Below are 57,671 nucleotides of genomic sequence, written 5' to 3' on the forward strand. Positions count from 1 at the left end.
CCCGTGGAGGGGTTCCCGAGCGGCCAAAGGGATCAGACTGTAAATCTGACGGCTCTGCCTTCGAAGGTTCGAATCCTTCTCCCTCCACCATCATTTAGAAAACCCGGCCTGGCGCCGGGTTTTCGCATTTATGGCCCGCCGCAATCCATTCTCCCTCTGCCCTCCAGTCCCTTATCGCCAGTGCCTGCAGCCGATTGCGCAATAAAAAACGGGAGGCCTGCGCCTCCCGTTTAGGTTCATATCAGCCCTGTTACGGGATGAAGCGTTACAGAGTAAAGCGATAGAAGATATCGACCGCCTGAGCCACCCCGCTCATCGCCTGCAGATAGAGCCGTGGCAATACCTCGTAGCGCAGCTTGAATTCGGCGATGGGGCTGAAGACCCCGACCCCGTACTGGAACTGCAAGCCCGGCAGTAGATAAGCCGACAACGTCACCTGGGTGTTGTCGCCACTGCCCGCCGTATCGAGGGAGACATCGCTCATCCCCAGCGACTCGCCGATACTCGACACCACACCGTTGGCCTGATTCACAGCTCCGGCCACCAGCAGGCCGTTGAAACCGCCATCCTCACCGCCAGTCTGCAACCCTTTGCCACGCAGCAGATAGGAGAGCTGTTCCGACTGCGCCATCTGCGGTTCGGAGTAGACAGTGATCTCAGGCTTGCTGGCAGGGCCGGTCACCCGCACCCCGACCGTCACCTGACCCTCGATGGTATCGGGATCCCGGTTAGCCTCGATGTTGAGGAAGGGCCGATCCAGCGGACCGGAGAAGAGGATCCGCCCCTCCTTGATGATGAGGTTCTGACCATAGGCCTTGAAGCGGCCGTTGGTCAGCACCAGCTGGCCATTGCCAGCCAGCGGTTTCTCGGGATCCTGACGGATATTGAGGCCACCGGAGACATCGGTCTTCAGCCCCATGGCATCGAGCTTCACATCGTTGCCAAGGCGGATCGCCACCTTCATCGCCAGCGGCAGACTTGCCTGCTTGGGAGCAGGGGGCAGATCGTCATAGACCACGGTCACATCATCGGAGACCGCCACCGCCGAATCCGGCAAGCTCTTGACCAGAATGCGCGCCCAGGGAATATCCACCTGACCGGTAATCCGGGTCTCCTCCCCCAGCGACACCGCGATATCGGGCGAGACTCTGACCCGGCCCATGCCCGGATATTGTGCCTCCAGATCCTTGCCCTGAATGGTGAGGCTGCCGCTGACCGGCATCTTGGCCCAGCTGAGCCAGCCGCCCAACGCCAGCGGCCCCTTGCCCACCAGCATGGAGCCATCGAGCTCGGCGCGGTTGCCCTCGATCTTGAGGCGGGTCACCAGCTTGGTCAGGGTCACCATGTCGGAGTGGGTCTGCACTTCACCGTCACGCAGGTTGAGCTGGCCAAACAGCAGGGGCGCCGCCAGGGTGCCGTCGAAGCGGGCATCGGCGGAGATGATCCCTTGCAGGGAGCGCACCTCAGGGATGAGCGGCGCAAAGGTATTGAGCTTGAGATCGTCAAACTTGAGCTGACCACCGAGCAGACCGCGACCGGCAGGCTCCCTGATCAGCAGATCGGTATCGATATTGCCGATCTGTTTGGAGGCAAAATCGAGGCGAATGGCCGCCTGCTGCCGCTCGAAATCCAGGGCCAGTGCCAGCTGCTGATAGTCGGTCTTTAGACCATCTGCCACAAAAGTGCCCGGCGTGGTGCGCACCACCGCATGCAGGGTAGGCTGATTGCCACGCCAGCTGGCACGCCCATCGGCCGAGAGCATCGCCTGCCAGCGGAAGTTGTCCGGCAACCAGGGGCGCAGCCGCTTGAGATCAAACTCGCTCAGGGCAAACTCCAGAGTGCCCTGTGCAGCGGAGACCTGACTCCCCTTGACGCAGAGGCTGGCCCCCTGGGAGCCGAGGCAGAGATCCCCCATTGCCAGCCGCTGACGCGGCAGATCGAGATCCAGTGCCCAGGGGGAGCTCAAGTCCCAACGGCGCAGCGGGGTTTTCAGCCGCAACTCGGAGAGCGCCCCGCGCCAGTGATCCCCCCGCACGCCGCCACCCAGTTTGAGGTTGGCCGCAACAGGGTCACCCTTCATGGTCAGGGTCAACAGATGCTGACTGATATCGCCGCTGAGGTTCAGGGCCAGCTGGCTGAGCTTGGTTTCGCCCTGTTTCAGCTGCGCCACCAACAACGCGAGCTCACCGGCCGGTTTGGCGCCGATCACCGCATTGCCCTTGAGGCTAATACCCTTCAGGTCGGTGCCGGCATAGTAGAGCCGGTCGGAGGCCAGATCCGCATCGATTTTTGGCGTCTGCTGATTGCCACTGACCTTCACCTGTCCCTTGATATCCCCTTTCAGGCCGGGATAGATACCCCCCAGCTGGGGAGCCTGCAGGTTGGCATCGAGCTTCCATTGGGCAGTGCTGATGCTGCCCTTGGCCTGCAACTGGTTGGGGCCACTTTGCAGCGAGAGCGCCGGGATCTGCCACTCCATCTTGTCGTTGCCGCTGAACTCCCCCTTGAGGGCCAGCGGGTACTGGTTGAGTTTGCCATCTACCTTGAGCTTGGGCAGTTTCAGCTCCCAGTGGCCCGCTTCGTTCATCACGAAACGGCTCTCCAGCTCACCGGCCAGCGTCCCTTTCAGCTCGGGCAGCAGCTCGGCCGGATTGATCCCCTTGAACATGGTGGTTCCCTGCCACTCGATCCCCTTGTTCCAGGCGAGCTTGCCATCGAGTTTGAGCTCTCCCTTGAGAGCGTTGAGCTGCAAGGCGATCTTGCTGAGCCGCTCCAGATCCCCCTTGCCGTCCAGCGCAAGCTTGAAGGGGGGGACATCGGTCCCCTTGCCGGAGGTATTGAGGGCAAACTGGTAGCCGGAGAGCTTGCCCTTGGCGGTCAGGCTCCCCTTGTCCAGCCGATAGCTCGGCTCATCTTTGGCAGGCTTGTGAAGAGGCCAGCCGAGGCTCTTCCAGTCGAGGGCCACATCAAAAGGCAGATCCGGGTCGAGGGCGGCCAGCGAGCCCTTGAGACTGGCGGCGACCGGCCCCTTGGCCGACAACGCCAGCCCCAGCTTGCCGACCGAACCGCTCAGCGCCAGCGTGGCCTGCTCACCCTGCAGCTCGCCATCCAGCAGCCCCTTGCGGGCCTTGGCATCCAGGGTCACCGCCAGCGGGTAGTCGTCACTGAGCTGGATGTGCCCCTTGAGCGCCAGATCGGCCATGGCATGGCGCAGCGAGAGCTCGCGCACCTCGATGCGATCGTCGGCAGCAGTGGCCGAGAGCAGCAGCCTGTCGAGCCCTTCGATCAACTCGCCCTGCTTATATTGCACCCGGGTCGCGCTGACCCCTTCCAGCTGGATGGGGAAAGGAAGATGAATGGCGGGCAGGAGAATGGGGGCAGCCTTTGCCGTATTTGCAGCTGGCGCCCCTTTGCCCTGTTTGGCTGTCTCGGCGCTGGCCTTGTCGTTGCGCGCCACCGCAGCACCGGCTTGCTTCTCGTTAGCGGCCGGCTGCTTGGCAGATTTGGCTGCGCTGGCGGGTGCCGCGTCATCCAGCGTCACCGTCAGGTTATCAAGCACCGGGCCGCGTACAATCAGCCCCTTGCGGTTGAGGGTGGCGCCGATATCGAGGGATCCCAGGGTCACGGCCACGCCGGGCACAGCCAGATCGAGATCGGCCACCTTGAGGCTGTCGACCTGAATTTTGAGTGGCAGCGGGCGCCAGACAAAGGGTTCGGAAGGCTCTTCCGGTGCAGGCTCCGAGTCGGCCACCTTCACCACCGGATGAGTCACTTCAAGCGATTTGATCCAGAGTTTGCCCTGCAGCAACTTGCCGAGATCCCAGTCGAGCACGGCGCGATCCACCGTGACATCCACCAGCTCATCCTGCCAGCCTGCCCCTTCCAGGGTCCAGCCATAGCCAAGCTGACCGGCTACCAGCTCTCCCTTGAGGGAGGGCAGCGCTCCCTTGGCCTGTTGCCACAACCACTTGTTGCCCTGATGGGTAAAGCCCAGCAGGCTGACACCGATGAGCAGCAGGAACACCAGCCCCATCAGCCAGAGAAAAATACGTTTTAGCCAGATCACAATGCAGACCCCCGCGCAAGATACAGCCGCAGCGGCCAAAGAAAAAAGCGTTTAGACAACATCATAATTCAGGCCCCAATGCGAAATGCAGCCGCAAGGGCTTGTCCTCTTCCGATACCCCGACCGCCAGATCCAGCCTGACCTGACCGATGGGGGTGACCCAGCGCACACCGACGCCGGTACCTATTTTCCAGGGCTCGCTGTAATCGGTGGTGGAGGTGCCGCCATCCACAAACATGGCCCCCAGCCACTTCTCGCTGAAGCGGTAGTTGTATTCCAGACTGGCCACGCTGGTGTAGCGGCCACCGGTCAGCTTACCATCCGGCCCGGTGGGGGAGATGCTCTCGTAACCAAAGCCGCGCACCGTCTGATCGCCACCGGTAAAGAAGCGCAAGGACGGCGGCACCAGCGAGAAGCTGTCACCTATGATGGCCCCCTGCTCGGCCCGCATCAGGAATCTGTGGTTATCGCCAAGAGTTCGCAACCACTTGCTGCGCCCCCACACCCGCATAAAGCTGATGTCGGAGCCCCATCTGGGGTCTGAGAACTCCAGCGTCAGCTGCTGGCGATCCCCCCAATCGGGCACCAGGGTGCCGCGCACCCGCAGTCGGGACCAAGAGACCCCAGGGATCAGCAGCAAGCTGTTCCCCTCGTCGGCACCCTGGGTATAGATCTCGTTCTCCAGCCGGATAAAGACGTCCCGATCCCAGCTCTCCGGCCGTCGCGTCCAGCGGTGCACACCGATGGTAGTGAGATCGGAGCGGGTATCGTTGTTGTCCTTGTACTGGTAGCCTGTCTGGATGGAGTAGTAGTCCCGCAGCGGGTTACCCACCGGGATCTGGTAGTCGAAGCTGAGCTCTGCCTCCGGCGCCGACACCTTGGCGGTGGCAAACAGGCGGTGGCCGTAGCGGTTGACCCAGGGCTTCTCCCAGGTGGCACTCATCCGCGGTCCTACGTCGGTGGCATAACCGATACCGGTCTCGATCTCGTGATCGACCCGGTTATCCAGCGTCACCGCGATGGGAACCCGATAGTTGCTCGCTTCGCTCAATACCGGCTTGATATCGACCTGACGGAACAGCTTGGTGGAGGAGACATCCTGCGACATCTCGGCCAGACGGATGGCGAGATAGGGGTCGCCGCTCTTGATGTTGATAAGCGGGCGAATAAGGTGAAGCGCTTCGGGAGTGGCATCGTAGCGGATCTCGCCAAAACGGTAGCGATGGCCCGATTCGAACAGAATAAAGATCTCTGCCGTCCCCTTGTCCGGGAACACCTTGACCTGACTCTTGCTCAGCTTGGCATCAAAGTAACCGCGGGCCAGCCCGAGGCTGCCCAGATCGGCCTTGATGGATTCATACTTGGCGTGGTTGAGGGGCTCGCCCTCTTTGAGGGGCAACTTGTCCAGCAGGGCGCTGTAAAGCTCGTCGCTGCCCGCATCCCCCTCCAGCAGAATATCGAGGCGGGAGACGATGACCGGCTCCCCTTTATCCACCTCAATCACCACTTTGGACGGGGTTTTCTTGTCGCGACTCAGGGTGATTTTCGGCTGGTAGTAGCCATATACCTGCAGCGCCTTTTGCACGCTCTCGGTAATTTTTGCACGGGCCGGGCGGTATTGCCGCTCCTGATAGACCGGCAGGGCATTGAGGTAGGCTTCAACGTTATCCTTGTTCTCCCCTTTCAACCCCTTGACCTGATAGGTGAGCTTGGCGGCAAACGCGGGCGAAGCCAGCAGCGACAGCAACAGGCCCACCCCCAGTACCCGCAGGCCGCGGCGAAACGCAGGGCCGGACAGTGAACGCCCTGCCAGCAGGGATGAAATGCATCCTGTCAAAGGTCAATATTCCTGAATCTGTGGTGAAGGAAACCAGCGCCCTTTCGGGCCAACCCCGAATGCGGCGCAGCACACCATGCCGTGCATGGCCGTGACACAAAAATGCGCGCCAGAAAAATGGCGAACCTTATCCTAACATAGGCATCGGCCATCGACAGCGCGGTGCCATTGGCAAATTCGCCATATCTTTTAAGAGGTTGACCACAAATCACACATTTTGGTGACAATGACGCCGCCCGCTTTCCCGATGGGAGCGAACTGACCCGCTCTGAACAAGGTTCACTTCGTCGTCAGGCACCATTTGTCACCTCTCCCCCTCTCTTTACCACCAGAAACCCACCACGACAGAGTTTGTCGGCATAGCCCCCCCCTCACCGTTTAACAGGCCCGGCACATGCCAAAGCCCGCCGTAGCGGGTGATTAAGAATTGCTCGTTCAGCGCAATCGAATTATCCCGCTGCCTTTGCGAACGTCCCTCCCTCACACTTGAACCATCAACTGAAGGAGACACATCATGCATGCACGTAGCGAACAGATGGCTGACTATATTGCCGATCGTCTCGAGTTCATCACCTTTCTCGCCTGCTGCAGCGCCCTACTGGCCCTGCTGACCGGTATGCGTGGCCAACAGGCGCTGGCCTTTACTGCCCTGAACCTGCCGTTTGGCCTCGGCATTCTGCTGGCGATGGCGATGCTGGCCCCCCTGCCCATCCACTGGCGGCTGCCGGGGATCACCTTGCTGCTGGCAGGTTGCGCCCTGATGACCCTGCAACTGGGGGGTGAGTGGCTCAATCCGCTGGCCATCTGGAGCCTCTACGCCCTGCTCGGGCTGGAGACCATCTGGCAAGCGCGTCCCCGCGCCATGCTGGCCACCCGCGCTCGCCAATAATACGGCCGATAAAGGGCGAGCTGTGATGGCTGACGCCAGTGGCAAATTGGGGTACTCTTGCGCCCCGATTTGCTACCACCCTTGGCGTTAACAACCTTCGCCATCACTCCCAGGAGCGCCCCGATGAAAAAAGCCTGTGCCCAGCACATTCTGGTCAAGACCGAAAAACAGTGTCTGGAGATCAAGGAGAAGATCGAGAAGGGAGCCGACTTCGGCCAGATGGCCAAGCGCTTCTCTACCTGCGCTTCTGCAAAACGCAGCGGCGATCTGGGGGAGTTCAATAAAGGGGATATGGTCAAGCCCTTCGACGATGCCGTCTTCAAGGGTGAACTGCTCAAGGTGCTGGGGCCGGTGCGCACCAAGTTCGGCTTCCATCTGATCAAAGTGCTCTATCGCAGCTAAGTCATCGCAACTGACCATTTTCTCGGTGAAGCTCCCGTCAGGCGGGCTTCACCGATCTGTGCATCTCCCTCGCAAAACTGGCCAAAACCACGCCAGACTCGCATCAATTTACTAACGTTATCAGGCAATTAAGTTTATCCTTCTCGGCATTGTCCACATTCGACGATGGATCCCGTGCTATGCCCTGCTCTTGCTTGTGGCCCCTGTTGGCCTGGTTACTCCCGCTCGCTGGCGCCCTCGGCAGCCGCTTTCATCTCTGGCCCTGGTGGATCGGTTTTGCGATCTGTCTCATCGGAGCCCTTATCTCCCTGATCTTGCTGGTACGCCTGCCCTGGAGCCGCAACCGCTACGCCAGCAGCCTTGGCGCCTTGCCGCTACTGCTGCCCCTGACATTTGTGGCACAGGCGCTGCGGATGCCGCTGATCAACGATGTGAGCACAGATCCCTACAATCCCCCCCAGCTACGCTTGGCGGCAGAGCTCAGAACGGCGCAGGATCTGCCAATTAATAGCGCCCCGCTGAAAGCAGTTGAGGCAAAACCCGGTCCTCTCTTTACCAGGGCCTCTCCTGCCGAAGTGCTGATTGAAGCCAACGAGCTGATGCAGGAGCTGGGCTGGCAGGTACGACCCAGCCCCGACGGTCTGGATGCGGTGATTACCACCGGCTGGTTCGGCTTTCAGGATGATGTGGCGCTGCGGGTCTTTGCTGGCCCCAAAGAGACCCGCATCGATATGCGATCAGCCTCCCGTCAGGGGCAAAGCGATCTGGGCACCAACCGGGCGCGGATCGAGGATTTCCTGACCCGCCTGAACGAGCGCCTCGGTCAGGCCTACAAACCCAATTTGAAACCGTAAGAGTGAAACAACAAGAAGGTAACTGATGCGCGTTGAGGTCAAACCCGACCGGGAATATGCCTGGTTTATCCGCCCCTTTTTCTGGCTGCAAAAGCGCAACTATGGTCAGGTGCTTATTCCGGGCAAGTGCTGGGGCCGCTCGCCGCGCCTCTTTGCCGCCGTCGCCACCCTCTACGGCGTCATCAACCGCAAGCGCTCCCCCATCGACCCCGTGCTGCGCTCGCTGGTGACGGTGCGGGTCTCCCAGCTCAACTGGTGTCGTTTTTGCGTCGACATCAACGCCATGACCCTGGTAAAGAGAGCCGGCTCCAGCGAGAAGGTGGAGGCGCTGGCCAACTGGCGCGAAAGCCCCTTGTTCGACGAGCGGGAAAAAGCGGTGCTCGACTACACAGAAGCGATGACTGGCCTCGATGGGGTGAGCGATGAACAGGCGGCCCGCCTCAAGCCCTGGTTCGATGACGATGCCATGGTGGAACTGACCGGCCTTATCGCCTTCCAGAACATGTCGGCCAAGTTCAACGCCGCCCTCGATATCGCGCCGCAGGGCTTCTGCCAGCTGCCGGTGCAGCCGGAACGCCCTGCCCAGCCAGACAGCAAGGACGCCTGATGAACCGGACCCGCCTGCTGCTTGCACTGGTCATGGGGGGCCTTATCGGCACCTTTTTTGCCCTCGATCTCGGTCGTTACCTCAGCCTGGACACCTTGCAGGCCCAGCAGGCGGCAGTGGCGCAATGGGTCGACAGCCATTTTGTCTCGGCCAGCCTGCTGTTCGTGCTTATCTATGTGCTGAGCACTGCCCTCTCCCTGCCCGGCGCCAGCCTGCTCACCCTGGGTGGCAGCGCGGTGTTCGGCGTCGCCTGGGGATTGCTGCTGGTCTCCTTTGCCAGCACCCTAGGCGCGACCCTGGCCTTTCTCAGCGCCCGTTTTCTGTTGCGTGACTGGGTCGAGCGGCGCTTTGGCGACAAGCTGGCCACCTTTCAGTCCGGCATGGCGAAGGAGGGGGCCTTCTATCTGCTCAGCCTGCGCCTCATCCCCATCTTCCCCTTCTTTCTGGTCAATTTGCTGATGGGGCTCACCCCCATCAGAGTCAGCACCTACTACTGGGTCAGCCAGCTTGGCATGCTGCCTGGCACCTTCGTCTATGTACTGGCGGGCAGCGAGCTTGGCCAGTTGACCAGCACCGGCAATATCCTCTCCCCCGGCCTGATGGTCGCGTTGACCCTGCTGGGGCTGATGCCCTGGCTGGTCAAGAAATTGACCACACACCTTGCGCAGCGGCGCCTGCTCGCCCCTTACCGTAAACCCGCTCGCTATGACTACAACCTGCTGGTGATCGGTGCAGGTGCCGGTGGGCTGGTCACCAGCTATATCGCGGCAGCGGTGAAGGCCAAGGTAGCGCTCATCGAGAAGCACAAGATGGGGGGCGATTGCCTCAACAGCGGTTGCGTCCCCTCCAAGGCGCTGATCCGCAGCGCCCGCTTTGCCGCAGAGCAGCGTAAAGCCGACGAGCTGGGCTTTAGCCCAAGCCACTCCCGCGCCGATTTTGCCGCCGTGATGGAGCGGGTGGCTGAAGTTATCAAGGAGGTCGAGCCCCACGACTCCATCGCACGTTATCAGGGGCTTGGGGTGGAGTGCATCGAGGGGGAGGCGCGGCTGGTCTCCCCCTGGGAGGTAGAAGTGAACGGCCAGCGCCTCGCCAGCCGCCATATCGTTATCGCCACCGGCGCCCGACCGTTGGTGCCCAAGCTGCCGGGGCTGGATCAGGTGCCTTACCGCACCTCGGATAGCCTCTGGCAGTTGCGCACCCCGCCGCGCAGCCTACTGGTGCTGGGGGGTGGCCCTATCGGCTGCGAGCTGGCCCAAAGCTTCGCCCTGCTCGGCATTCCCGTGACCTTGGTGGAACTCTCGGAGCAACTGCTGCCCCGCGAAGATAGAGAGGTAGCCGACGCCCTTGCCGGGCAAATGAGCCGCGATGGCGTGCGGCTACTCACCGGCTGGCACGCCGAACGAGCCGACTATCTGCCCGCAGCCAAGGGGGATCTACCCATCCGGCTGCAACTGCGCCGGGGCGATGAGACACAAGTGGTTGAAGGGGATCAACTGCTGCTGGCACTGGGTCGGGTCGCCAACGTCAGCGGCTTCGGGCTCGAAGAGTTGGGAGTCGAGCTGGCCCCCCGCGGCACCCTAGCGGTCGATGGTTTTCTTGCCACCAACTTCCCCAGCATACTGGCAGTGGGAGACGTAGCGGGCCCTTACCAGTTCACCCACTTTGCCGCCCATCAGGCCTGGTATGCGGCAGTAAATGCCCTGTTTGGCCAGTTCAAGCGCTTTCGGGCCGACTATCGGGTCATTCCGGCGGCCACCTACACCACGCCGGAGATTGCCCGGGTCGGCCTCAATCGCAAGGAGGCCGAGGCGCAGGTGATCCCCTTCGAGGCGACACGCTTTGAGCTGGCCGAGCTGGATCGCGCCATTGCCGATGGGGAGCGCCACGGTTTTGTCGAGGTGCTGACCGTGCCGGGCAAGGATACTATCCTTGGCGCCACCATAGTGGGCACTCACGCCGGTGAACGGATCGCCGAGTTCGTGCTCGCCATGCGTCACCGCCTCGGCCTAGGCAAGATCCTCGGCACCATTCACGCCTATCCCACCCTGATGGAGGGGAACAAATACGTGGCAGGTGAATGGAAACGGGCCCACCAGCCCACCCGGGTGCTGGCGTTGCTGGCTCGTTATCACCGCTGGCGCCGTGGCGCCTGACAATCAGGGAAACATTTATGCTCAAGCCATTCTCACAACTCAACTCACAGCTCAAACAGCGGCTAAACGCCCTGCTGTGCGCCCTGCCACTGCTGGCCAGCGGCCCGCTGTTAGCCAGCCCTGATGACAACTGGCAACGGACCCTTGAGGAGGCGAAGGGACAGACCGTCTACTTCAACGCCTGGGGCGGCAGCCCGGAGATCAACGCCTATCTGGTGTGGGCCGGGCAGGAGCTGGCGCGCGACTATCAGGTCAAACTGGTGCAGGTGAAGGTGGATGACATCGCCCAGAGCGTCAGCCAGTTGCTGGCCAACAAGCAGGCGGGCAAGCAAGCTGGCGGCCCCATCGATCTGCTCTGGGTCAACGGCGAGAACTTCAAGGCGCTCAAGGAGCAGGGACTGCTCGGCGCTCCCTTTACCGCCGAGCTCCCCAACATGGCGTTGGTAGACAGCAGCCTGCCGGTGAGTGAGGACTTCACCCTGCCGGTAGAAGGGCTGGAAGCCCCCTGGGGCATCGGCCAGCTCAATCTGATGGTCGACACCGAAGAGGTCGCCAGAGCGCCCACCTCAGCAGCAGCCCTGCTGGCGTGGGCCAAGGCCCATCCCGGCCGCTTCACCTATCCCAAGCCGCCCCAGTTCCATGGCTCCAGCTTTCTCAAGCAGATCCTGCTGGAGTTGACGCCAGACCCCGCGCCCCTCTATCGGGAGGCGACCGATGCCGAGTTCATAAGGATCACCGCCCCGCTCTGGGCCTGGCTCGATGAGCTGCATCCGGCACTCTGGCGCAAGGGCAAACTGTTCCCCACCAGCGCCGCCGAAACCCGCCAGCTGCTCGATGATGGCGAACTGGCCATGGCTATCAGCTTCAATCCTCAGGAGGCGCAAAGCGCCGCCCAGATTGGCGCCCTGCCCCCCAGCGTGGAAGCGGTCGCCATGAAAAAAGGGGCGCTCACCAACAGCCATTTTCTCGCCATCCCCTTCAACGCGAACGCCCGCGCGGGGGCCAAGGTGGTAGCCAACTTCCTGCTAAGCCCTGCGGCTCAGGCGCGCAAGGCCAATCCGGCCTTCTGGGGTGATCCCAGCGTGCTGCGGGCCGATGCGCTGCCTGATTCAGCCAAGGGGCAACCGGCACTGCGCTTCAAAGCGGTAGCCGAGCCTCACCCCAGCTGGCAGCTCAGGCTCGAAGCCGCCTGGGCCGAGCGTTACGGTCACTGATGAGTGCCGCTGGTCACCCGCTTTCCCGCTCCCGACCGTGGCGCCGGTTGACACGCCACCCCACTATGAGTGCGGGGATGGCGGTTATTTATCTGGCGATCTTCGTCATCCCTCTGCTGGCGGGGTTGTGGCAACTGCTGGCGGAGGGGATGAACTCCTCTCATCTCGCCTTGCTGCTGGCCCAGCCTGGCCTATGGCACTCAGCAGCGCTGAGCCTGTGGATTGGCACCGCCTCGACCCTCGGCAGCCTGCTGATGACCGCCCTGCTGCTGGCCCACAGCGACAGCCGGGCTTTCGGGCTGCTCCGTCACCTGCTCTCGCCCATGCTGGCCATGCCTCACGTCGCCTTTGCCATCGGTTTTGCCTTTCTGCTCGCCCCCTCCGGCTGGCTGCTGCGACTCCTCTCGCCAGCGCTGACCGGGTTTGAACTACCTCCCGATTGGCAGACCATTCGCGACCCTTGGGGGCTCGGGCTGATTGCACTGCTCGTTCTCAAAGAGACCCCCTTTTTGCTGCTGATGGCGATGGCCGCGCAGCAACCCATCCTGCTGGCACGCCAGCAGTGGCTGGGGGCAAGCCTCGGCTTCAGCGCCCCCCAGATCTGGTGGCGCCTGCTGCTGCCGGCGCTCTGGCCCGCCCTGCGCCTACCCATCTATGCAGTGGCGGCATATGGTGTGGCGGTGGTGGATCTCGCCCAACTGCTCGGGCCTGACACCCCCGCCCCGCTGGCGGTGCGGTTGTGGCTCTGGTATCAGGACCCGGATCTGCTCTGGCGCGGTGCCACCGCCAGCGGCGCCCTGCTGCTGCTCGCCATCACGGCGCTGCTGATCGCCATGCTCAGATTACTGGAGTGGCTTCATCAAGAGGTGGGCAAAGGCTGCTGGCTCGATGGCAAACGAGCAGCGCCCCACTTCTTTGCCAACCGGCTCGCAGCAGGCTCTGCACTCACTCTGATCACCCTTAATCTGGCGGTGCTGGCGGCGCTGCTGCTCTGGTCACTGGCGCGCCGTTGGCCCTTTCCCGCCCTCTGGCCTAGCCAGTGGAGCAGTCACTACTGGCTGGATCTACTGCCAAGCCTGCTGCCGCTGCTGGCAACCAGCGCGCTGCTGGCGCTGACGAGCGGCTTGCTGGCACTGGTGATGGCGGTGCTGAGTCTGGAGGCACAAGCCGGCCGCCGCCCCTGGCCGCTCTGGCTTATCTGCCTGCCGCTGTTGCTGCCGCAGGCGAGCCTGCTGTTTGGCATCCGGCTCGGGCTGGACTGGCTTGCACATGACTCGATAAGCAGCGGCATTGGCTGGGGCTGGGTGCTCTGGAGCCAGCTGTTGTTTGTCTTTCCCTATGTCTATCTCTGCCTGCACGGCCCCTATCGCCAGTTCGATCAGCGGATCACCCAAAGCGCTCTGCTGCTGGGGGCCACGCCGTGGCGAGCCTGGTGGCAGGTCAAAGCGCCCCTGCTGGCGCGCCCGCTGCTGTTTGCCTTTGCGGTAGGGGCTGCGGTGAGCTTGGCCCAATACCTGCCGACCCTGCTCTTTGGCGCAGGCAGGGTGGTCACCATCACCACCGAAGCGGTGGCCATCGGCAGCGGCCTCAACCGGCGGCTGGCGGGACTTTACGGCCTGCTACAGCTGCTGCTGCCGCTCATTATCTATCTGCTGGCGCTCGGGCTGCCAGCGCGGATCAATCCGGCGCTCAAGGGGAGCGGCCAACGATGAACTCTCACGATGGAAACAGCCATATGCTGAGCACCACGCCTCTTCGACTTTACCTTGATGAACATCTGCTGCTTTCGCTCCCTGCCCTGCAGGTGGCACCCGGCGAGGTATTGACCCTGATGGGGCCAAGCGGCTGTGGTAAAAGCTCCCTGCTGGCGGGGCTGGCCGGAGTACTACCCGGCGCGCAGACAGATAGCGGCCCGATCCGGCTGGAGGGAGAGATAAGGCTCGGCGAGCGGCCACTCAACACCTTGCCTGCGCAAGCACGGCGCATCGGCATGCTGTTTCAGGATGACCTGCTGTTCGACCATCTGACGGTGGCGGAGAACCTGATGTTCGGCATGCCTGCGATCATCAAGGGAAAACGTGCGCGGCGGGAAAAGGCACTGGCCGCATTGGCGCAGGTCGCACTGGCAAATCAGGCTGACAAGCTGCCACAGCTGCTGTCAGGGGGGCAGCGGGCGCGGGTCAGCCTGCTGCGGGCACTGTTGGCGGAACCCGACGCCCTGCTGCTGGACGAGCCCTTCTCCCGCCTCGACAAGCCGCTGCGGGCCGCCTTTCGCGAACTAGTGTTCGCGCAGATCAAGGCGCTGGCCATCCCCGCCATCCTGGTGACCCACGATGCGGAAGACGCGCCGGGCACCATACTTAACCTCACCGAATGCCACTGTTAACCGAGGAGTGTTCCCCTTGTTTGATCGCCATCTGATCCCCGTGATCCGCAGCCCTCTCACCCAGCTTGCCAAACCGCTCTGCCGTGCCGGGATCAGTGCCAATCAGGTGAGCCTCATCGGCTTTGCCATCGGCATGCTGGCGCTGCCGCTGCTGGCCTTTGGCAGCTATCAGTGGGCACTAGCGACCATCCTGCTCAACCGGCTGCTGGACGGGCTCGATGGCGCCGTGGCGCGGGAAACCGGCATCACCGACTGCGGCGGCTTTCTCGACATCACGCTGGATTTTATCTTCTACGCCGCCGTGGTGCTGGGCTTTGCCCTCGCTGCCCCCGCCAATGCGCTACCCGCCGCCACCCTGCTGTTTGCCTTTATGGGCACAGGGTCGAGCTTTCTGGCGTTTGCCATCATGGCGGGCAAGCGGGGCATCGACAATCCGGTCTACCACCACAAATCCCTCTACTATCTGGGCGGCCTCACCGAGGGGAGCGAGACCATCGCCCTCTTTGTGCTGATGTGCCTGTGGCCCGCCGCCTTCGCCCCGCTCGCCTACGGCTTTGCCCTGCTCTGCGCCATCACCACCCTGACCCGGCTCTGGAGCGGTTACCACACCCTGCGTCCCCCCCAGCCATAAACAGCACAGCCCTCACAGAAGGGCTAATCCATCGCACGATGAATTGGCGGCAAACAAGGCACACGGAACACTTGCACGGGGATGACAATGTTTTACCATGACGGCACTTTTATCAGTCTCTTTGAGAACCCTATGCGTCGCCTTGCCTCTCTTCTCACTCTGTCGTTATTCCCCCTGCTCGGTGGCTGCAGCAGCGCCCCAGCGCCAAAACCCGTGGTCGTCCCCCAACCCAAGAGCGCCTTTATCAATCAGGCACCATCGAGCAAACCCGTTTATACACAAGGGGTTAGCAAGGGGGACTTCGCCAATCGCCCCAACGTGGACCGATTCGTCCAGAAGATGGTCGAGAAGCACGGTTTTGACAACGCCCAGCTGCATCAGGTGCTGGCACAGGCAGAGCGTTACGACTGGATCATCCGCCTGATGGATGCCCAGGCGCCGACCACCGCCAAGCCCACCGGTCCGACCGGCGCCTGGAACCGCTATCGCGCCAAGTTCATCACCCCCGACAACGTACAGAACGGCGTCAACTTCTGGCGTGAATACGCGAGCGAGCTGAACCGGGCGGAGCAGATCTACGGGGTGCCGCCGGAGATCATCGTCGGCATTATCGGGGTCGAGACCAGATGGGGCCGGGTGATGGGCAAGACCCGCATTCTGGATGCGCTGGCCACCCTGGCGTTTGATTACCCGCGCCGTGCCGAGTTCTTCACGAGCGAATTGGAAGCCTTCCTGGTGATGACCCGCGACGAGGGGATGGATCCCACCGAACCAAAGGGCTCCTATGCAGGCGCCATGGGCTACGGCCAGTTTATGCCCTCCAGCTTCCAGCGCTATGCGGTGGACTTTGATGGCAACGGCCACACCAACCTGTGGGATCCGGTAGATGCCATCGGCAGCGTCGCCAACTACTTCAAGGCCCACGGCTGGGAGAAAGGCCAACCGGTTGCGGTGCGCGGTCAGGGCCAACTGCCCGGCTATGAGCATGGCTTCCAGACCCGCTACCCGGTCGCCACCCTACGCCGCGCAGGGCTGACGCCCACCAGCACCCTCGGCAACCACAGCGAGTCGAGCCTGCTACGCCTCGATGTCGGCACCGGCTACCAATACTGGTACGGTCTGCCCAACTTCTACACCATCACCCGCTACAACCACAGCACCCACTACGCCATGGCGGTGTGGCAGCTGGGGCTGGCGGTGAAAGAGGCCAAAGGCGGTTACTGAGTCAAGCACTGATTTGCCAACAAAAACGGGCCTGCTGGCCCGTTTTTGTTATTCGTTTTCCAGCAACCAGCGTTTGAGCAGTGCCGCTAACTGAGCCTGCTCCGCCTCGGTCAGTGGCGCCAGCAGGCGACGCTCGTTGGCCACGTGCAGCTCAACCGCTCGGTCGATAAGCGCTTTGCCCGATTCGGTGAGGCAGACCAGCAGGCTGCGCCGATCGCTAGGCGCCGCTTGCCGCTCTATCAGTCCCCGCTCGGCCAGCTTGTCGAGCCGAGCCGTCATGGCACCCGAACTCAACATGGCCGATTGGTAGAGCACTGTCGGCGTCAGTGGCTCACCCGACCGACGCAGGGTCGCCAAAATGTCGAAGTCCGTGCCAAGCAGGCCACACTCCTTGAGCTCTTCACTCACCTCACGACCGGCAATTGCCGCCATCCGGGCTACCCGACCAAGCACCCCCATAGGAGAACAGTCGAGATCCGGTCGCTGCCGGGCCCACTGAGCCAGCAGCAGGTCTACATGATCTGATTCCATCGCCAACCACTTATCTTTATATCGAGATACTTGATGATAAATCAATTTGGCGCTAACTTATCTTCACTTAAAGATACTTTATGAAGAGATAAATAATGCCAATGCTGATCGCCTTGCTGGCTCCACTGCTGTGGGGCAGCACCTATGCTGTCGTCAGCCTCTACCTGACTGACTACTCACCCTACTGGGTTGCCGTATGGCGGGCACTGCCTGCCGGGCTGCTCTTGTTACTGTTGCATCCGCGCATGCCGCCTCTGCCCTGGGGCAAGCAGTTCCTGTTGACGTTTTGCAACATTGCCGCCTTCTTCGCTTTGCTGTTTGTGGCGGCCTTCCGGCTGCCGGGGGCAGTAGCAGGTACACTTGGTGCCACCCTGCCGCTGGTGCTGATGCTACTGGCCTGGTTGCAAGATGGCACACGACCAAGCCTGAAATGGCTACTGCTGGGATTGATGGGGCTGGCTGGGGTATTACTGTTGCTCAACCCCTCTGCCAATCTGGATCCTGTCGGAGTTGCATGCGCCATGCTGGCCACCGTGCTGATCGGCCAATCCAGCCGCTGGATGCGCCACTGGCCGGTAAACGATCTGCTGGCGCTGACCGCCTGGCAATTGCTGCTTGGGGGCTTGATGCTGATCCCGCTCGCCTGGTGGCTAGCTGGCCCAATGCCGTTACCGGATCCGGCCAGTGCGCCGGGATTGCTCTGGTTGATCCTGCTCAACACCGCGCTGGGCTACTGGGCCTGGTTGTGGGGATTAAAGCACCACGGCCCGAAGGTGATGGGCATGCTGGCCCTCACCAATCCCATGATGGCCGTGTCGCTTGGGGTATTGATGGTGGGTGAAACCCTGGATGTCAGCCGGTGGATCGGCATCGGGGTGATCCTGCTCTCACTGTTCCTGATGAAGCTGCCAGCACGCCCCTTCTTCAAACGTTGGCAAGCCCGCCGAGCGAGTACAGGGATCTGTAACGAGGCGTAAACACCAGACCACCTCAATCCGCGCATAAACAAGAGGAGCCATTGCGGCTCCTCTTTTTAGTCAGCGGTCAGTGACTTGAAGGTGGCTTATACACCAGCCTTGGCCAGCGCAGCAGAGACGATCTGCTGGGCCTCTTGCTGGATCAGATCTAGGTGCGCGTCGCCCTTGAAGCTCTCCATGTAGATCTTGTAGATAGACTCGGTGCCGGAGGGGCGCGCCGCGAACCAGCCGTTCTCGGTCACCACCTTGAGGCCGCCGATGGCGGCATCGTTGCCCGGCGCCTTGGTCAGCTTGGCGATGATGGGCTCACCAGCCAGAGTTGAGGCTTCTACCAGTGCCGGATCCAGCTTGGAGAGCACCGCTTTCTGGGCACTGTTGGCTGGAGCGTCGATACGGCGATAGCTGGAGCGGCCAAATTTGGCTTCCAGTGCGTCGTAGTGGGCCTGCGGATCCTTGCCGGTGACCGCCAGAATTTCCGCCGCCAGCAGCGCCAGAATGAAGCCATCCTTGTCGGTGGTCCAGACGGTGCCATCTTTGCGCAGGAAGGAGGCGCCAGCGCTCTCCTCGCCACCAAAACCGAACTCGCCGCTGTAGAGGTCATCCACGAACCACTTGAAGCCAACCGGCACCTCTTTCAGGGTACGGCCAATCTCGCCGGCAACTCGGTCGATCATGGACGAGGAGACCAGCGTCTTGCCAACGGCCGCATCGGCAGACCAGCCGGTGCGATGGGTAAACAGATACTGGATCGCCACCGCCAGATAGTGGTTCGGGTTCATCAGACCGGACTTGGTGACGATGCCGTGACGATCGTAGTCAGGGTCGTTGCCAAGGGCGATGTCGAACTTGTCTTTGAGGGCGATCAGGCTCGCCATGGCGAACGGGCTGGAGCAGTCCATCCGGATCTTACCGTCTTTATCCAGAGTCATGAAGGAGAAGGTCGGGTCGACCTTGTAGTTCACCACCTCGATGTTCAGGCCGTAGGTCTTGGCGATAACGTCCCAGTAGGCGACGCCGGAGCCGCCCAGCGGATCGACACCGATCTTGATGCCCGCATTCTTGATGGCGTCCATGTCCAGCACGTTCTTCAGATCATCCACATAGGGGGTGACATAGTCGTGCTCAACCACGAACGGGCTCTTGAGCGCCTCAGCGAACGGCATGCGCTTCACGCCGGCCAGACCCGCTTCCAGGATCGCGTTGGCACGGTCCTCGACCCACTTGGTGATCTCCCCTTCGGCGGGACCACCGTGGGGCGGGTTGTACTTGAAGCCACCATCTTCCGGCGGGTTGTGGGACGGAGTGATCACCACGCCGTCAGCACGCGCTGCAGGCTTGCTGGCATTGTGGCGCAGGATGGCGTGCGAAATGACCGGGGTCGGGGTAAAGCCCATACCGGCTTGAATGCGAGTTTCAACGCCGTTGGCCGCCAGCACTTCGACGGCGCTGGCAAAGGCGGATTCGGACAGGGCGTGGGTATCCATACCGACAAACAGCGGGCCCGTGATGCCGGCCTGCTGGCGATACTCCACCAGGGCCTGGGTCACCGCCAGAATATGGGATTCGGTAAAGGCGCTGTGCAGGGCGCTGCCACGGTGGCCGGAGGTACCAAAGGCCACCCGCTGCTCGGGGCGGCTCATGTCCGGCTTGTTGAGGTAGTAGGCGCTGACCAGACGGGGGATGTTGGTCAGGTCGCTTAAACGGGCCGGTTGACCGGCGTGGGAATGCTGAGCCATGGCGTTTTCCTTGCGTAATGGCGGCCTTGCCGGGCAAGGCCTGAGTCTTGAAGAATCGTTAAATGGCGCCACACACCTGCGCGATCACCTCTTCGCCATAGCCCATGCTGGCCATCAGCTGGGCCACCATGTTCTGCTTGCGGCTGGTGTTGGTGTTGGTGATCACCCAGAACGGGGTCTCCGGTACCGGCTTGGGCTTGGTGGTGCTGCCACTGGCACGCAGAGCCTCGGGATCCTGCGAGAAATAGACGCGCTTGCGCCCCTTGATTTCGGTGGCCTGGGTAAAGCCTTCCGGGTTATCCCGGTAGAGGGTACTCAGCACCAGCATAAAGCGGTTGATGGACTTCTCTTCCTTTTGCAGCTCACCAGAATCGAGCAGGGCTTGCAGCCCTTGTTGGGTGGCTACCGCACTGGGCTGCGCGACGGCAACGGGCTCGGCAACCGGCACACCTTGGTGAGCAGGCTGTTCCAGCAGACGGCGCAGGATATCGGAGGCACTTTCACCAATGTGCCGGGTCTGGCTGGCGATATAGAAGTAGAGATCGTCATCAAGCTCGATGGTTTTCATAGGGATGCGCTGGACTCGTCGAAATTCGGATGCGGCGATTATACATAGGCAAACCCGACAGCCCAAGCAAGGGGCTGGCAGATGTACATGAATCTCATCGAGAATACGGCATAATAGCGGGCCAAGTGTGTGATCAGCCGCACTGATAGCCGATCCGGACGGGATTTTTTAGAAAAAAAACCACATAAAATCCCAATCCATTGGACGAAATCCTTTTCTTTCCAGTGCGTTAAATAAAACAGCGATACGCACCCACGACCGACAAGGTGTCATTTTGCAACAAAACAGCATATTGAACTTCAAGGAGCAGGGTCAGGGCCCGGCGGTCATTCTGATCCACGGCCTGTTTGGCAGCCTCGATAACCTCGGCCTGCTGGCCCGTGCCCTCTGCGAACAGTACCGGGTCATCAGCGTCGATCTGCGCAACCACGGCGCCTCCTTTCATAGCAGCGAGATGAGCTATCCGGCGCAAGCGGCCGACATTCTCGCGCTGATGGATCACCTTGAGCTTGATCAGGCGGCGATAGTAGGCCACTCGATGGGGGGCAAGGTAGGGATGCAGGTCACCAAGCTGGCGCCAGCGCGGGTAAGCCGTCTGGTCGTCGCCGACATGGCGCCGGTCGCCTATCCCCACTCCCGCCACCAGAATGTGTTCGCCGGACTCAACGCCACGCTGCGCACGCCTCCGCAAAGCCGCAGTGAAGCGGAAGCCATGCTGGCGCAGCACATCGAGATCGCCGGAGTGCGCCAGTTTCTGCTCAAATCCTTCGCCAGAGGCGAGCATGGCTGGGGTTGGCGCTTCAATGTGCCTGCTCTTGAGGAGAACTACGCCAACATCATGGGCTGGCCAGCGGATGAGCATCGCTTCGAGGGGCCAGTGCTCTTTATCAAGGGGGGGGATTCCGATTACATGCAGCCCCAATACAGCGAGACGGCACTGGCCCAATTCCCGGCGGCAAAGGTGCGTGTCATCGCGGGTACCGGCCACTGGTTGCACGCGGAAAAACCGGCTCTGTTCAACAAATTGGTTGTGGATTTCCTGTCGACAGGCGGTTAACAGTTTCAAATCCTTTGTGATATAGTGCGCCCGTCATAAGGAGTGTGCGCAATCCATGCTAAGTGAACATATCGACCTGATCGAAAGTTTGGGCCTCAAGTTATTCTTTGTGGCCATTTTCATATTGATTGGCCTGGCCATTCAGGACGTGCTCAAACGCGGCAACGTGCCCCGTTTCGGTCGTTTTATCGTCTGGTTGGTACTGTTTCTGGGTTGTGCGGGTTTTGTCGCCAAGGGGCTGATCGAACTGGGCTGGGAAGGCTCAGGACTCGGCTAACTTATTTTCATCTGTGATGTATGGCCAAACAGCAAACTGATCGAACAACACTGGATCTGTTCGCAAATGAGAAGCGCCCCGGCAGGCCAAAGACCAATCCACTCCCCCGCGAGACCCAGCTCAAGATCAACAAGCGTAACCAGCTTAAGCGCGATCGGGAAAATGGGCTGAAGCGGGTAGAGTTAAAGGTGGAGGCCGAGTTGCTGGAGCGCCTGAACCAACTTGCGTTACAACAGAACATCAGCCGAGCCGAGCTGATCCAATCTATCCTGAAACAACAGATTGAGTCCGCCTTTGCGGTGGACATTGCAGTCTGAGCGTTGAGCATTAACACCAAATACGGGTAACTAAACACTATGGCAAGTGTAGGTCTGTTTTTTGGCAGCGATACCGGTAACACCGAAGCTGTCGCCAAGATGATCCAGAAAGAGCTGGGCAAAAACCTGATTGAAGTCCGTGACATCGCCAAGAGCAGCAAGGCCGACATCGAGAGCTTTGATCTGCTGATGTTCGGCATCCCGACTTGGTACTACGGCGAAGCCCAGGCCGACTGGGACGACTTCTTCCCCGATCTGGGCGAAATCGACTTCACCAACAAGCTGGTCGCCATCTTCGGTTGCGGTGATCAGGAAGACTATTCCGAGTACTTCCTCGACGCCATGGGCACCCTGCGCGACATCGTCGAAGCCAAAGGCGCCATAATCATCGGTCACTGGCCGACTGCCGGCTACGAGTTCGAAGCCTCCAAGGCACTGGTCGATGACAAGCACTTTGTCGGTCTGGGTATCGATGAAGATCGCCAGCCGGAGCTGACCGCCGAGCGCGTCAAGGGCTGGTGCAAGCAGCTGCACGAAGAGATGTGCCTGGGCGAGCTGGAGTAATCCGCTTCCCCTCATACCTCTGACAACAAGGGCCCCGACGGGGCCCTTGTTGTATCTGCTTGTTGCGATGCCTGCCTTTATTCTTCCCTGTTATTCACCTCTGTGCTCCGGTTTAGCTCGCACATAGAGGGTGCGCTTGACCTGCGCCACCAGCTCGCCGCTCTTGTCCTGTACCGTTACCTCGAATTCGGGGAAGTGCTTGTTGCCACCTTCAGTCGCCGCCACGATTTCGGCCAGCTTGCCCTCGGTCAGGTTGAACTCGGCCACCAGCTTGCCCTTGCCCGGCTTGATGTAGTTGATGCTGCCCGCCTTGTCCCAGACGTAGTAGCGATTCTTGAAGTAGCCCATCAGCATCAGTGGATAGATGGGGTCTGTCATGGCAAACATACTGCCGCCAAACTGGGTGCGGTTGGCATTCTTGTTCCACCAGCGGGATTTCAGGGTCACCCGGCAATAACGAAAGTCATCGCTCAGGGTCTCTATCTTGATACCGGCGCCCCAGAAGGGGGGCCAGGCATTGAGTGCGCGGCGCACCCAGGCCGCATTGTCAAAAAGCCAATCCATGGATCTCATCCGACCAGAATATGAAAGTTACATCTTATCAACATCTGCCATGCCAGCAAGTCGGACGACACGATTGATTATTTCAATCCAACCGGCCCTTTATGGCTAAACCCCTTGAATTGCTGGGTTTATTTTTAGGGAGGCTACGACCTATAATGACAGGCCAAGCGAGTTCAAGGTTGCCATTCCTGCGGCAGTCCATCAGAATAACCCCACCTTCGAGAATGCGAATAAGTAGAATATGGCAGACAACAACCAAGCGTTAAAAAAGGCCGGGCTCAAGATCACCTTGCCCCGGGTCAAAATCCTGGAAATCCTGCAACAGCCGGACTGCCAGCACACCAGCGCCGAAGATCTCTATAAACGACTGATCGACCTGGGTGAAGAGATTGGTCTCGCTACCGTCTATCGCGTTCTCAACCAGTTTGATGATGCCGGTATCGTTACCCGTCACCACTTCGAAGGTGGCAAGTCGGTATTCGAGCTGGCCACTCAGGAGCATCACGACCACCTGGTTTGCCTCGACTGCGGCAAGGTGATCGAGTTCTCCGACGAAGTGATCGAACAGCGTCAGCGCGAGATCGCCAAGAAATTCAATATCCGTCTCACCAACCACAGCCTCTACCTCTACGGTCACTGTGCAACAGGTGAGTGCAAGCACGACGAATAAGTCGGCCGCGACTTGCAGATAACGGACAATAAAAAAGCCAGCTGATGCTGGCTTTTTTATTGTCCGGCGCAGGCCATTGGCAGCACACAGGGCAGGGTCTCCCCTGCCCCATCGGCTTAGCCTTCGACTTTGCCCCAGGAGTCGCGCAGGGCAACGGTGCGGTTGAACACCAGATGCTCCGGGCTGGAGAGCTTGTTGTCGGCGCAGAAATAACCTTCACGCTCGAACTGGTAAGCCTGCTCCGGCTTGGCGTTCTTCAGGGAAGCCTCGACACGGGCCCCCTCGATGATCACCAGAGATTCCGGGTTCAGCGCAGCTTCGAAGTCATCCTCGGCGCCCGGGTTCGGCACCTTGAACAGACGGTCGTAGAGACGCACTTCCGCTGGCAGGGAGTGAGTGGCGCTGACCCAGTGGATCACCCCTTTCACCTTGCGGCCATCGGCCGGATCCTTGCCCAGGGTCTCGGGGTCGTAGGAGCAGTAGATGCAGGTGACCTTGCCATCGGCATCTTTCTCGATGCGCTCGGCCTTGATCACATAGGCATTGCGCAGACGCACTTCCTTGCCCAGCACCAGACGCTTGAACTGCTTGTTCGCCTCTTCTTTGAAGTCCGCTTCATCGATGAAGATCTCGCGGGTGAAATTCAGCTCGCGGGTACCCATCTCGGCATTGCTCGGGTGGGCCGGGGCAGTCAGCACTTCGTCGGCAGCCAGGTTCTCGATGACCACCTTCACCGGATGCAGCACGGCCATGGCGCGCGGTGCATGCTCGTTGAGGTCTTCACGGATGCAGGCTTCCAGCATGCTCATCTCGACGATGTTGTCCTGCTTGGTGACGCCGATGCGCTTGCAGAACTCGCGGATGGAGGCCGGGGTGTAACCACGACGACGCAGACCGGAGACGGTCAGCATGCGCGGGTCATCCCAACCATCGACGTGCTTCTCGGTCACCAGCAGGTTCAGCTTGCGCTTGGACATGACGGTGTATTCGAGGTTCAGACGAGAGAACTCGTACTGACGGGGGTGGCAGTCGATGGTGATGTTGTCCAGCACCCAGTCGTACAGACGACGGTTGTCCTGGAACTCCAGGGTACAGATGGAGTGGGTGATCCCTTCCAGCGCGTCCGAGATGCAGTGGGTGAAGTCATACATCGGGTAGATGCACCACTTGTCACCGGTCTGGTGGTGGTGGGCAAACTTGATGCGGTAGATAACCGGATCACGCATCACCATGAAGGGGGATGCCATGTCGATCTTGGCGCGCAGGCAGGCGGTGCCTTCGGCGAACTCGCCGTTCTTCATCTTGGCAAACAGCGCCAGGTTCTCTTCCACGCTGCGATCGCGGAACGGACTGTTCTTGCCGGCTTCAGTCAGGGTGCCACGGTACTCGCGCATCTGCTCGGGCGTCAGCTCGTCCACATAGGCCAGACCCTTTTCAATCAGCTCGATGGCGTAGCCGTGCAGCTTGTCGAAATAGTCGGAGGAGTAGCAGATCTCGCCGTTCCACTGGAAGCCGAGCCACTGTACGTCCTGCTTGATGGACTCTACGTACTCGATATCTTCCTTCACCGGGTTGGTGTCATCGAAACGCAGGTTGCACTGGCCCTGATAGTCGCGGGCGATGCCGAAGTTCAGGCAGATGGATTTGGCGTGGCCGATATGGAGATAACCGTTCGGCTCGGGCGGAAAACGGGTATGCACGCTGCTGTGCTTACCGCTGGCCAGATCTTCATCAATGATCTGACGAATAAAGTTAGTTGGGCTGTTCGCCTGACTCATGGCTCACCTCAAAAAAGCGTCACTGGCGGAAGTTGTGCCGGCTGGCACCCTCATCCCCCCGCCGTCAAGCCGGGTATGATCCCTTATTACGGGCGCTGTCTCAACCTGAATTTGGCACTTCCGGGCCATTTCCCGGCCATTGCGCCGCTAAAAACGGCATGGCTTGGCACATTGCACACCAAATGCATAAAAAAGCCCCGCACGAGGCGGGGCTGAAAGTGATGAAAAACACAAAACAGACAATTACACACAACAAAGGCTCACACGCACAGTCAACCTTTCCCAAACCCGATACGCCATCGCCCTTGGGAAAGGCGGGTCTTGCGACCCACCTCATGTTAACGGTTGACTGCTATCAGTTCAGTTCGGTGACACGGCTGGTGCGTTTGCCATCGAAGCTGGTGGTACGCAGGTAGACCTTGCCGTTCACGCTCGGCTTGGCCGCGGCGTCATAGGCACTCCAGTTGGTACCGTCCAGGCTGTACTGGATGGGCAGACCCGGCAGATCCACGTTCGCTTCCAGCACACCGTTCACTACCTTGGCACCCGGTACGGAGAGGCGGTATTCAACACCGGCCTGATCCAGTTTCGGCAGCACGCGCTGACCCAGTACGTTGGCAAACTGGTTCCACTCTTTGTTGAGGGTGGCCTTGTTGACGAACTTGGTCTCGCCGGAGAACTCACGACCCTTCACATAGTTCAGCTCGAAGCCACCTTTGTGCCAGGCACGCTCGGCCACGGAGAAGATACGCGGGTAGACCATGTACTCATACTGAGCATCGGTACGCACGGTTTCACTCCACTGCTGACCGGAGATCCCCTTGAACTTGACCGGATCCTGGTCACCCTTGGCCACGAAGGCGTTGCCATCGCGGTCAACCGAGGTCTCGGCGTTCTGCGGCAGGTTTTCCGGGGCGAAGGCAAACACCTTGCGCGTGTCGTTGAAACGGGTTGCCCAGTAGTAGCCACGCTCGGCCGGGTGTACTTCGTTCGGGAAGTCGAAGTAGAGGTAATCCGGGTTGGACAGCACCACTTGGTAACCCTTGTGGGCCCACTTCATCGCTTCGTTGAAGCCACCCCAGTAGAGGGTTTCCCAGAAGTTGACACGGGTGTTGTCGGTGGCGAAGTCCTTGGCACCGCTGGCGTACTTCAGACCATCTTCCCACGCCTGCAGGGTAGAGAAGCCGCGGTCTTTGACCATCTGGCCCACTTCCTTGGCAAAGTAAACCGGCAGCTCGCCCACTTCCTTGATCTTGCCTTCATCGATCATCTTCTGGCACATCGGGGACTTGCCAAACGGCTTGTCCTGCTTGCTGGAGTCGACGTTGCCTTTCCAGGCGACCAGCTCTTCTTTCTTGGTGACGGCCGGATCCTGATAGCCACCGCCCTGCATGATGTTCTTCGCCTCATCACCACCGTAGTGCCATGCGGTCAGCGGCTGACCGGCGGCCTGATGCATCTGGGCAACTTCATCCATTACCTTGGCCACGAAGGTGGCAGCACCTGGCTGGCAAGGGTTGATGAAGGACATCTTGTCGTAGAACTGGACGGAGGTGACGTTGGAGGTGTCAGCCGGATCAGTCAGACGGAACTGGTTGGCCTCCGCTTCTTTGCCTTCCGCCATCAGACGCTTGTAGCGCGCTTCCATGGAGACCACGGCAGCACGAGCGTGGGCCGGCATGTTGATCTCGGGGATCACGGTCACACCGCGGGCCTTGGCATAACGCACCAAGTCCACGTAGTCAGACTTGCTGTAGAAACCGGAACCCTGGTTGTCGCTGGTCGGGCCGGAACCCAGTTGCGGCATCAGGCACTTGGTTTCGGACTCGTCGTGGCAACGCTGGCTACCGACCTGGGTCAGCTCCGGCAGACCCGGGATCTCCAGACGCCAGCCTTCATCGTTGGTCAGGCCAAGGTGCAGCACGTTGAGCTTCATGGCAGACATCTGGTCAACCAGCTTCTTCATGGTATCCAGACTGCGGAAGTGGCGGGCCACGTCGGTCTGCATGCCACGGTATTCAAAGCGCGGCGCATCCTCGACGGTCATCGGGCTCACCAGCTTGTCATCAACACCCAGCAGGGAGATCAGGGATTGTGCACCCCAGAATGCCCCATCGATGTCGCGCCCCTGGATCACTGTGCCCTTCTGACCGATGGTCATGTCATAGCCTTCAGCCTGCTTGAGCTTGCTGCCGAGCTTGATGGTCACCGGGTAGCCGGTGTCGGAGAGGGTAACACCCAGCTTGGTCAGTTGAGCCTTCAGGGCCTCGGCGCGATCGCTCGGCAAGTCCAGGGCATTGAGTTTGATGGTGGAGAAGTCAACCTGCGGGCCAGCTTTGACTACCTGCTTCATCGGGGTCGGCAGGATCTGGTTGTCAATCTTGCCAGCCGGCAGCAGGGTGCTGGTCTGGTTGGCCGCGAAACGGGTCTCGCTGTTCATCAGGATGTTCTTGTCATCCTTGGTACGCTTCCAGCCATCGGCCGGCATAGGCTTCTCGTAGGTGCTGGCATCATTGATGTTGCTCATGCTGGCCAGTACTTTCGGCTCGGCACCTTCGCTGGCGACATACCAATTCGGCATGATGTCAGATTCGAACAGTACCCAGTATTCCACCACCAGCGGCACTTCGACCGTGGCATTCTTGGCAAAGCCCTGGAACTTCTCGGTTGGCGTCAAACGATAGAGATCGCCGGTCAGGTGAGTGATGGTGAACTGGTCGTTATCCACACGCTGGATACGACGGATGGAGGAGACGTAGATGCTCCAGTCTTTGGAGGTGACGTCCGCACCGGTATTGGTCAGGTGCAGCTTGGCAACGCCACAGCTCGCCCACTCGGAACCGAGCGCCTGGCAATCGAGGCCGGCACCGGCACCGTCGTTGGTGACCACTTCATACTTGACCACCAGGTTGTTGGCGAGGGAGTCGACCACAGCCTGCTTGGCGGCATCGGCTGCCTGGACCTGGCTGACAAAAACGGTAGACATGGCAATGGCTAACAGAGAATGTTTCAAGTTCATAACTGCTGCTCTCATTTGAAGTAAAGGTTGGATTTTCTTGGCTTTTTTATATGGGGCCCCTGAGCGGGGCCCTTAGTTATGTCAACAATGGACTTAGACTTGAGGTGAGCGAGTCGCTCGATTAACGCAGGGCTTTCATCTCACCGGCGATGATTTCGGCCAATGGGCCCAGAATCACCTGCAGGTTCTGCTCACCGAGTTTGACCACACCGGCCGCACCCAGGGCTTTCAGCTTGCGCTCATCGACGATGCTGCGGTCTTTCAGAGTCAGACGCAGACGGGTGATGCAGGCATCGATGGAGACCAGGTTCTCTTGACCACCCAGCACTTCCAGGTATTGCTTGGCCAGCTCGGTACGGTTGGTAGATTGAGCGGCAGCCGGAGCAGTATCTTCGTCATCTTCACGACCCGGGGTTTTCAGGTTCAGCTTGGCAATCACTACGCGGAACACGGTGTAGTAGAGGCCGAAGAAGACCAGACCTTGAGGGATCAGCATGTACCAGTTGGTCGCCAGCGGGTTACGGCTGGAGAGCACCATATCCACCAGACCGGCACTGAAACCGAAACCGGCCATCCACTGCATGGAGGCAGCGATGAACACGGAGATACCGGTCAGTACGGCGTGGATGACATACAGTACCGGCGCCACGAACATGAAGGAGAACTCGAGCGGCTCGGTAACACCGGTGAAGAAGGAGGCAAAGGCAGCTGCGATCATGATGGAAGCAACTTTCTCTTTGTTCTCTTTCTTGGCGGAGTGGTAGATGGCCAGAGCGGCACCCGGCAGACCGAACATCATGATGGGGAAGAAGCCAGCCTGATACATACCGACCACGCCTTTCACCTGCTCCAGGCTCTTGCCAGCGGCCAGAGCGGCATCGATGGTAGCCTGACCACCCAGGAAGTTCGGGATGTCGTTGATACCGGCCACGTTGAACCAGAACACGGAGTTCAGGGCGTGGTGCAGACCGATCGGGATCAGCAGACGGTTGAAGAAGGCGTAGATACCGGCACCGGTAGAGCCCAGGCTCACGATGGACTCACCGAAGGAGACCAGACCACCGTAGATTGCCGGCCATACGGCCATCAGGATGAAAGATACGACGATCATCACCACGGAGGTTACGATCGGTACCAGACGACGACCGGAGAAGAAGGAGAGTGCCTTGTGCAGCTCGACGCTGCTGAAGCGGTTGTACAGCTCAGCGGCGATAACACCACACAGGATACCCACGAACTGGTTGCTGATCTTGGCAAACGCGGCAGGAACCTGCTCCACCGGGATGCTCTTGATCTGGGCCACAGCGCCCGGGCTCAGCAAGGTGGTAACGACCAGGAAGCCGACCAGACCTGCCAGCGCAGCAGAACCGTCTTTATCCTTGGACATACCGTAAGCGACACCGACTGCGAACAGTACGGACATGTTATCGATAATGGCTGCGCCCGCTTTAATCAGGAAGGCAGCCAGCGCACTGTCACCACCCCAACCATTCGGGTCAATCCAGTAGCCAACCCCCATCAGGATCGCTGCGGCAGGCAATACCGCTACCGGCACCATCAGGGCACGGCCGATCTTTTGCAAATAACCGAGAATGTTCACGGTTCCTCTCCTTAGTTAATGTTTTTCTAGAAATTAAGTGCTTATCACGTTTGACGCATAAGCCATCAAGGCTTGATTGGCAGTCTAGGGCTTTTATTTCGCTGCGCAAATTAATAAACCGATAATCGTGATCGTTATCACCCAAACAAGATAAAGGTGGTGGATAGATGTGGCTTAGTTCGCAATCTTTATTTACGCTATAAAACAACTTGAATCCGTCTTAGCCAATTGCCACCGCCAAACCGGTCGCAACCCGACACAGAGGTATCCCATATGCGCCTGATCCCGTTGAAATCTGCCAGCCAAGTAGGCCTGTGGTCTGCTCGTTACATCGTTGACCGCATCAACGCGTTCAAGCCGACCAGCGATCGCCCTTTCGTACTGGGCCTGCCCACCGGTGGCACCCCGCTCAACACCTACAAGCGCCTGATCGAGTTGCACAAAGCCGGTGAAGTGAGCTTCCAGAACGTGGTTACCTTCAACATGGACGAGTACGTCGGCCTGCCGGAAGATCACCCGGAGAGCTACCACAGCTTCATGCACAACAACTTCTTCAGCCACATCGACATTCGTCCCGAGAACATCAACATCCTCAACGGCAATGCCGAGGATCTGGTGACCGAGTGCAAGCGCTACGAAGACAAGATCAAGTCCTACGGCAAGATCCACCTGTTCATGGGTGGCGTGGGTAACGACGGCCACATCGCATTCAACGAGCCGGCCTCTTCCCTCTCCTCCCGCACCCGGGTCAAGACCCTGACCGAAGACACCCGTATCGCCAACTCCCGCTTCTTCGGTGGCGACATGGAGCAGGTGCCCAAACTGGCCCTGACCGTGGGTGTCGGCACCCTGATGGATGCGGAAGAGATCATGATCCTGGTTACCGGTCACGGCAAGGCACTGGCCCTGCAGGCCGCCGTGGAAGGCAGCGTCAACCACATGTGGACCATCTCCACCCTGCAACTGCATCCGAAGGGAATGATGGTGTGCGACGAGCCCTCCACCATGGAGCTCAAGGTCAAGACCGTTCGCTACTTCCAGCAGCTGGAAGCCGCCAACATCGGCCGTCTGTAAGGAGTCGTCATGTACGCATTGACCAACTGCACCCTCTACACTGGCAGCTGCGTGCTGACCGGCTACGGGGTGCTTATCGAGGGCGACAAGATTGTCGCCATCTCTCACCTGGCCGAACTGCCTGCAGGCATCGAGCTGATTGACCTCAAAGGCGCCAACCTGACTGCCGGTTTTATCGACGTGCAGCTCAACGGCTGTGGCGGTGTGATGTTCAACACCGAGATCACGGTCGAGACCCTGGCAACCATGCAGGCGGCCAACCTCAAATCCGGTACCACCAGCTTCCTACCGACCCTGATCACCAGTCCGGATGCCGACATGAAGCAGGCCGTTGCGGTGACCCGTGACTACATGGCTGCACACCCCAACGAGGTGCTAGGCGTCCATCTGGAAGGGCCTTACACCAACCTCAAGCGCAAGGGGATCCACCCTGCCGCGCAAATTCGCCAGCCAGCGGACGAGATGATCGACTTCTTCTGCGCCAACGCGGATACCATCACCAAAATCACCCTGGCACCGGAGCGCAACGAGCCGGCCCATATCCGCCGTCTGGTGGAAGCGGGCATTCTGGTCTCGGCCGGTCACACTGCCGCCAGTTACGATCAGGCCATGGCCGGGTTCGATAACGGTATTCGCTTTGCGACCCACCTCTACAACGCCATGACCCCGACCCTCAACGGTCGCGAGCCGGGCGTCGTGGGGGCCATTTACGATCGCAAGGATGTCTATGCGGGCATCATCGTCGATGGGCACCATGTGCACTGGGCCAACGTGCGTCTGGCTCACAAGGCGCTGGGGGAGAGACTGGTGCTGGTCACCGATGCCACCGCGGCAGCCGGAGCGCCGGAAGGCTTTGAGAAATTTGATTTTTGTGGCACCACCGTCTTTTTACGCGATGGTCAGTGTGTCGACGAGAATGGTACACTCGGCGGTTCCTCCCTCACCATGATTGAGGGGGTGGAAAATCTGGTCAAGCAGGTCGGATTACCGCTCGATGAAGCACTGAGAATGGCCAGCCTCTACCCCGCTCGCGCCATTGGATGGGACTCACGTCTCGGTAGTATCCAGGTCGGTAAAGTAGCCAACCTCACTGTCTTCGATCAGGACTTCACGGTCCGTGGGACCGTGGTTAACGGACACTACACACAACAGTGACATCATGACTGGCGGACAAATAGCAAACGTAGATCTTATCAAGCAGGTCAACAGTGCAGCCGTGTATCGGCTCATCGACCTGCAAGGCCCCATCTCCCGGGTCAAGATTGCCGAGTTGAGTCAGCTGGCCCCGGCCAGCGTGACCAAAATAACCCGGCAACTGATCGAGCATGGCCTGATCAAGGAGACCTCTCCGCAAGCCTCAACCGGCGGGCGGCGTGCCATCTCCCTGACCACCATCAAACATCGCTTTCAGTTTGTCTCTGCCAAGCTGGGCCGCGGCTACCTGCAACTGAGTCTCTATGACCTCGATGGCAAGGAGCTCGACCAGCACGTCATTCAGGTGGCCGAGATCGACCAGCAACCCGTGGTCGACATGCTGCTGCGAGAGATTGGCGCCTTTATCGATGCCAACCGCGAACGTTGTCGCAACCTCATCAGCATCGCGCTGACCATGCCGGGTCTGGTCAACCCGGAATCCGGCATGGTCATCTACACCCCCAAGTACCAGATCCGCAATCTGGGATTGGCGAAGCTGCTTGAGAACCACTTCAACCTCCCCTGCTACGTGGGCAACGACACCCGCTCTCTGGCACTGGCCGAACACTTCTTCGGCGAGTCCCGCGACTGCATGGACTCCATTCTGGTGAGTGTCCACCAGGGAACGGGCTCCGGGATCATTACCAAGGGTCAGGTGTTCCTCGGCCAGAACCGCAACGTCGGCGAGATCGGCCATATCCAGGTCGAGCCGCTCGGCAAGCGCTGTCACTGTGGCAACTTCGGCTGCCTCGAGACCATCGCCTCCAACGAAGCGATCATCGACAAGGTGAAGGAGCTTATCAGCCGCGGCCACCAGAGCTCGCTGCAGGAGAAGCACATCACCATTCAGGAGGTGTGCAAGGCGGCGCTGGCGGGCGACGAACTGGCTCGCAGCGTCATCGAGAACGTCGGCGAACATCTGGGACGGGCGGTAGCCATCACGGTCAACCTCTTTAACCCGCAAAAGGTGCTGATCGCCGGCGAAATCACCGCCGCCGAAGAGATCCTCTTCCCGGCCATCCGTCGCTGCGTCGAGCATCAATCCCTGCCGAGCTTCCACCGTGGCCTGCCCATCGTGAAAGCCCGCTTCCAGAACCAGCCGACCTATGGCGGCTTTGCACTGGTCAAGCGCGCCCTGCTGGAGGGAGATCTGCTGCAGATCATCATGGAGCAGAAGTAAGACACTGATCTTGCGAGATAACAAAACGGCAGCCAGTGGCTGCCGTTTTCTATTGTGTGCCTGCTGGCGGTTTAGCCCGCCCGACATGGCCTGAACAGATCCAGCTTGTTGTCGTAAACACGGGTCTGCACATCCATGATCCCCAGCATGGAGTGAAAGAGGTTGTCATGGGAGAAGCGCTGGCTGCTCGCCTCCGCCGCCAGGCAACCCATATCCAGCTGGCGATCGGCCTGCAACTGGGGCGAGAACCAGGTCAGCAGCGGCACCCGGGTCTGATCATCCGGCGCAAACTTGTAGGGCGTGCCGTGCAGATAGAGCCCCATAGCCCCGAGGGATTCACCGTGATCGGAGAGATAGACCAGTCCCACATCGTACTGGCTCTCCAGCGACTTGAGCTTGTCTATCAGCAGCCCCACCACCTTGTCGGTGTAACGGATGGTGTTGTCATAGGTGTTGACCAGCTCTTCGTTGCTGCAGTTTTCAATGTCGCTACGCGGGCAGTCCGGCATAAAGGCGCGCTCGCTGGCAGGATAACGACGGAAATAGGTCGGGCCATGGCTGCCCATCAGATGAAAGGCCACCAGCTTGTTGCCCTTCATGCCGGCAATCTGCTGATCCAGCCCCTCCAGCAGCACCTCATCATAACAGGACTCCCCCTGACAGAGCGCAGGATAGGATTTGGGGAGGATCTCGATGGTCGGCACATTGCGGCACACCCCTTTGCAACCGCCATCGTTCTCTTTCCACAACACCGAGACTCCAGCATGTTGCAGCACATCGAGCAGGCCGTCACGGGAGCTGGCAAGCTGGTCATCGTAGCCGCGGCGCGTGAGGTTGGAGAACATGCAGGGCACCGAGACGGCGGTGGCCGTGCCGCAGGAGCGCACATCCCTGAACGACACCACCCCCTGCTCTTTGGCCGTGAAGCTGTTGGTCGCCTTGCCATACCCGTTAAGGGAGTAGTTCTGGCTGCGCGCCGTCTCCCCCACCACCAGGAACATCAAAGTCGGCTTGCTTCCCCGGGCCACCACCCTGGCATCTGTCCCCAGATGCTGGTAGGGGATCGGCGTGGCAAACAGCACATCCCGCCCATATTTGTAGAGGCCGTGCACATAGTTGGCGGGCACAATCTCTTTGGCCAGAGACTTGTTGTTGCGCCCGACCGAGGCGTAATCCTGATAGTAAAGTGACGCGACGCCCCCGATAAACAGCAGAGAGATAGCCAGTGCACCAGCCCGCAACGCCCCCCCCTGATACCAGCGAGCCGGATAGCGGATCCGCAGTGACCAGAGCCCCAGAACAGGCAACAGCCCGGTCAGCAGAAACCAGAGTGCAACCGAGCCATTCAAATAGGCCCCGGCCTCACCACTGTTGGTCTCCACTATGTTCTGGATCATGCCTGCATCAAAGATGACGCCGTATTTGAGCATGGCGTAGCTGACGATGGAGCCAGTCAAAATGAGCACGGTAAAAAAGGGCTTGAGCACAAACCGGAACGTGAAGGGAATAAACACGGCATTGAGCGCCGCGATCAGCACCAGCGGGATCGAGATGGCAAATCCGGCTTTGACATGGGTCAGGGCGCTGAGCACCGTATAGAAATGCAAAAAGATTGGCCAGTTCAGTACCAGGGCGAAAAAGAGCACCAGCAACAGATTGGTCTGCAGTACACCGAGAGTTACACGCATAAACAACTCCTACATACCGGCCTGCACTGCAGCGGGCCGGCCAAGCCAACAAAAACGACGGGGCCAGCGTAGGAAGTAAAACTTAAGCGCGAATTAAGAGGAGAAGCACGGCGCTCGTGCGCCCCATCACAGCACGGGGCGCTCCGCGGCCCCGAAATGGATTTTTAGTTGTCTATCCATCGGATTTTGCTAGCTTGTTGAGTAGGCATTCACGAAATGCAGGTTAACCGATGGCACTGATCCAAGCCTCGATAGAGCAATTGAGAGTAGGCCACTATATCCATCTCCCCACGGGATGGACTAACCACCCGTTTATGTTCAATACCTTCAAGATCAAGGATCAGCAGCAACTCGACATTCTCCGTCATCTTGATCTCACCCTGCTGATGGTCGACCCCGACAAGAGCGATCTGCCCATCGAGCCGCTGCTGCGCGGCGATATCCCGGATGCCGGGCCTGATCTTGATGAGCTGGAAGAGCTGATTGCCTCGGGCCCGCCCCCCTTTGACGAAAAGGCCTTTCGCCGCTCCATGCGCGCCGCCGACAAAGCCTTTGGCCAATCCATGAGCGAGCTGCGCGATGCACTCGGGGCACTCAACCTCAAACCGGATGAGGGACTGGCCAACACCGCCCAGATCGTCCGTAATGCCGCCTTCACCCTCAGTCAGCATGAAGGGCCTCTCGGGCTCCACCTTATTCGCAGCCCCCACACTGATATCCTGTTGCAACACAGCCTCAATGTGGCTTTTATTGCCATGCTGATGGCCCGCGAATTGGGGATGAATCCTATAGAACTGGAAGAGACGGGGCTTGCTGGACTTATCCACGACATCGGCGAACTGAAAATCCCGAGCCAGATCACTCAAAAACGGGGGGATCTAAACAAGGCCGAGCAGAACTTCCTCAATATGCATCCCCAGTACGGGCTGGAGATGCTGACCCAGCTCAACGCCTTTGAACCGAAAATCCGTCAGGTCGCCCATCTGCACCACGAGCGGCTCGACGGCAGCGGTTATCCGCTCGGGATCAAGGGCGGGGAGATCCCGCCGCTGGCGCGATTGATCGGGCTGGTCGACTTCTACGACGAGCTGCTCCATCCCCGCAACAGCGGCAACCCGGCCGCGCCGAGTCAGGCCATCAGCCAACTCTACAAGTTATCCCAGAAAAAGTTCGACCAGAATCTGGTCAAGTTGCTGGTCAAGGTGCTGGGGGTCTATCCGCCGGGTTCACTGGTGAAACTTTCCGACGAGAGCATTGCGTTGGTGCTCTCCACCGAACCCACCATGCCCCTCAAGCCGAAGATCCTGCCCTATATCAAGGCCCAGCGGCCGGAAGCCGTCGCCATGATCGATCTGCGGGAAGATGAACGCACCATCACTGCTTTTATCAAACAGGAAGAGCTCGATGAGGGACAACGGCAGTTCTTCAACCTGACCCGCCGCTTCTGCTACTACTTTGCATTCTGAGTTATCCCCAGAAGCTGGGGATAACTCATTGGACAAACCGGAATAATTGCTCAAACCCCCATCAGAAGGTTGCCAACTGACCATGTATAAAAAACGCCCAGCCAAGGGGCCGGGCGGAGCATGCCACCTCCGTGTGGCGTATCCAGCGGATACATTCATGCTCCATCCATCAATATCAACCCGCTGCCGCTTACACAAATATCAATTTAACATGCTGATTTAATATGGTTTTATCCACTTGTTCTGGCAAACTGACGGCCCGTTGCGCCCAGTTGGGCCAACAGAACAAGATCCTGATCACACTTATTCACGGGCTGGCTATTTTTTCAGCTGGCTTATGAGGAGCGTTTTTTATGCAGTTGGTCCTCTCCTTGCTGCAACAGATGAGCGTCAGCCTGGTGATCGCCTATCTCTTCTCGAAAAGCCCGCTGCTGCGCCCGCTTGCCAACTATTCAGTGAGACTACCTCACAAGATACTGATATACATCATCTTTTCCAGCTTTTGTATCCTCGGTACCTATGTGGGCCTCGATATCGACGATGCCATCGCCAACACCCGGGCGGTCGGCGCCGTCTTGGGGGGCTTACTGGGGGGGCCGCTGGTGGGCTTTCTGGTGGGGCTGACCGGCGGTCTGCACCGCTATACGCTGGGGGGATTTACCGATCTCGCCTGTGCCATCTCCACCACCTGCGAGGGGTTGCTCGGGGGCATAGTGCACTGGCGACTGATGCGCTCGGGGCGAACGGATGCCCTGTTTGAACCACGCATCGCCTTCTTTACCACTCTCTATGCCGAGATAATGCAGATGGTCATCATCCTGCTGGTGGCGACCCCGTTCGACAAATCCCTGCTGCTGGTGCGCACCATCGCCACCCCGATGATTCTGGCCAACTCCTGCGGCGCGGCGCTCTTTATCAGCATGATCCGCGACCAGCAGCGGATGTATGAGAAGTTCTCCCGGGTCTTCTCCGCCAAGGCACTCAATATCGCCAATCGCACAGTGGGGATCATGAGTCAGGGCTTTACCCCGGAGGCGAGCAACAAGATTGCCCGCATCATTCAGGAGGAGACCGGCGTTGGGGCGGTCGCCATCACGGACACCAAGCAGATCCTCGCCTTTATCGGCACCGGCGAAGATCATCATCTGCCGGGCACCCCCATTGCATCAGCCATCACCATGCAGGCCATCGCCCAAAACAAGGTGCTGTTTGCCGATGGCAACAGCCAACCCTATCGCTGCAGCCTCTCCCCCGCATGCCAGCTGGGTTCGGTGCTGGTGATCCCGCTGCAGGGGGACAAGGGAGTGATCGGCACAATCAAGCTCTACGAACCGAAGAAGCGGCTGTTTCTCAAGATCAACCACACCCTGGGGGAAGGGATTGCCAACCTGCTGTCACAGCAGTTGCTGGCCGGTCGGCTGGAGCAGCATCAGCGGCTGCTGGTGCAGTCCGAGTTGAAACTTATCCAGGCCCAGATCAACCCCCACTTTCTGTTCAACACCCTCAACACCATCAGTGCCATCACCCGGCGCGATCCGGACAAGGCGCGAGATCTGCTGCTGCATCTTTCACTGTTCTTTCGCAAGAACCTAAAACGCCAGAGCGGCCTTGCGACGCTGCTGGAGGAGCAGGAGCACTGCCAATCCTATCTGGAGATCGAGCTAGCCCGCTTTGGCGATCGGCTGACGGTGATAAACGAGATCCCGCCCCATCTGGCCACACTGCGACTGCCCAGCTTCACCCTGCAACCGCTGATCGAGAATGCCATCAAGCACGGCGTCTCGACCCTGCTGGAGCAGGGGCGCATTCGTCTCTGGACCGAAGAGCATCCCACCAGCGTCACCATCCATGTGGAAGATAATGCAGGCACCTGGCAAGCGCCCCCCGCTGGCGACGGTCTGGGCATGACCATTGTCGATCGGCGACTGAAAAGCGCCTTTGGCGAGCGCTATGGCGTGACTATTGCCTGCGAGCCGGAACAGTGGACCCGGGTCTCGTTCACCATCCCCAAGGAGCTACCATGATCCGCACCCTGATAGTCGATGACGAACACTACGCTCGCGAAGAGCTGAGGCAGCAGCTAGCCTGCGATCCTGCCATCGAGATCGTGGGGGAAGCGGCCAACGCCATCGAGGCGCTGCCGCTTATTCAGCGCCTCAAGCCCGATGTGGTGTTCCTCGATATCCAGATGCCCAAGCTGAGCGGCATGGAGCTGGTCGCCATGCTCGACCCCCAGCCCCGCATCGTCTTTGTCACCGCCTTTGACGAGTATGCTATTCAGGCCTTTGAAGAGAACGCCTTCGACTACCTGCTCAAACCGGTGGAGCCCGCCCGGCTCGCCAAGACCCTCGCTCGCCTCAAGCAGGATATCTCCCCACAGCCCATAGATCGGCTGGCCCCCACCATCGAACATATTCCGGGCTATCTGCACAATCGGGTCAGGCTGCTGCCCATCGCGCAGGTGGAGTATGCCTTCTCCGATCTGGGCGGGGTCCATGTGGCCTGCCAGGGCGAGCTGTTCCACACCCAGCTCACCCTCAAATCGCTGGAGGAGAAGAGCCCGCTGCTGCGCTGCCACCGCCAGTATCTGGTCTCCCCCAACGCCATCTTCGAGATCCGGCTGCTGGATAACCAGCTGGCAGAGATTGTCACCCCGAGCGGCGCCCGGGTGCCGGTCAGTCGTCGCTATCTCAAGGAGCTCAAAGATCAGCTGGGGCTGGACTGAGCCGCGGAGTGTGCGCCTGATCACAGCTGCCGACCGTTCGGCGCGTCAAAGCGCCGCTCGGGGAGTTTCACCTGCCAGTCAGGCGCAACCGTTTTAGACTCGCTCTGCACACTAAAAAATAACAATGCAGGAGCGTAGCAATGATCTGGTTCTTCCTCTGTGTCGGCTTACTTGTGGCCGGCTACTTCATATACGGCAAATTCATCGAACGGATATTCAGCCCGAAACCCGAGCTGAAAACCCCCGCCATCACCATGGCTGACGGGGTGGACTATGTCCCGATGTCGGACAAGAAAGTCTATCTGGTTCAACTGCTCAACATCGCAGGTGTCGGCCCCATCTTCGGCCCCATCCTGGGTGCCCTCTACGGCCCCGTCGCCATGCTCTGGATCGTCTTTGGCTGCATCTTCGCAGGTGCGGTACATGACTACTTCTCCGGCATGCTGTCGGTACGCGCCAAGGGTGCCTCGGTGCCAACCGTGGTCGGTGAGCATCTGGGCACCGCCGCCAAGCACTTCATGAACCTGTTTGCCGTGGTGCTGCTGATGCTGGTGGGCGTGGTATTCGTGCTGAGCCCGGCAGGGCTGCTCGCCAACCTCACCTCCACCGATCTGGTCTACTGGATCGTGGCAATCTTTGCCTACTACATCCTCGCGACCATAGTCCCCATCGACAAGATCATCGGCCGCTTCTACCCCATCTTCGGCGCCCTGCTGGTCTTCATGTCGGTCGGCCTCATCGTTGGCCTGATCGCCTCCGGCAAAGGCTTCTACAATACCGGGATGGACTTCTCCAACCTGCACCCGACCGAACTGCCACTGTGGCCGCTTCTCTTCATCACCATCGCCTGTGGCGCGGTATCAGGCTTCCACGCCACCCAGTCACCGCTGATGGCGCGCTGCATGCAGAACGAAAAATCCGGCCGCTTCATTTTCTACGGTGCAATGATCGGTGAAGGGATCATCGCCCTTATCTGGTGCACCCTGGGTCTCTCCTTCTACGACAGCACCGAAGCGCTCAACGCTACCATGGCCAACGGCGGTCCGGCAGCCGTGGTGCACGAAGTCTCCACCAGCCTGCTCGGCACCGTGGGCGGCATTCTGGCCATCCTCGGCGTGGTGATCCTGCCCATCACCTCTGGTGACACCGCGTTTCGCAGTGCTCGCCTGATCGTGGCGGACTTCCTGAAGATGACCCAGAAGCCGCTGGCCAAGCGTCTGCTGATCGCCATCCCCATGTTTATCCTTGGCTTCATCATCTCCAAGGCTGAATTCGGGGTGATCTGGCGCTACTTCGGCTGGGCCAACCAGACCACCGCCGTCATCATGCTGTGGGCTGCGGCTGCCTACCTCATCAAAGAGGGCAAGCTGCACTGGATCTGCACCATTCCCGCCATGTTCATGACTGCTGTCGTGACCACCTATCTGGCCAACGCCCCCATCGGGTTCGGGCTGGAGATGGGGACCTCCACCATTATCGGCCTGACTGCAACGGCGGCCATTACCGTGGCCTTCCTGATGAAGTTCCGCCAACCACTGGTTAGCAATCCCAGTGAAGGGTGATGTCTGACTTGAGGTGGTAAAAAAGGGGCCAAAAGGCCCCTTTTAAATTGATAAAAAAACCAATAAAACAACTCGTTATTCCCTTAAGCTCCTATACAGCACAAGCCCTTAAGATTCCGTGCGGCCTGACGATAAATATGTGATTTTCAATTGCTTTCCCGAATATATGAATCAATGATAAAGCTGTGCTTAAAGCCAGTGGAGGTTATACATGTTCCTTGATTACTTTGCCCTTGGCCTGCTCGTCTTTGTCGCGCTGGTCATCTTCTACGGAATCATCGTGATCCACGATATTCCTTACGAAATCGCCAAACATCGCAATCATCCCCATCAGGATGCCATCCATGTTGCCGGCTGGGTCAGCCTGTTTACGCTGCATGTGTTGTGGCCTTTCCTCTGGATCTGGGCAACCATCTATCGCCCCGATCGCGGCTGGGGCTTTAACCAGCGCCTGCAAAAAGATGAAGATGATATCGCGGCCCTCAGAGAAGAGCTGGCTGAACTGAAGGGCCGTCTCAACCATATCGAACAGCAAGAGCAACAGGGATAAATCATGGACCTGCTACTGATCCTGACCTATACGGCACTCTGTGTAGCCATTTTCAAAATCTTCCGCATCCCGCTCAACAAGTGGACTGTTCCGACTGCCGCGCTGGGTGGTGTGGTGCTCATCGGCACCCTCATCATGCTGATGAACTACAACCACCCCTACTCCGAGATGGCGCGCAACTACTACCTCTCCACCCCTATCGTACCGCTGGTCAAGGGCCGGGTAGTCGAGGTGCCGGTGCAAGCCAACCAGCCGGTGAAGAAGGGCGATGTGCTGTTTCGCCTCGATGACGAGCCTTTCAGACTGAAAGTGGAGAGCCTGAGCGCCCGGCTTGATGCCAACAAGGATCAACTCAAGTCCATTGACGCCAGACTACGCTCCGCCAAACTGGACAGAGATCGCGCCAGTGACCTGATGCGTCGTGGCGTCGGCAAACAGCGTGACCTCGACGTGACCCAGGCGAGCGTAGACGAGATCGCCGCCCAGATGGATCAGCAACGCGCCACGCTGGAAGATCTGCAGGCCCAGCTCGATGAAGCCAAATACCAGCTGGCTCAGACCGTGGTCTATGCCCCGAGCGATGGCCATGTGGTGCAGCTCGCCCTGCGTCCAGGCATGATCGCCACCCCCTTCATGTATCGTCCGGTGATGACCTTCATCCACAAGGATGAGACCGCCTATGTCGGCTGGTTCTGGCAGAACAGCATGCAGCGTCTGGCGGTGGGTGACGAGGCCGAAGTGGTGATTGACGGCATCCCCGGCAAGATCTTCAAAGGCAAGGTGACCGCCGTGATCCCGGCCATCGCCGCCGGCAACGTGCAGGCCAACGCTATGCTGCTGGACCAGACCAGCGCTATCCGCCCGGGCCGCATGCCGGTGCTCATCTCCATCACCGACCCCGAGTGGGCCAAGTATCAGGTAATCGCGGGTGCAAGCGGGCAGGCTGCTGTCTATACCGAGTATTTCCACCATGTTTCTGTAATGCGCAAAGTGCTGCTGCGCATGGCAAGCTGGATGAACTACCTCTTCCCCTTCCACTAAGCACGCAATGTATTCAACGGGCCGGCATCATGCCGGCCCGCTGTTTTTTGGCGGCAAGATCCCTATAATGGCGCCATCCTGCCAAGCCCCTGCGCCAAACCTGCATGTTCGTTCTCAGACCCTATCAGACCGACGCCGTCAACGCCGTGATCAACCACTTTCGCAAACATCCGGATCCCGCCGTGGTGGTGCTGCCCACCGGGGCCGGCAAGAGTCTGGTGATCGCCGAACTGGCCCGCAAAGCGCGCGGTCGGGTGCTAGTGCTGGCCCACGTCAAGGAGCTGGTGGAGCAAAACCACGGCAAGTACGAAGCGTGGGGGCTCAAAGCCGATATCTTCGCTGCCGGCCTGGATCGCAAGGAGGCGAGCGCCCAGGTGGTATTCGGCTCGGTTCAGTCGGTCGCCCGTAATCTGGATGCCTTCGACGGGGCGTTTTCGCTGCTCATCATCGACGAGTGCCATCGGGTCTCGCTCGATGACGACAGCCAGTACCATCAGGTGATCGACCATCTCAAGGCCGCCAATCCGGCCCTCAAGATCCTCGGCCTAACCGCCACCCCCTATCGCCTCGGGCTGGGCTGGATCTACCGGCGCCACTACCACGGCATGGTCAAAAGCCACGGCGAGCGGCTGTTTGGCGACTGCGTGTTCGAGCTGCCACTGCGCTTTATGGTCAAAAACGGCTACCTGACGCCGCCGCGCATGGTGGATGCCCCCATCGTTCACTACGACTTCAGCAAGTTGGTGGCGCGGGAGAACGGCCTCTTTAGCGAGGCGGAACTCAACGGCGAGCTCAAGCGGCAGGAGCGGGTTACACCCCATATCCTGAGTCAGGTACTGGAGTATGCCGCCGACCGGCAGGGGGTGATGATCTTCGCCGCTACCGTCGAACATGCCCGTGAAATCCACGGCCTGCTTGGCGCCAGAGGCCAGCTGGCGGCCCTTATCACCGGCGAGACGCCGGGGCCGGAGCGCGATGCCCTTATCAGCGCCTTCAAGGCGCGGGAGCTCAAGTTTCTGGTCAACGTGGCGGTGCTCACCACCGGCTTCGATGCCCCCCATGTCGATCTTATCGTGATGCTCAGGCCCACCGAGTCGGTCTCGCTCTATCAGCAGATCGTCGGGCGGGGCCTGCGCCTCTCGCCGGGCAAGGAGGATTGTCTGGTGCTCGACTACGCCGGCAACAACTTCAACCTGTTTGCCCCCGAAGTGGGGGAGCCTCGCCCCCACGCCGGTACCGAACCGGTACAGGTGCCCTGCCCCGCCTGCGGTTTTGCCAACACCTTCTGGGGCAAGACCGACGAGGATGGCAAGGTGATCGAGCACTACGGTCGCCGCTGTCAGGGGCTGTTCGAAGATGATGAGGGCAACCGCGAGGAGTGCGACTACCGCTTTCGCGCCAAGATCTGCCCCGGCTGCGGTGCGGAGAACGACATCGCCGCCCGCCGCTGCCAGAGCTGCGATCAGCTGCTGGTCGACCCTGACGACAAGCTCAAAGAGGCGCTCAATCTCAAGGATTGCATGGTGATCCGCTGTGCGGGGCTAACCCTCACAGCCGGGCGCGGCAAACAGGGGGAGCGGCTGGAGGTGACCTACCACGATGAGGATGGGCTGACCCTCAGTGAATACTTCGGATTTCACTCCCCGGGCGCACGGCGCTTGTTTCAACAGCACTTTGTGCGTCATCATTGGCCCGCCCCGGGGCTGGAGCCCGAATTTGCCACCCTGGCGAGCGTGCTGGCCGCGCAAAGCCAGTTCCGTCATCCGGATTTTGTCATCGCCCGCAAATCGGGTCGCTTCTGGCAGATAAAAGAGAAAATTTTTGATTATGAGGGTCGCTATCGTACCGCCAACTCGATGACATGATGGCGACCGGCATACATGGCATGAATTGCATTACCCCGTCGATCCCGCATCGGCTGGTTGAATTATCAGGGTCGGCACCACTGCCGGGCCCTTCGTCACGTTAGAGGATGTTATGCAGCGGCTGTTGATTGGTTTTTGTGCTCTCTTTTCTTCTCTGGCGGCTCACGCCGCCCCGCTGACTCCCCCTCAGGGTGGCCAGTACGCCATCATGGTGCAGGGCAATAACGGCGTCGAGTTCGCCCGCCACGCCGATCAGATGATCGCCCCCGCCTCCACCATGAAGGTGCTCACCGCGCTGGCGGCCCGCCTCGAGCTGGGTGCCGACTTCCGCTTCGCCACCGACATTCAGGCCCAACCCGGAGCCAAACAGGGTGACACCATCAACGGCGATATCTGGATCAACTTCGTCGGCGACCCCACCCTCTCCCGGATGGATCTGCTGGCCCTGTTCAAACAGCTCGGCGTCACCAGCATCAAGGGCAATGTCTACGTCAACACCGGCGCCTACAACGGCTACGAGCGCGGCAACGGCTGGTCGTGGGGGGATCAGACCCTCTGCTTCGCCGCTCCCGTCTCCTCGGTCATCATCGACAAGAACTGCGCCTACGGCACCATCACCGCCACCCAGATTGGCAAACCGGCGGTCGGCAATGTAGCTACCGGCGTCCCCATCGGCATCGGTGCCGACAACGTGGAGGTGATGAGCTATGGCGATATGGCGCGCCAGTTCTGCGCACTGGAAGTGGACATGGCCAAGGGCAACTTCTACGAGCTCAAGGGTTGCATTACTCCGAACAAGGAGCCGCAGGGACTGCGTTTCGCCATTCACGACGTGGAAGCCTGGGGCTGGGACAACATCCGCTGGGCGATGAACCGGGCCGGTATCAAGCATGATGGTCTGCTGCGGGTCACCCACAAGGCCCCTGAAGGGGCTGAGACCCTCGGCACCCACTACTCGGTCTCCCTGCCGGTGATGCTGGCCAAGATGCTGAAGAAATCGGACAACCTCTATGCCGACACCTTCCTCAAAACCGTGGGCCGTCACTACTACAACAAGCCGGGCAGCTATCGCAGCGGCACCATGGCGGTGCGCGCCATCCTGACCAAGAACGGCATCGATCTGGGCAATGCCACCCTGGCTGACGGCTCCGGTCTCTCCGCTCACAATCTCATCAGCGCCCGTCAGATGATGTCGGTGCTGAACTTCATCCAGAAAAATGATGCCGAGCTTGGCCTGATCAAGCTGCTGCCAAGCTCCCAGGTGGATGGCACCCTGGCGTGGCGCCGCAGCGTCACCGCCCCCATGATGAAGAACAAGGTGCACGCCAAGACAGGGACCATCACCGGCACCTCCAATCTGGTGGGCTTTATCGACACGGCAGGCGGCCAGCGCAAGGCGTTCGTGATGTTCCAGCGCGGCCTGTCCCAAGATCCAGCCACCCATGAGCGCTACCGTGCCAGCAAGGCGCCGTGGCCCTGGACTGTATTCGAGAAGGGGGTGCTGGAGAGCATCTATCAGCAGCAGCCGATCCAGATCGCCGACGAGAGCTGAGCCAATAGGCCCACTCGAATCACGGTATCGATAATTTCGGCTTCAAGTCGCCACGAGGCAGGGCTATGCTGTTGCCTGCCTCATATCAACGGCCATACATAAACGGCTTAAAAAACGGAGAGAAAATATGTTTGCAGTGATTTTTGGTCGCCCGGGTTGCCCCTACTGTGTCCGTGCCGTACAGATCGCCGAGCAGCTGACCGAACAGCGCGATGACTTCAAATTCCGCTACGTGGATATCCATGCAGAAGGCATCACCAAAGAAGATCTGGCCAAGAGCGCCGGCAAGCCGGTCAACACAGTGCCGCAGATCTTCCTGGACGAGCAGCACATCGGTGGCTGCACCGATTTCGAAGCCTACGCCAAAGCGAATCTGGGTCTCTACCAGTAATTTCTGCGGGTCATCCCGAGCGGGTTGACCGCCAGAGCGTATAAAAAAATCCGGCGCCATCAAGCGCCGGATTTTTTTATGAGCGGAACTCGCACTACCCTTGTCAGGGAGTCACAGACTGGGCGGCAAAACGCGCAATGATGGGGTTGTGATCCGAACTGTCGGTGGCCGGTGAACTCACCTCGACCAGATCCAGATTGCGGTAGTAGAGATGATCCAGTGGGCGACCGAAGGCGGTACGGCGCAGGTCAGGCACCGGCACGGCCTCTTGCAGACCCAGCTCGTCCACCAATTTATTCAGCCAGAACTGGCGCTTGTCGCTCCAGGTATTGAAATCACCGGCCAGGATCACCGGCCCCTGATGGCGGCGCACCAAGGCAGTCAAATCGTTGAGCTGCTCGCGGAAGGTAGCCATCCCCAGCTCGAAATTGACCGCATGGATATTGATGACCATAACGCCGTCAGGATCGCCCTGCAGCGGATAGAGGCTCACCAGCCCGGATTTGGGGATGCGCAGCAAAGGCTCGGGGGAGCGCACGCCACAGACGAACGCCTGCGGGGTCTTGGCCACCGTCATTACCCCGAACGAGACGCCGCCCTGGGTGAAGGCTTGCAGCTGTTGCCACTGGAAATCACCGGCGCGCAGCCAGTCGAGCATATCGGGACGGGTGGCCGACTCTTGCAGCAGCACCAGATCCTGCCCCTTGGCATAACTGTCCATCCCTTCACGCCAGTTTTTGCGCTGGCCCTTGTAGAGATTCCACACCGTCACCCCGAATTCACGGGGCAGCGCCGTGGTCGCCAACGCTACCAGCGGCGGACGCTGGCAGTCGAGTCCCGGCACAATCCCTTGAGCTGTGACCAGATGGTTCTGATCCGGCACCTCAAAACAGCCTACCAACCCCAGGGTCAGCAGGGAGGTGCCAAGAATGCGATAACTATTTTTCATTGGCTAACAACCGCCCGCCTTTGCTTTTTGTTGCGACCATCACAAACGTCATCCACGCCGACTAAGCTGATAGTCCCTGTTCCACCCAACCAGAAGGACCTTGTCTCATGGCGAAAGAACTTCGGTACAACGTGACGTTTTATGATCAACAAGGAAATTGTCATCAAGTGGAGCTGGCCACCGTCTATCAGATAAGACGGGACCCTCAATGCGATCTCTGCCTGTTTGACACCCTGCAATATGTGGGCTCGGAAGAGATGCTGGAACGCATGATACGGCAAAAAACCGGGCTTGAGCAGGAAATATCCATCATCAATGCCCGGCTGATTTAATCAGGCACTCACCGGAACCGGGCGGGATTTGCCCTGTTCGTCGATGGCGACATAGGTGAAGATCCCCTCGGTCACACAGTAACGCTGGGCATCGTTTTCCCGCAGTACCGGCTTGACCCACACCTCCAGCTTGAGCTTCATGGAGCTGCGGCCGATCTTCATGCAGCGGCCGTAGCAGCAGACCACATCGCCCACCTTGACCGGACTGTGAAAGGTCATGCCTTCGACGGATACGGTACAAATACGTCCTTTTGCCAGCTCCTTGGCCATAATGCCCCCACCTATATCCATCTGGGACATGATCCAGCCACCAAAGATGTCACCATTGGGGTTGGTATCGGCTGGCATTGCCAGGGTTCTCAGCAACAACTCCCCATCGGGGTGACGTTTTGTATCTACCATCATTACCGCCTCTCTCTCATGGATGGCGGCATGATAGGGGGCGATCACCCCCTTGGCAAACCTCAATTGCCCGAGGCGGCGAGCTCGGCAAACCAGTGGGCCGGATCGGGCCAGCGATAGTTGAATCCCATCTGCTGGCAAATCAGCTGACCGTCGATGGGCTGAAATTCACCGGCAGGCTCGATAAAGACCGGCGCAGGCAGCCCCTGCTGGCGCGCCGCAAAGGGATAGAACTGCTCGCGGCGCGGATGCACCGGCGCGCTCAGGTTGAACACATCCCCGTCCTTGCCCCGCTCCAGCAGCAGCATGCAAGCCGCCACCACATCGTCCAGATGGACCAGATTGACCGACTGGGCGCCGCCATCCAGCGTCTTGCCCGCCAGGAAACGACCGGGATGGCGATCCGGGCCATAAAGGCCGGAGGGGCGCACTATCATCACCGCCTCGAAACCGGCCGCCAGCACCGCCTGCTCCGCCGCCAGCATCCGCTCGCCACGGGCATGGCGGGGTTTGGGCTGTTCCCCCTCCTGCTGCCCTGCGCCCCACACCGAAGTGGCGCTGACAAACAGTACCCGCCGGGTGCCACTCGCCTTGGCCAATGCGCAGGCCTTGGCCACCGCCTGCGGGTAGTCATCGGTCTTGCTCGGCGGTACGCAGATAACCAGCGATTCGCAGGGGATGGGCCACGGCGCTTTTTGATCAGCGATGGGCATCTCGGCAGAAATCGTCAGCGGATAGGCGTTGATCCCCTCCCCCTGCAAACGGGCCGCCTTCTCGGGGCTGCTGACCGTCACCGCCACCTGCTTGCCTGCCGCCAGCAGGGCCCGCGCCAGCGGCAACCCAAGCCACCCCGCCCCCAGAATGCCGATCGTCCCGGCGAAATGTTGTTCTGTCATCGACCCTTCTCCTGCTTGACGCTATTTGCCCCGCAGCTTACCTGCCTTGGAAAGAAAAGGAAGCCTTAACCTGCGGATAAATAAATGATGCCAAGACAACAACATATCATTACGTTAGGGACGTTATATTTTCTCAATATTCTTTCTTGGCCAGCCCCACAGAACGCTAGCCTTTCTTCATAACTAGCTATGGGCACAGCACAGTTTTCAACCTACCCAGCACGAATAAAATCCGATTATTTAATATTCACAACATTCTTATCTAGCTGAGACAGCATGTTCACACTCTGGACATGGGATGCTTTTTATTGTGTATGGCGCATCTTTTAACGCTACTTTGAATACATGGCGACACGCCTCACATAAAAACCACCTAGGATCAGATTCTTTTATATTTTTAGTTTTACTATCATAGCCAGAAGTCACATTCTTTTTCTGAGGCACTACGACATCAATATGGCTAGCAACTTTATTTTTCAGCTTAGCCTTATCAATATTTTCGTTAACAACCCTCACTCTTTCATCTAATTTCATCTTTAATTCAGACTTCTTTGCATGAGCTTCAGGATTAGATAGCCATTTTTTATTAGCTACGCTTTCAATAATCAATTGTTTTAGAGCCTCTTTCGTTGTTGTATAAGTCACCTTAAATAAGTCGATTTCAATTGCATACATTTCATTGGCCCTAATCCATTTCAGTTTCTCAGTATCCACAAAGTGTGTTACTGCAATTTCAATTAGATAACGAGTTGAACTGTTGTAGGCAATTATATCAGGTCTGATAACACTCAATTGTTGCTCTAACTTCACATGACTAAATTTCATTAATGATTCTTCAGTTACCATACACGTTTCTTCATGAGAATTCCCAAGTTTATCCTTTTGGGTGACTGTTACTGATAGCTTGGGGAATTTTGAAACACCTTCTTCACTTAGAATTTGTTTGGCCATTAAATGAATTGATGTTTCAAAAGCTGACTCACACGCCTTCGTTGTTTTAGTTGCATTGGATGGATCATGAGAAAAGTAATGTGAAACTTTTTGTCCTTTATTCGCCTGTAATTTCCCATGGCAAGATGGACATATACAACCACAAGCAAGCCCAGATTTCACTTCTGAAACCTCAACTAAAACACCGTCTCTCAAACCAAAGGGTATCTTATTATTAGACATTCTAAAATTAACCTCCATGTTGACAAGTTGCCGCTTAAAACAAACAATATTGCAGGATATTATCCTTTCATATGTTTTTCTCTGTGCCGCCTCACATATTTGTGATATCTAAGATATATTGCAATCTAATAGTTACAAGATAATAGAGCAAACCTTGCTATAGAGTTGTTCTATCTAAAGACACCTCATGATTCTCGATACAAAAAAGCGGGCCAATGGCCCGCTTGGTTGTATTTCACTCACCTATTCTCACACCGGCGGATGGAAATGGCTGGCCTCGCGGGTGGCCATCTCCTCGTAGGTGGCCCACTTCTGCCACGCCACTTTTTGCGCCACCTGCATCAGCCGTTCGGCCTCCTCCGGATGGCTTTGGGCCAGCCCCCGATAACGGGTCTCCTCTTGGCGATATGTGGCAAGGGGAATGGAGGGGCGCAGGCTGTCGAGGCTGAAGGGGTTCTGCCCCGCGCTACGCAGTACCGGGTTGTAGCGCATCAGCGGCCAGTGACCGGAAGCCACCGCGCGTTTTTGCTGGGTCAGGCCAAACTCCATATCGATGCCATGAGCGATACAGTGGCTGTAGGCGATGATAAGCGACGGTCCCGGATAGGCCTCGGCCTCACGCAAGGCCTGCAGCGCCTGCTGCGGGTTGGCGCCAAAGGCGATGCGGGCAACATAGACGTTGCCGTAGGAGATGGCCTGCAACGCCACATCCTTCTTGGCCAGCGTCTTGCCTCCCGCCGCGAACTTGGCGACAGCGCCGAGCGGGGTCGATTTCGACATCTGACCGCCGGTGTTGGAATAGACCTCGGTATCCATCACCAGCACGTTCACATCGCGGCCGGAGGCGAGCACGTGATCGAGCCCTGATGAGCCGATGTCATAGGCCCAGCCATCGCCGCCCACTATCCAGACCGAACGGCGCACCAGCTGATCAATCAAGGAGAGCAGCTCGCGAGCCTTGCCGGATTTCACCTCTTCCAGCCGCTCCCGCACTTGCGCGACCCGGGTACGCTGGGCGCGGATCTCAGACTCCAGCCGCTGCGGGGCGCTGATCAGCGACTCGACTAGCTCTGCGCCCAGCTCCCCCTTCATCGCCTGCAAGGCTGCCACCGCCTGACCGTGGTGCTGATCGGCGGTGAGGCGAAAACCAAAACCAAACTCGGCGTTGTCCTCGAACAGTGAGTTCGACCAGGCCGGCCCCTTCCCTTCACCGTTCTTGGCCCAGGGGGTGGTCGGCAGGTTGCCGCCATAGATGGAGGAGCAACCGGTGGCGTTGGCCACCAGCATGCGGTCACCAAACAGCTGGGTCAGCAGCTTGAGGTAGGGGGTCTCGCCACAGCCGGCGCAGGCGCCGGAGAACTCGAACAGGGGTTCGAGGAACTGGGCACCGCGCACCGTGGAGAAGTCCACCCGCTCGCGGGCCGGCCAAGGCAAGCTCTCGAACCAGCGCAGCGCCTGTTTCTGGCCAGCCAGATGGGGCGCCTTGTCCATCATGGCGATGGCGCGCTCGCCTTGATGGCGGGCATCCGCTCCGACCCGCACCGGACAAGCCTGCACACACTGGCCACAGCCGGTGCAATCTTCCGGATAGAGCTGCAGGGTGTAGCGGCTGTCGGGGAAGCCCCTGGCGGTAACGGGCACCGATTGGGCGGCCTCGGGGGCGGTCGCCAGCCAGTCCTGATGGTAGAACTTGGCCCGCAGCGCCCCATGGGGGCAGACAAAGACGCAGTTCCCGCACTGGATGCAGATGTCCGAATGCCAAATCGGGATCTCGCGGGCGATATCCCGCTTCTCGAAGCGGCTGGTGGCGGTGGGGTAAGTGCCATCCACCGGCAGCATGGAGACGGGGATCAGATCGCCGCGCCCCGCCAGCATCTCGCCAGTGACCCGCTGGACAAACTCGCTGCCACCCGGTGCCAGCGGCAGCGGGTAATCGCTGATCTGCTCCTCACCGGCCGGGATGGCCACCTGGTGGAGATGGGCCAGCGTGTCGTCCACCGCCGCGAAGTTGCGCTCGACCACCTCGGGCCCCTTGCGGGCATAGCTCTTCTCGATGCTCTCCTTGATCAGCGCAATCGCCTCATCCCGCGGCAAGATGCCAGCCAACGCGAAGAAGCAGGTCTGCATGATGGTGTTAATGCGATTACCCATGCCGTTGCGCTCGGCCACCCGATCCCCATCGATGCAGTAGAGGCGGATATCGAGGACTCGGATGCGGGCGCGCAGCCGCTCGGGCAGCTCGGCCCAGACCCGCTCAGGCTCATAGGGAGCATTGAGCAGCAGGGTCGCCCCTTCGGCGGCATGCTCCAGCAGATCGACCGACTCGACAAAGCCCCACTGGTGGCAACCGATAAAGCTCGCCTGCTCGATAAGCCAGGGGGCGTCGATGGGCTCGGGGCCAAAGCGCAGGTGGGAGACGGTGCGCGAGCCCGACTTCTTGGAGTCGTAGACGAAGTAGCCCTGAGCGTGGAACCCCTCCAGCTCGCCGATGATCTTGATGCTGTTCTTGTTGGCGCCGACTGTGCCGTCGGCACCGAGGCCGAAGAAGAGCGCCCGCACCCGGCTGGCTGGCTCCAGATCGCCGATGGGGTGCCAGGCCAGACTGAGGCCCGATACATCATCCACTATCCCCACGGTAAAGCGCGGGCGCGGCGCATCGGATGCCAGCTCCTCGAATACCGCCGCGCACATGGCGGGGGTGAACTCCTTGGAGGAGAGGCCGTAGCGACCGCCACTGAGCCACGGCAACCGCTTGATAAGGCCGCGCTGCAAGCCATCGATAAGGGCGCTCTGCACATCCAGCAGCAGCGGCTCGCCACCCGCCCCCGGCTCCTTGGTGCGATCCAGCACCGCCATGCGCCGCACACTCGCGGGTAGCGCATCGAGCAGCGCCTGTACCGGGAAGGGGCGATAGAGGCGAATGACCAGTACCCCGGTCTTGCGATCCTGCCGGTTGAGCCAATCCACGGTGGTGCGGGCGGTGGCCGCCCCCGAGCCCATCAGCACGATGACGTCGGTGGCATCCGGTGCACCGTGATACTCCACCAGCCGGTAGTGACGGCCGGTCAGCTCGCCGAGGTTGTCCATGCACTGCTGCACCCGCGCCGGTACCGCCTCGTAGAAGGGGTTGACGCTCTCGCGGGACTGGAAGTAGGTATCCGGGTTCTGGGCCGTGCCGCGCATCACCGGATGATCCGGGTTGAGGGCCCGTGCGCGGTGAGCCCGCACCCAGTCGTTGTCGATAAGGGCCCGAATTTCATCCCGATGCAGGGCGGTGATCTTGTTCACCTCGTGGGAGGTGCGAAAACCGTCGAAGAAGTGGATAAAGGGCACCCGGCATTGCAAGGTGACGCTGTGGGCGACCAAGGCCAAGTCCTGCGCCTCCTGCACCGAGCCGGAGGCGAGCATGGCAAAGCCGGTGCTGCGCGCCGCCATCACATCCTGATGGTCGCCAAAAATCGACAGCCCCTGCGCCGCCAGCGAGCGGGCCGCCACATGGAACACCGCCGAGGTCAATTCACCGGCGATCTTGTACATGTTGGGCAGCATCAGCATCAGCCCCTGACTGGCTGTGAAGGTGGTGGCGAGCGCCCCCGCCTGCAGGGCGCCGTGTACCGTACCAGCAGCCCCCCCTTCGCTCTGCATCTCCACTACGGTGGGAATGTTGCCCCACAGGTTGGTCTGCCCCTCCGCCGCCCAGGCATCGGCCAGTTCGGCCATGGTCGAGCTCGGGGTGATGGGGTAGATGGCACACACTTCGCTCAGCTGGTACGCCACCCGGGCCGCGGCTTCGTTGCCGTCGACCATGATCAGTTCATGTTTCATTGGGACTCCTCCGGTTGGCGCAGCTCGATGGCGTGACAGGGGCACTGGTCGTGACAGGCACCGCAGCCGGTGCAGCGCTCGGCATCCACCTGATAGCCTTTGCCCGGCCCCAACTTGGCGATGGCCTGTTCGGGGCAACTGCCATAGCAGCCGTCGCACTCGAAGCAGTTGCCGCAGGAGTAGCAGCGCGCCGCCTCGTAGCGGGCGGCCACCTCATCCAGCCCGCCGATGATCTCGCCAAAGTCATCTCGCGCCCACGCCGGTTTGACCGGCTGGCTGCTGGCAGGGGCATGGGTCTGGAACCAGAGTTGCAACTGCTCCGGCCCCACCAGCGGGTAGGAGAGCGGTTTGTGATAGTGGCGACCGCGCAGCCAGGCATCCATGTGGCGAGCCGCCTTCTTGCCGTGACCGGTGGCGATGGTGACGGTGCGCTCGGAGGGCACCATGTCGCCGCCCGCAAACAGGCCCGGCACATCCGTCATCAGATTCTCACCAACCTGTACCACCCCCTCCTTGTTGACCCGAACGCCGGGAATGCTCTCCAGCACGCTCAAATCAACTTCCTGACCGAGCGCCAGGATCAGGGAGTCCGCTTCAAGGGTTTCAAACTTGCCGGTGGGCACCGGTTTGCCCTCAGCATCCAGCGCCATCACCTCCACTTCGATGCTGGTGCTATCAAGCTGGCGGATGGTGCGCAGCCAGTTGATCTTGATCCCCTCCTCCTCGGCCTCATCGGCTTCAAAGGCGTGGGCCGGCATATGATCCCGGTCGCGGCGATAGATGATCATCGCCTCTTCAACGCCCAAACGGCGGGCGGTGCGCGCCGCGTCCATGGCGGTGTTGCCGCCGCCGTAGATGGCCACCCGCCGTCCCAGTTTTGGCGGTGGCAAGCCCTGCTCTTCGGCCAGACTCGCCTGTTCGAGGAAGCTCACCGCATCGAGGATCTTGCCCGCCTCCCGGGCCGGAATATCGACCCGCTTGGCCAGATGGGCGCCAATGGCCATAAAAACGGCGTCAAAGCCCCCCTTATCGCGCTCACGCAGCACATCCTCCACCTTGTGGTTGAGAGTCAGCGTCACTCCGGCCGCCACGATACGGGCTACCTCCCGATCCAGCACGTCGCGAGGCAGACGGTAAGCGGGAATACCGAAGCGCAGCATGCCGCCCGCCAGTGGCCCCGCTTCGCGGATCTCCACCTGATGACCGAGCCGGTTGAGGTGCCAGGCGCAGGAGAGACCGGAGGGGCCAGCACCGATCACCAGCACCTTCTTGCCGCTGGCAGGGGCAGGGGGCGCAGGCAGCCAACCACGGGCCAGCGCCTCGTCGCCGAGGAAACGCTCGATGGCGTGGATAGAGACGGATTCATCCACCTGACCGCGGTTGCAGGCGCTCTCGCAGGGGTGATAGCAGACCCGGCCATGAATGGCGGGCAAGGGGTTCTCTTCGATCAGGGTCTGCCAGGCCGCCTCAAAACGGCCGGCCTGCGCCAAAGAGAGCCAGGCCTGGATATTTTCTCCGGCCGGGCAGGCGTGATTGCAGGGTGGCAGGGCCGGCCGCCAGACGGGTAGCCGGGTACGCACCGGGCCTGTTCCCGTTTTCAGGGAGAGATCCGGCAATGGGGTCATGTCCAGTTGTTTGCTCATACATTGCTTTCTTCTTTTTGTGTGACAGGCCCCACCCGATGGCGCTTGATACCGTGTAGCCGAAGCGGACGGTGGCCGGATGGGGAAGAAGCGAAAGCGTTAGAAACTGGGAACTGAGTCGATAATGGCCGCTTTTTTGTACTGATTAGCGAATCAGGATCAAAAAATGTTGCACTTTATGGTTCATAGAGACCAGAACGTGACTCAAGTAACATCTTCTCCAGCTGACCGCTGGCTTTCAGTTTGGCGAGCCCCCGATTGAAGGTTTTGATCAGTTCGTCAGCGTTGGCGCGCTTGCGACTGATCAACAAGTGACCTTCAACTTTCATCACGGGTTTTGAATGGGTTGCAAAGAGATCGACCGTGCTGGCTGGGTAGAACTGACGCAGGGAGTAGTAGCCGACATCGATGTTCTCCAGGGTCAGGTCGGCGCGGCCGGAGAGCAGCAGATCGAAACTCTGGCGCAGCCGGGTGACGAACTGCACCTGCAGCGGCACCTGCGCGATGGCTGCAAAAAAATCTGCATTGTAGGTATAGCCACTGACCGCAGCCAGCTTGCGATCCGCCAGATCCTGATAGCCACGCCATTCCAGCGGATCGGACTTGAGATAGAACCAGACGTAGGTCTCACTCAGGATGGGATCGCTGTAGAGATGGGTTTTGCGACGCTCGCTCGACTCATACCAGTGGACTGTGCCATCCACCACTCCCTCCTCCGACAAGCGAAAGGCCCGCTTCCAGGGTAGAAACTGAAACTTGACGCTCACCCCCTCACTCTTGAATGCCTCGCTCACCACATGAGGGATCAGCCCCTGATATTTCAGCGTCTCGGAGCAGTAAGGGGGATACTCTCCCGTGGTCAGGGTCAGCTCCTGCGCCCAGATCCCGTGGCAAAAAAGGCTCCCCGCCAGCAACCAGCTTATTTTCATCCCAATGCCCTCTTGTTCTGTTTTCCCAACTATAGACCGCCCCCTTGAAAGGATTGCCGGATCGCCGGGGAACCGTTATGTTCCCCTTTTTCCAGGCGATCGCGCCGCGTCACAAGGATATGAAGATGCCCAGGCTAGACAGCATTCACCTCTACCCCATCAAATCGACTGCAGGTATGCCGCTGGCTCGCGCCCGGGTGACCGAAGAGGGACTGGCAGGGGATCGCCGCTACATGGTGGTCAAACCAGACGGCACCTTTATCACCGCCCGAACCCATCCCCAACTGCAACAGGTCGTGGCTACCCCCATCGAAGGTGGCTTGCAACTGCGCTATCCGGGCTTTGAACCGCTCACCCTGCAAGAGGTCGACTTCAGCCGCGCCCCGCAAGCTACCGGAGTCTGGAGCGACCGTTTCACCGCCCTGCACACCGACCCCAAAGCCGATGGGTGGCTGAGCCGGGTGGCAGGGGAGACGGTGCAACTGCTCTGGCTGGGTGAAACCTCTGATCGCTTTCGTGAAAAGACCGGCACCCGGGTCAGCTTTGCCGACGGTTATCCGCTACTGCTGATAAGCCAGGCTTCCCTTGAGGATCTCAATCTGCGCTCCGATGCGCTGCACCAGATGAGTCAATTTCGCACCAATCTGGTGGCAAGCGGCACCCGCCCCTTCGAAGAGGACAACTGGGTGCGCATCCGCATCGGCGAGGTGGAGTTTCAGGTGGTCAAGCCCTGCAGCCGCTGCATCATGACCACAGTGGAGGCGGGTACCGATCGGTTCAATGCCCTGAAAGAGCCGCTGGCGACCCTCACCCGCTACCGCCGTGGCGAGGATGGCGAGGTCTACTTCGGCCAGAATCTGGTGGCGCTGAACGAAGGGTGGATTGAGGCGGGCAGCGAGATCGAGGTGCTGGAGACGACGCGACCACCTGTCTACCCCAACGCCGCACCGAAGAAGCGGGAGCTGGTCTGCGTGGCCCGCGAACCGCTGGCGCGGGATCTGGAGACCTTCTGGTTCGAAGCAGCCGATGGCGAGCCTCTGCCCGACTACCTGCCGGGCCAGCATCTGCCCATCAGCCTCGATATCAAAAATGAACGGATCCAGCGGCGCTATACCCTGAGCTCCACGCCGGATCACCCGGAGCGTTACAGCATCAGCGTCAAAAAGGTGGAGGGTGGCCGCATCTCCCACTGGCTGCACCAGCAGTTGCAGGTGGGTGATCGGCTGCTGGCCGCCAACCCCGCAGGCGAGTTTCACTTAGGGTCCGAGCGCAACCTCCTGTTGCTCTCCGCAGGATCCGGCGTCACCCCCATG

General features: G+C 59.7%; 47 protein-coding genes and 1 tRNA gene (1 of these 48 running past the window's edge). 31 read left to right on the top strand and 17 right to left on the bottom strand.

Annotated elements, in window-relative coordinates; all coding sequences use genetic code 11:
* Positions 1 to 5: 5 nt before the first annotated feature.
* Positions 6 to 90 (top strand) — tRNA-Tyr (locus AB5Z05_RS02695).
* A gap of 175 nt (positions 91 to 265) precedes the next feature.
* Here AB5Z05_RS02695 and AB5Z05_RS02700 read toward each other — a convergent pair.
* Both AB5Z05_RS02700 and AB5Z05_RS02705 read right to left on the bottom strand, forming a co-directional pair.
* Positions 266 to 4,066 (bottom strand): translocation/assembly module TamB domain-containing protein, encoded by a 3,801-nt coding sequence (locus AB5Z05_RS02700; protein WP_368150042.1) that lies wholly within the window; start codon positions 4,064 to 4,066, stop codon positions 266 to 268.
* A 61-nt stretch (positions 4,067 to 4,127) separates the two neighbouring features.
* Entirely contained in the window at positions 4,128 to 5,903 is a 1,776-nt protein-coding gene (locus AB5Z05_RS02705) for an autotransporter assembly complex family protein (RefSeq protein ID WP_005334265.1), read from the bottom strand.
* Positions 5,904 to 6,417: 514 nt separating this feature from the next.
* Between AB5Z05_RS02705 and AB5Z05_RS02710 the strand changes: the two genes are divergently transcribed.
* From AB5Z05_RS02710 to mltB, 10 genes are all read left to right on the top strand, one after another.
* Positions 6,418 to 6,792, top strand: a complete 375-nt coding sequence (locus AB5Z05_RS02710) for a hypothetical protein (RefSeq protein ID WP_368150043.1) — start codon at positions 6,418 to 6,420, stop codon at positions 6,790 to 6,792.
* A 123-nt stretch (positions 6,793 to 6,915) separates the two neighbouring features.
* Positions 6,916 to 7,194 carry a peptidylprolyl isomerase gene (locus tag AB5Z05_RS02715; protein WP_368150044.1) on the top strand — a complete coding sequence of 93 codons (279 nt, stop codon included), beginning with the start codon at positions 6,916 to 6,918 and terminating at the stop codon, positions 7,192 to 7,194.
* 179 nt (positions 7,195 to 7,373) lie between these two features.
* The gene (locus AB5Z05_RS02720) at positions 7,374 to 8,048 is read left to right on the top strand and encodes a DUF1499 domain-containing protein (RefSeq protein WP_368150045.1); all 675 of its coding nucleotides are present in this window, start codon (positions 7,374 to 7,376) and stop codon (positions 8,046 to 8,048) included.
* A 25-nt stretch (positions 8,049 to 8,073) separates the two neighbouring features.
* The gene (locus AB5Z05_RS02725) at positions 8,074 to 8,655 is read left to right on the top strand and encodes a carboxymuconolactone decarboxylase family protein (RefSeq protein WP_021231092.1); all 582 of its coding nucleotides are present in this window, start codon (positions 8,074 to 8,076) and stop codon (positions 8,653 to 8,655) included.
* Positions 8,655 to 10,808 carry an FAD-dependent oxidoreductase gene (locus AB5Z05_RS02730; protein WP_368150046.1) on the top strand — a complete coding sequence of 718 codons (2,154 nt, stop codon included), beginning with the start codon at positions 8,655 to 8,657 and terminating at the stop codon, positions 10,806 to 10,808. The genes AB5Z05_RS02725 and AB5Z05_RS02730 overlap by 1 nt, the downstream gene beginning before the upstream one ends.
* Before the next feature lie 17 nt (positions 10,809 to 10,825).
* Complete coding sequence (locus AB5Z05_RS02735) at positions 10,826 to 12,022, top strand: ABC transporter substrate-binding protein (RefSeq protein ID WP_368150047.1); 1,197 nt, start codon at positions 10,826 to 10,828, stop codon at positions 12,020 to 12,022.
* 77 nt (positions 12,023 to 12,099) lie between these two features.
* Positions 12,100 to 13,734 carry an ABC transporter permease gene (locus AB5Z05_RS02740; protein ID WP_368150048.1) on the top strand — a complete coding sequence of 545 codons (1,635 nt, stop codon included), beginning with the start codon at positions 12,100 to 12,102 and terminating at the stop codon, positions 13,732 to 13,734.
* Positions 13,735 to 13,757: 23 nt separating this feature from the next.
* On the top strand, positions 13,758 to 14,408 hold the full coding sequence (locus AB5Z05_RS02745; RefSeq protein ID WP_368150078.1) for an ATP-binding cassette domain-containing protein: 651 nt from the start codon (positions 13,758 to 13,760) through the stop codon (positions 14,406 to 14,408).
* A 16-nt stretch (positions 14,409 to 14,424) separates the two neighbouring features.
* The gene (locus AB5Z05_RS02750) at positions 14,425 to 15,039 is read left to right on the top strand and encodes a CDP-alcohol phosphatidyltransferase family protein (protein WP_236563082.1); all 615 of its coding nucleotides are present in this window, start codon (positions 14,425 to 14,427) and stop codon (positions 15,037 to 15,039) included.
* A 132-nt stretch (positions 15,040 to 15,171) separates the two neighbouring features.
* On the top strand, positions 15,172 to 16,263 hold the full coding sequence (gene mltB / locus AB5Z05_RS02755) for a lytic murein transglycosylase B (protein ID WP_005359418.1): 1,092 nt from the start codon (positions 15,172 to 15,174) through the stop codon (positions 16,261 to 16,263).
* Positions 16,264 to 16,311: 48 nt separating this feature from the next.
* Here the strand turns inward: mltB and AB5Z05_RS02760 are convergent, their stop codons facing one another.
* Positions 16,312 to 16,794 (bottom strand): MarR family winged helix-turn-helix transcriptional regulator, encoded by a 483-nt coding sequence (locus AB5Z05_RS02760; protein WP_005334289.1) that lies wholly within the window; start codon positions 16,792 to 16,794, stop codon positions 16,312 to 16,314.
* 95 nt (positions 16,795 to 16,889) lie between these two features.
* On the opposite strand from AB5Z05_RS02760, the gene AB5Z05_RS02765 reads away from it, so the two are divergent.
* Positions 16,890 to 17,771: a DMT family transporter gene (locus tag AB5Z05_RS02765; protein ID WP_368150049.1), complete on the top strand. Its 882-nt coding sequence runs from the start codon at positions 16,890 to 16,892 to the stop codon at positions 17,769 to 17,771.
* An 86-nt stretch (positions 17,772 to 17,857) separates the two neighbouring features.
* Here the strand turns inward: AB5Z05_RS02765 and pgm are convergent, their stop codons facing one another.
* Entirely contained in the window at positions 17,858 to 19,507 is a 1,650-nt protein-coding gene (gene pgm / locus AB5Z05_RS02770) for a phosphoglucomutase (alpha-D-glucose-1,6-bisphosphate-dependent) (RefSeq protein WP_368150050.1), read from the bottom strand.
* Positions 19,508 to 19,565: 58 nt separating this feature from the next.
* On the bottom strand, positions 19,566 to 20,075 hold the full coding sequence (gene seqA, locus AB5Z05_RS02775; RefSeq protein WP_005334292.1) for a replication initiation negative regulator SeqA: 510 nt from the start codon (positions 20,073 to 20,075) through the stop codon (positions 19,566 to 19,568).
* 292 nt (positions 20,076 to 20,367) lie between these two features.
* On the opposite strand from seqA, the gene AB5Z05_RS02780 reads away from it, so the two are divergent.
* The 4 genes from AB5Z05_RS02780 to fldA are packed head-to-tail and all read left to right on the top strand — an operon-like array spanning position 20,368 to position 22,290.
* Positions 20,368 to 21,132, top strand: coding sequence for an alpha/beta fold hydrolase (locus AB5Z05_RS02780; protein WP_368150079.1), 765 nt, complete (start codon positions 20,368 to 20,370; stop codon positions 21,130 to 21,132).
* Positions 21,133 to 21,187: 55 nt separating this feature from the next.
* Complete coding sequence (locus tag AB5Z05_RS02785; RefSeq protein ID WP_005334296.1) at positions 21,188 to 21,409, top strand: DUF2788 domain-containing protein; 222 nt, start codon at positions 21,188 to 21,190, stop codon at positions 21,407 to 21,409.
* Positions 21,410 to 21,429: 20 nt separating this feature from the next.
* On the top strand, positions 21,430 to 21,726 hold the full coding sequence (gene ybfE, locus AB5Z05_RS02790; RefSeq protein WP_005334297.1) for a LexA regulated protein: 297 nt from the start codon (positions 21,430 to 21,432) through the stop codon (positions 21,724 to 21,726).
* 39 nt (positions 21,727 to 21,765) lie between these two features.
* Positions 21,766 to 22,290, top strand: coding sequence for a flavodoxin FldA (gene fldA, locus AB5Z05_RS02795; protein WP_005334298.1), 525 nt, complete (start codon positions 21,766 to 21,768; stop codon positions 22,288 to 22,290).
* A 90-nt stretch (positions 22,291 to 22,380) separates the two neighbouring features.
* Here fldA and AB5Z05_RS02800 read toward each other — a convergent pair whose 3' ends face one another.
* Positions 22,381 to 22,854 carry a DUF4442 domain-containing protein gene (locus AB5Z05_RS02800; RefSeq protein ID WP_005334300.1) on the bottom strand — a complete coding sequence of 158 codons (474 nt, stop codon included), beginning with the start codon at positions 22,852 to 22,854 and terminating at the stop codon, positions 22,381 to 22,383.
* A 241-nt stretch (positions 22,855 to 23,095) separates the two neighbouring features.
* Here AB5Z05_RS02800 and fur point away from each other — a divergent pair, with 241 nt between their 5' ends.
* Positions 23,096 to 23,524, top strand: a complete 429-nt coding sequence (gene fur, locus AB5Z05_RS02805; protein ID WP_005334301.1) for a ferric iron uptake transcriptional regulator — start codon at positions 23,096 to 23,098, stop codon at positions 23,522 to 23,524.
* A gap of 116 nt (positions 23,525 to 23,640) precedes the next feature.
* Here the strand turns inward: fur and glnS are convergent, their stop codons facing one another.
* From glnS to nagE, 3 genes are all read right to left on the bottom strand, one after another.
* Positions 23,641 to 25,302 (bottom strand): glutamine--tRNA ligase, encoded by a 1,662-nt coding sequence (gene glnS, locus AB5Z05_RS02810; protein WP_005334302.1) that lies wholly within the window; start codon positions 25,300 to 25,302, stop codon positions 23,641 to 23,643.
* Between the two features lie 355 nt (positions 25,303 to 25,657).
* Positions 25,658 to 28,321 carry a beta-N-acetylhexosaminidase gene (locus AB5Z05_RS02815; RefSeq protein ID WP_368150051.1) on the bottom strand — a complete coding sequence of 888 codons (2,664 nt, stop codon included), beginning with the start codon at positions 28,319 to 28,321 and terminating at the stop codon, positions 25,658 to 25,660.
* 121 nt (positions 28,322 to 28,442) lie between these two features.
* Positions 28,443 to 29,921, bottom strand: a complete 1,479-nt coding sequence (gene nagE, locus AB5Z05_RS02820) for an N-acetylglucosamine-specific PTS transporter subunit IIBC (protein ID WP_021231106.1) — start codon at positions 29,919 to 29,921, stop codon at positions 28,443 to 28,445.
* Positions 29,922 to 30,194: 273 nt separating this feature from the next.
* On the opposite strand from nagE, the gene nagB reads away from it, so the two are divergent.
* Genes nagB through AB5Z05_RS02835 form a run of 3 tightly spaced genes read left to right on the top strand, consistent with a single transcriptional unit; the run spans position 30,195 to position 33,369 of the window.
* Positions 30,195 to 30,995, top strand: a complete 801-nt coding sequence (gene nagB / locus AB5Z05_RS02825) for a glucosamine-6-phosphate deaminase (protein WP_368150052.1) — start codon at positions 30,195 to 30,197, stop codon at positions 30,993 to 30,995.
* 9 nt (positions 30,996 to 31,004) lie between these two features.
* The gene (gene nagA, locus AB5Z05_RS02830) at positions 31,005 to 32,150 is read left to right on the top strand and encodes an N-acetylglucosamine-6-phosphate deacetylase (protein ID WP_368150053.1); all 1,146 of its coding nucleotides are present in this window, start codon (positions 31,005 to 31,007) and stop codon (positions 32,148 to 32,150) included.
* Positions 32,151 to 32,154: 4 nt separating this feature from the next.
* Positions 32,155 to 33,369: an ROK family protein gene (locus tag AB5Z05_RS02835; protein WP_368150054.1), complete on the top strand. Its 1,215-nt coding sequence runs from the start codon at positions 32,155 to 32,157 to the stop codon at positions 33,367 to 33,369.
* A gap of 71 nt (positions 33,370 to 33,440) precedes the next feature.
* Here the strand turns inward: AB5Z05_RS02835 and AB5Z05_RS02840 are convergent, their stop codons facing one another.
* Complete coding sequence (locus tag AB5Z05_RS02840; protein ID WP_368150055.1) at positions 33,441 to 35,057, bottom strand: phosphoethanolamine transferase; 1,617 nt, start codon at positions 35,055 to 35,057, stop codon at positions 33,441 to 33,443.
* Between the two features lie 230 nt (positions 35,058 to 35,287).
* Between AB5Z05_RS02840 and AB5Z05_RS02845 the strand changes: the two genes are divergently transcribed.
* The 9 genes from AB5Z05_RS02845 (at position 35,288) to AB5Z05_RS02885 (ending at position 46,209) form a co-directional block, all read left to right on the top strand.
* Positions 35,288 to 36,523 carry an HD-GYP domain-containing protein gene (locus AB5Z05_RS02845; protein WP_005359389.1) on the top strand — a complete coding sequence of 412 codons (1,236 nt, stop codon included), beginning with the start codon at positions 35,288 to 35,290 and terminating at the stop codon, positions 36,521 to 36,523.
* Between the two features lie 353 nt (positions 36,524 to 36,876).
* The gene (locus tag AB5Z05_RS02850) at positions 36,877 to 38,547 is read left to right on the top strand and encodes a LytS/YhcK type 5TM receptor domain-containing protein (RefSeq protein WP_368150056.1); all 1,671 of its coding nucleotides are present in this window, start codon (positions 36,877 to 36,879) and stop codon (positions 38,545 to 38,547) included.
* Positions 38,544 to 39,248, top strand: a complete 705-nt coding sequence (gene btsR / locus AB5Z05_RS02855) for a two-component system response regulator BtsR (RefSeq protein ID WP_368150057.1) — start codon at positions 38,544 to 38,546, stop codon at positions 39,246 to 39,248. Before AB5Z05_RS02850 ends, btsR begins: the two co-directional genes overlap by 4 nt.
* 140 nt (positions 39,249 to 39,388) lie before the next feature.
* A complete protein-coding gene (locus AB5Z05_RS02860; RefSeq protein ID WP_368150058.1) occupies positions 39,389 to 40,810 on the top strand; it encodes a carbon starvation protein A in 1,422 nt (473 codons plus the stop codon).
* A gap of 211 nt (positions 40,811 to 41,021) precedes the next feature.
* Positions 41,022 to 41,360 carry a DUF3302 domain-containing protein gene (locus AB5Z05_RS02865; RefSeq protein ID WP_005344404.1) on the top strand — a complete coding sequence of 113 codons (339 nt, stop codon included), beginning with the start codon at positions 41,022 to 41,024 and terminating at the stop codon, positions 41,358 to 41,360.
* A 3-nt stretch (positions 41,361 to 41,363) separates the two neighbouring features.
* Positions 41,364 to 42,401, top strand: a complete 1,038-nt coding sequence (locus AB5Z05_RS02870; RefSeq protein WP_019445440.1) for an HlyD family secretion protein — start codon at positions 41,364 to 41,366, stop codon at positions 42,399 to 42,401.
* Positions 42,402 to 42,505: 104 nt separating this feature from the next.
* A complete protein-coding gene (locus AB5Z05_RS02875; RefSeq protein ID WP_368150059.1) occupies positions 42,506 to 44,266 on the top strand; it encodes a DEAD/DEAH box helicase in 1,761 nt (586 codons plus the stop codon).
* 112 nt (positions 44,267 to 44,378) lie between these two features.
* Complete coding sequence (dacB, locus tag AB5Z05_RS02880; RefSeq protein WP_005350510.1) at positions 44,379 to 45,818, top strand: D-alanyl-D-alanine carboxypeptidase/D-alanyl-D-alanine-endopeptidase; 1,440 nt, start codon at positions 44,379 to 44,381, stop codon at positions 45,816 to 45,818.
* A 94-nt stretch (positions 45,819 to 45,912) separates the two neighbouring features.
* Positions 45,913 to 46,209 (top strand): GrxA family glutaredoxin, encoded by a 297-nt coding sequence (locus AB5Z05_RS02885; RefSeq protein WP_223849348.1) that lies wholly within the window; start codon positions 45,913 to 45,915, stop codon positions 46,207 to 46,209.
* A 103-nt stretch (positions 46,210 to 46,312) separates the two neighbouring features.
* Here the strand turns inward: AB5Z05_RS02885 and AB5Z05_RS02890 are convergent, their stop codons facing one another.
* The gene (locus AB5Z05_RS02890) at positions 46,313 to 47,158 is read right to left on the bottom strand and encodes an endonuclease/exonuclease/phosphatase family protein (RefSeq protein ID WP_005337873.1); all 846 of its coding nucleotides are present in this window, start codon (positions 47,156 to 47,158) and stop codon (positions 46,313 to 46,315) included.
* A 107-nt stretch (positions 47,159 to 47,265) separates the two neighbouring features.
* On the opposite strand from AB5Z05_RS02890, the gene AB5Z05_RS02895 reads away from it, so the two are divergent.
* Positions 47,266 to 47,490: a hypothetical protein gene (locus AB5Z05_RS02895; RefSeq protein ID WP_005337874.1), complete on the top strand. Its 225-nt coding sequence runs from the start codon at positions 47,266 to 47,268 to the stop codon at positions 47,488 to 47,490.
* Here AB5Z05_RS02895 and yciA read toward each other — a convergent pair whose 3' ends face one another.
* From yciA to AB5Z05_RS02925, 6 genes are all read right to left on the bottom strand, one after another.
* Positions 47,491 to 47,895 (bottom strand): acyl-CoA thioester hydrolase YciA, encoded by a 405-nt coding sequence (gene yciA, locus AB5Z05_RS02900; protein ID WP_005337875.1) that lies wholly within the window; start codon positions 47,893 to 47,895, stop codon positions 47,491 to 47,493.
* 59 nt (positions 47,896 to 47,954) lie between these two features.
* Positions 47,955 to 48,788 (bottom strand): NAD-dependent epimerase/dehydratase family protein, encoded by an 834-nt coding sequence (locus AB5Z05_RS02905; RefSeq protein WP_368150060.1) that lies wholly within the window; start codon positions 48,786 to 48,788, stop codon positions 47,955 to 47,957.
* Positions 48,789 to 49,046: 258 nt separating this feature from the next.
* Positions 49,047 to 49,961, bottom strand: a complete 915-nt coding sequence (locus tag AB5Z05_RS02910; protein ID WP_368150061.1) for a hypothetical protein — start codon at positions 49,959 to 49,961, stop codon at positions 49,047 to 49,049.
* A 249-nt stretch (positions 49,962 to 50,210) separates the two neighbouring features.
* The gene (gene nifJ / locus AB5Z05_RS02915; protein ID WP_368150062.1) at positions 50,211 to 53,786 is read right to left on the bottom strand and encodes a pyruvate:ferredoxin (flavodoxin) oxidoreductase; all 3,576 of its coding nucleotides are present in this window, start codon (positions 53,784 to 53,786) and stop codon (positions 50,211 to 50,213) included.
* On the bottom strand, positions 53,783 to 55,429 hold the full coding sequence (locus AB5Z05_RS02920; RefSeq protein ID WP_368150063.1) for an NAD(P)-binding protein: 1,647 nt from the start codon (positions 55,427 to 55,429) through the stop codon (positions 53,783 to 53,785). Before AB5Z05_RS02920 ends, nifJ begins: the two co-directional genes overlap by 4 nt.
* Positions 55,430 to 55,605: 176 nt before the next feature.
* On the bottom strand, positions 55,606 to 56,358 hold the full coding sequence (locus tag AB5Z05_RS02925) for a substrate-binding periplasmic protein (RefSeq protein ID WP_368150064.1): 753 nt from the start codon (positions 56,356 to 56,358) through the stop codon (positions 55,606 to 55,608).
* Between the two features lie 77 nt (positions 56,359 to 56,435).
* Between AB5Z05_RS02925 and AB5Z05_RS02930 the strand changes: the two genes are divergently transcribed.
* Positions 56,436 to 57,671, top strand: the 5' portion of a protein-coding gene (locus tag AB5Z05_RS02930; RefSeq protein WP_368150065.1) for an MOSC N-terminal beta barrel domain-containing protein. 615 nt of this gene lie beyond the right edge of the window; the window shows 1,236 of its 1,851 coding nt (coding positions 1-1,236); the start codon lies at positions 56,436 to 56,438; its stop codon lies beyond the right edge, outside the window.

Origin of the sequence: Aeromonas sp. R2-4, assembly GCF_040908365.1 — a bacterium.
GTDB classification, from domain to species: Bacteria; Pseudomonadota; Gammaproteobacteria; order Enterobacterales; family Aeromonadaceae; genus Aeromonas; species Aeromonas veronii.

Excerpts from the sequence above, each read along its gene's own strand:
- nagB (WP_368150052.1), top strand. The coding sequence starts at position 30,195 with ATGCGCCTGATCCCGTTGAAATCTGCCAGCCAAGTAGGCCTGTGGTCT.
- yciA (WP_005337875.1), bottom strand. The coding sequence starts at position 47,895 with ATGATGGTAGATACAAAACGTCACCCCGATGGGGAGTTGTTGCTGAGA.
- ybfE (WP_005334297.1), top strand. The coding sequence starts at position 21,430 with ATGGCCAAACAGCAAACTGATCGAACAACACTGGATCTGTTCGCAAAT.
- AB5Z05_RS02725 (WP_021231092.1), top strand. The coding sequence starts at position 8,074 with ATGCGCGTTGAGGTCAAACCCGACCGGGAATATGCCTGGTTTATCCGC.
- AB5Z05_RS02800 (WP_005334300.1), bottom strand. The coding sequence starts at position 22,854 with ATGGATTGGCTTTTTGACAATGCGGCCTGGGTGCGCCGCGCACTCAAT.
- pgm (WP_368150050.1), bottom strand. The coding sequence starts at position 19,507 with ATGGCTCAGCATTCCCACGCCGGTCAACCGGCCCGTTTAAGCGACCTG.
- AB5Z05_RS02715 (WP_368150044.1), top strand. The coding sequence starts at position 6,916 with ATGAAAAAAGCCTGTGCCCAGCACATTCTGGTCAAGACCGAAAAACAG.
- AB5Z05_RS02760 (WP_005334289.1), bottom strand. The coding sequence starts at position 16,794 with ATGGAATCAGATCATGTAGACCTGCTGCTGGCTCAGTGGGCCCGGCAG.
- btsR (WP_368150057.1), top strand. The coding sequence starts at position 38,544 with ATGATCCGCACCCTGATAGTCGATGACGAACACTACGCTCGCGAAGAG.
- AB5Z05_RS02875 (WP_368150059.1), top strand. The coding sequence starts at position 42,506 with ATGTTCGTTCTCAGACCCTATCAGACCGACGCCGTCAACGCCGTGATC.
- AB5Z05_RS02860 (WP_368150058.1), top strand. The coding sequence starts at position 39,389 with ATGATCTGGTTCTTCCTCTGTGTCGGCTTACTTGTGGCCGGCTACTTC.
- nagA (WP_368150053.1), top strand. The coding sequence starts at position 31,005 with ATGTACGCATTGACCAACTGCACCCTCTACACTGGCAGCTGCGTGCTG.
- AB5Z05_RS02745 (WP_368150078.1), top strand. The coding sequence starts at position 13,758 with ATGCTGAGCACCACGCCTCTTCGACTTTACCTTGATGAACATCTGCTG.
- fldA (WP_005334298.1), top strand. The coding sequence starts at position 21,766 with ATGGCAAGTGTAGGTCTGTTTTTTGGCAGCGATACCGGTAACACCGAA.
- nifJ (WP_368150062.1), bottom strand. The coding sequence starts at position 53,786 with ATGAAACATGAACTGATCATGGTCGACGGCAACGAAGCCGCGGCCCGG.
- AB5Z05_RS02710 (WP_368150043.1), top strand. The coding sequence starts at position 6,418 with ATGCATGCACGTAGCGAACAGATGGCTGACTATATTGCCGATCGTCTC.
- AB5Z05_RS02835 (WP_368150054.1), top strand. The coding sequence starts at position 32,155 with ATGACTGGCGGACAAATAGCAAACGTAGATCTTATCAAGCAGGTCAAC.
- AB5Z05_RS02895 (WP_005337874.1), top strand. The coding sequence starts at position 47,266 with ATGGCGAAAGAACTTCGGTACAACGTGACGTTTTATGATCAACAAGGA.
- mltB (WP_005359418.1), top strand. The coding sequence starts at position 15,172 with ATGCGTCGCCTTGCCTCTCTTCTCACTCTGTCGTTATTCCCCCTGCTC.
- AB5Z05_RS02865 (WP_005344404.1), top strand. The coding sequence starts at position 41,022 with ATGTTCCTTGATTACTTTGCCCTTGGCCTGCTCGTCTTTGTCGCGCTG.
- AB5Z05_RS02785 (WP_005334296.1), top strand. The coding sequence starts at position 21,188 with ATGCTAAGTGAACATATCGACCTGATCGAAAGTTTGGGCCTCAAGTTA.
- AB5Z05_RS02925 (WP_368150064.1), bottom strand. The coding sequence starts at position 56,358 with ATGAAAATAAGCTGGTTGCTGGCGGGGAGCCTTTTTTGCCACGGGATC.
- dacB (WP_005350510.1), top strand. The coding sequence starts at position 44,379 with ATGCAGCGGCTGTTGATTGGTTTTTGTGCTCTCTTTTCTTCTCTGGCG.
- AB5Z05_RS02730 (WP_368150046.1), top strand. The coding sequence starts at position 8,655 with ATGAACCGGACCCGCCTGCTGCTTGCACTGGTCATGGGGGGCCTTATC.
- AB5Z05_RS02720 (WP_368150045.1), top strand. The coding sequence starts at position 7,374 with ATGCCCTGCTCTTGCTTGTGGCCCCTGTTGGCCTGGTTACTCCCGCTC.
- AB5Z05_RS02905 (WP_368150060.1), bottom strand. The coding sequence starts at position 48,788 with ATGACAGAACAACATTTCGCCGGGACGATCGGCATTCTGGGGGCGGGG.
- AB5Z05_RS02840 (WP_368150055.1), bottom strand. The coding sequence starts at position 35,057 with ATGCGTGTAACTCTCGGTGTACTGCAGACCAATCTGTTGCTGGTGCTC.
- AB5Z05_RS02920 (WP_368150063.1), bottom strand. The coding sequence starts at position 55,429 with ATGAGCAAACAACTGGACATGACCCCATTGCCGGATCTCTCCCTGAAA.
- AB5Z05_RS02765 (WP_368150049.1), top strand. The coding sequence starts at position 16,890 with ATGCCAATGCTGATCGCCTTGCTGGCTCCACTGCTGTGGGGCAGCACC.
- AB5Z05_RS02815 (WP_368150051.1), bottom strand. The coding sequence starts at position 28,321 with ATGAACTTGAAACATTCTCTGTTAGCCATTGCCATGTCTACCGTTTTT.
- AB5Z05_RS02870 (WP_019445440.1), top strand. The coding sequence starts at position 41,364 with ATGGACCTGCTACTGATCCTGACCTATACGGCACTCTGTGTAGCCATT.
- AB5Z05_RS02850 (WP_368150056.1), top strand. The coding sequence starts at position 36,877 with ATGCAGTTGGTCCTCTCCTTGCTGCAACAGATGAGCGTCAGCCTGGTG.
- AB5Z05_RS02910 (WP_368150061.1), bottom strand. The coding sequence starts at position 49,961 with ATGTCTAATAATAAGATACCCTTTGGTTTGAGAGACGGTGTTTTAGTT.
- AB5Z05_RS02890 (WP_005337873.1), bottom strand. The coding sequence starts at position 47,158 with ATGAAAAATAGTTATCGCATTCTTGGCACCTCCCTGCTGACCCTGGGG.
- fur (WP_005334301.1), top strand. The coding sequence starts at position 23,096 with ATGGCAGACAACAACCAAGCGTTAAAAAAGGCCGGGCTCAAGATCACC.
- glnS (WP_005334302.1), bottom strand. The coding sequence starts at position 25,302 with ATGAGTCAGGCGAACAGCCCAACTAACTTTATTCGTCAGATCATTGAT.
- AB5Z05_RS02740 (WP_368150048.1), top strand. The coding sequence starts at position 12,100 with ATGGCGGTTATTTATCTGGCGATCTTCGTCATCCCTCTGCTGGCGGGG.
- seqA (WP_005334292.1), bottom strand. The coding sequence starts at position 20,075 with ATGAAAACCATCGAGCTTGATGACGATCTCTACTTCTATATCGCCAGC.
- AB5Z05_RS02735 (WP_368150047.1), top strand. The coding sequence starts at position 10,826 with ATGCTCAAGCCATTCTCACAACTCAACTCACAGCTCAAACAGCGGCTA.
- AB5Z05_RS02845 (WP_005359389.1), top strand. The coding sequence starts at position 35,288 with ATGGCACTGATCCAAGCCTCGATAGAGCAATTGAGAGTAGGCCACTAT.